Annotated in this window: 43 protein-coding genes and 1 pseudogene; 37 read left to right on the forward strand and 7 right to left on the reverse strand. The window is 65.1% G+C overall.

What is annotated here, in order from left to right:
• From mnmC to G3N94_RS17505, 7 genes are all read left to right on the forward strand, one after another.
• Positions 1-561, forward strand: a 561-nt coding sequence (gene mnmC, locus G3N94_RS17475) for an FAD-dependent 5-carboxymethylaminomethyl-2-thiouridine(34) oxidoreductase MnmC (protein WP_205793879.1), incomplete at its 5' end; no start/stop codon positions are given.
• Positions 562-1,236: 675 nt separating this feature from the next.
• Positions 1,237-2,451, forward strand: coding sequence for a cation:proton antiporter (locus tag G3N94_RS17480; protein ID WP_205793880.1), 1,215 nt, complete (start codon positions 1,237-1,239; stop codon positions 2,449-2,451).
• A 15-nt stretch (positions 2,452-2,466) separates the two neighbouring features.
• Entirely contained in the window at positions 2,467-3,582 is a 1,116-nt protein-coding gene (locus G3N94_RS17485) for a YbdK family carboxylate-amine ligase (RefSeq protein ID WP_205793881.1), read from the forward strand.
• 508 nt (positions 3,583-4,090) lie between these two features.
• Positions 4,091-4,735, forward strand: coding sequence for a MarR family winged helix-turn-helix transcriptional regulator (locus G3N94_RS17490; protein ID WP_205793882.1), 645 nt, complete (start codon positions 4,091-4,093; stop codon positions 4,733-4,735).
• A 28-nt stretch (positions 4,736-4,763) separates the two neighbouring features.
• The gene (locus G3N94_RS17495) at positions 4,764-5,474 is read left to right on the forward strand and encodes a glutamine amidotransferase (protein WP_205793911.1); all 711 of its coding nucleotides are present in this window, start codon (positions 4,764-4,766) and stop codon (positions 5,472-5,474) included.
• A gap of 152 nt (positions 5,475-5,626) precedes the next feature.
• Positions 5,627-6,739 (forward strand): NADH:flavin oxidoreductase/NADH oxidase, encoded by a 1,113-nt coding sequence (locus G3N94_RS17500; RefSeq protein WP_205793883.1) that lies wholly within the window; start codon positions 5,627-5,629, stop codon positions 6,737-6,739.
• Between the two features lie 211 nt (positions 6,740-6,950).
• The gene (locus G3N94_RS17505; protein WP_205793884.1) at positions 6,951-7,463 is read left to right on the forward strand and encodes an SET domain-containing protein-lysine N-methyltransferase; all 513 of its coding nucleotides are present in this window, start codon (positions 6,951-6,953) and stop codon (positions 7,461-7,463) included.
• A 42-nt stretch (positions 7,464-7,505) separates the two neighbouring features.
• On the opposite strand, the gene G3N94_RS17510 is transcribed toward G3N94_RS17505, so the two are convergent.
• Positions 7,506-9,002 carry a sensor histidine kinase gene (locus tag G3N94_RS17510; protein WP_205793885.1) on the reverse strand — a complete coding sequence of 499 codons (1,497 nt, stop codon included), beginning with the start codon at positions 9,000-9,002 and terminating at the stop codon, positions 7,506-7,508.
• 116 nt (positions 9,003-9,118) lie between these two features.
• Positions 9,119-9,811 carry a response regulator transcription factor gene (locus G3N94_RS17515; RefSeq protein WP_006401494.1) on the reverse strand — a complete coding sequence of 231 codons (693 nt, stop codon included), beginning with the start codon at positions 9,809-9,811 and terminating at the stop codon, positions 9,119-9,121.
• A gap of 123 nt (positions 9,812-9,934) precedes the next feature.
• On the opposite strand from G3N94_RS17515, the gene G3N94_RS17520 reads away from it, so the two are divergent.
• A complete protein-coding gene (locus tag G3N94_RS17520) occupies positions 9,935-10,165 on the forward strand; it encodes a DUF3717 domain-containing protein (RefSeq protein ID WP_205793886.1) in 231 nt (76 codons plus the stop codon).
• A 90-nt stretch (positions 10,166-10,255) separates the two neighbouring features.
• Here the strand turns inward: G3N94_RS17520 and G3N94_RS17525 are convergent, their stop codons facing one another.
• Both G3N94_RS17525 and phhA read right to left on the reverse strand, forming a co-directional pair.
• Positions 10,256-10,636, reverse strand: coding sequence for a 4a-hydroxytetrahydrobiopterin dehydratase (locus tag G3N94_RS17525; RefSeq protein WP_277398551.1), 381 nt, complete (start codon positions 10,634-10,636; stop codon positions 10,256-10,258).
• 17 nt (positions 10,637-10,653) lie between these two features.
• A complete protein-coding gene (gene phhA / locus G3N94_RS17530) occupies positions 10,654-11,538 on the reverse strand; it encodes a phenylalanine 4-monooxygenase (protein WP_241021910.1) in 885 nt (294 codons plus the stop codon).
• Between the two features lie 138 nt (positions 11,539-11,676).
• On the opposite strand from phhA, the gene G3N94_RS17535 reads away from it, so the two are divergent.
• The gene (locus tag G3N94_RS17535) at positions 11,677-12,162 is read left to right on the forward strand and encodes an Lrp/AsnC family transcriptional regulator (protein WP_010093131.1); all 486 of its coding nucleotides are present in this window, start codon (positions 11,677-11,679) and stop codon (positions 12,160-12,162) included.
• A 39-nt stretch (positions 12,163-12,201) separates the two neighbouring features.
• Here the strand turns inward: G3N94_RS17535 and G3N94_RS17540 are convergent, their stop codons facing one another.
• Positions 12,202-12,735: a class IV adenylate cyclase gene (locus G3N94_RS17540; RefSeq protein ID WP_205793888.1), complete on the reverse strand. Its 534-nt coding sequence runs from the start codon at positions 12,733-12,735 to the stop codon at positions 12,202-12,204.
• 130 nt (positions 12,736-12,865) lie between these two features.
• Positions 12,866-13,765, reverse strand: coding sequence for a LysR family transcriptional regulator (locus G3N94_RS17545; RefSeq protein WP_205793889.1), 900 nt, complete (start codon positions 13,763-13,765; stop codon positions 12,866-12,868).
• 193 nt (positions 13,766-13,958) lie between these two features.
• Here G3N94_RS17545 and G3N94_RS17550 point away from each other — a divergent pair, with 193 nt between their 5' ends.
• The 26 genes from G3N94_RS17550 to G3N94_RS17675 all read left to right on the forward strand — a co-directional run bounded on the left by G3N94_RS17550 (position 13,959) and on the right by G3N94_RS17675 (position 46,450).
• Positions 13,959-15,644 carry a GMC family oxidoreductase N-terminal domain-containing protein gene (locus G3N94_RS17550; RefSeq protein WP_205793890.1) on the forward strand — a complete coding sequence of 562 codons (1,686 nt, stop codon included), beginning with the start codon at positions 13,959-13,961 and terminating at the stop codon, positions 15,642-15,644.
• Between the two features lie 492 nt (positions 15,645-16,136).
• The gene (locus G3N94_RS17555) at positions 16,137-16,916 is read left to right on the forward strand and encodes an ABC transporter ATP-binding protein (RefSeq protein ID WP_205793891.1); all 780 of its coding nucleotides are present in this window, start codon (positions 16,137-16,139) and stop codon (positions 16,914-16,916) included.
• A complete protein-coding gene (locus G3N94_RS17560) occupies positions 16,913-17,668 on the forward strand; it encodes an ABC transporter ATP-binding protein (protein WP_205793892.1) in 756 nt (251 codons plus the stop codon). Before G3N94_RS17555 ends, G3N94_RS17560 begins: the two co-directional genes overlap by 4 nt.
• 70 nt (positions 17,669-17,738) lie before the next feature.
• Positions 17,739-18,938, forward strand: coding sequence for an ABC transporter substrate-binding protein (locus G3N94_RS17565; protein ID WP_205793893.1), 1,200 nt, complete (start codon positions 17,739-17,741; stop codon positions 18,936-18,938).
• A gap of 156 nt (positions 18,939-19,094) precedes the next feature.
• Complete coding sequence (locus tag G3N94_RS17570; protein WP_124598921.1) at positions 19,095-19,979, forward strand: branched-chain amino acid ABC transporter permease; 885 nt, start codon at positions 19,095-19,097, stop codon at positions 19,977-19,979.
• Positions 19,979-20,950 carry a branched-chain amino acid ABC transporter permease gene (locus tag G3N94_RS17575; protein WP_205793912.1) on the forward strand — a complete coding sequence of 324 codons (972 nt, stop codon included), beginning with the start codon at positions 19,979-19,981 and terminating at the stop codon, positions 20,948-20,950. Before G3N94_RS17570 ends, G3N94_RS17575 begins: the two co-directional genes overlap by 1 nt.
• Before the next feature lie 1,187 nt (positions 20,951-22,137).
• Positions 22,138-23,295 carry an ABC transporter substrate-binding protein gene (locus tag G3N94_RS17580; RefSeq protein ID WP_205793894.1) on the forward strand — a complete coding sequence of 386 codons (1,158 nt, stop codon included), beginning with the start codon at positions 22,138-22,140 and terminating at the stop codon, positions 23,293-23,295.
• Positions 23,296-23,393: 98 nt separating this feature from the next.
• Positions 23,394-24,449: a branched-chain amino acid ABC transporter permease gene (locus G3N94_RS17585; RefSeq protein WP_205793895.1), complete on the forward strand. Its 1,056-nt coding sequence runs from the start codon at positions 23,394-23,396 to the stop codon at positions 24,447-24,449.
• A 4-nt stretch (positions 24,450-24,453) separates the two neighbouring features.
• Complete coding sequence (locus G3N94_RS17590; protein WP_205793896.1) at positions 24,454-26,238, forward strand: branched-chain amino acid ABC transporter ATP-binding protein/permease; 1,785 nt, start codon at positions 24,454-24,456, stop codon at positions 26,236-26,238.
• A complete protein-coding gene (locus G3N94_RS17595) occupies positions 26,238-26,993 on the forward strand; it encodes an ABC transporter ATP-binding protein (RefSeq protein ID WP_205793897.1) in 756 nt (251 codons plus the stop codon). Before G3N94_RS17590 ends, G3N94_RS17595 begins: the two co-directional genes overlap by 1 nt.
• A gap of 3,041 nt (positions 26,994-30,034) precedes the next feature.
• Positions 30,035-32,005 (forward strand): tRNA uridine-5-carboxymethylaminomethyl(34) synthesis enzyme MnmG, encoded by a 1,971-nt coding sequence (gene mnmG, locus G3N94_RS17600; RefSeq protein WP_205793898.1) that lies wholly within the window; start codon positions 30,035-30,037, stop codon positions 32,003-32,005.
• The gene (gene rsmG, locus G3N94_RS17605) at positions 32,002-32,688 is read left to right on the forward strand and encodes a 16S rRNA (guanine(527)-N(7))-methyltransferase RsmG (protein ID WP_205793899.1); all 687 of its coding nucleotides are present in this window, start codon (positions 32,002-32,004) and stop codon (positions 32,686-32,688) included. Before mnmG ends, rsmG begins: the two co-directional genes overlap by 4 nt.
• A 54-nt stretch (positions 32,689-32,742) precedes the next feature.
• The gene (locus G3N94_RS17610) at positions 32,743-33,519 is read left to right on the forward strand and encodes an AAA family ATPase (protein ID WP_205793900.1); all 777 of its coding nucleotides are present in this window, start codon (positions 32,743-32,745) and stop codon (positions 33,517-33,519) included.
• 31 nt (positions 33,520-33,550) lie between these two features.
• Positions 33,551-34,444 carry a ParB/RepB/Spo0J family partition protein gene (locus G3N94_RS17615; protein ID WP_205793901.1) on the forward strand — a complete coding sequence of 298 codons (894 nt, stop codon included), beginning with the start codon at positions 33,551-33,553 and terminating at the stop codon, positions 34,442-34,444.
• Positions 34,445-34,457: 13 nt separating this feature from the next.
• On the forward strand, positions 34,458-35,588 hold the full coding sequence (locus G3N94_RS17620) for an SLC13 family permease (protein WP_205793902.1): 1,131 nt from the start codon (positions 34,458-34,460) through the stop codon (positions 35,586-35,588).
• Positions 35,589-36,111: 523 nt separating this feature from the next.
• Positions 36,112-36,639, forward strand: coding sequence for an ATP synthase subunit I (locus G3N94_RS17625; protein WP_205793903.1), 528 nt, complete (start codon positions 36,112-36,114; stop codon positions 36,637-36,639).
• A 113-nt stretch (positions 36,640-36,752) separates the two neighbouring features.
• Positions 36,753-37,604 carry a F0F1 ATP synthase subunit A gene (gene atpB / locus G3N94_RS17630; RefSeq protein ID WP_205793904.1) on the forward strand — a complete coding sequence of 284 codons (852 nt, stop codon included), beginning with the start codon at positions 36,753-36,755 and terminating at the stop codon, positions 37,602-37,604.
• Between the two features lie 75 nt (positions 37,605-37,679).
• Positions 37,680-37,952, forward strand: a complete 273-nt coding sequence (atpE, locus tag G3N94_RS17635; RefSeq protein ID WP_021160442.1) for a F0F1 ATP synthase subunit C — start codon at positions 37,680-37,682, stop codon at positions 37,950-37,952.
• Positions 37,953-38,081: 129 nt separating this feature from the next.
• The gene (locus tag G3N94_RS17640) at positions 38,082-38,552 is read left to right on the forward strand and encodes a F0F1 ATP synthase subunit B (RefSeq protein WP_026045324.1); all 471 of its coding nucleotides are present in this window, start codon (positions 38,082-38,084) and stop codon (positions 38,550-38,552) included.
• 2 nt (positions 38,553-38,554) lie between these two features.
• A complete protein-coding gene (locus G3N94_RS17645) occupies positions 38,555-39,094 on the forward strand; it encodes a F0F1 ATP synthase subunit delta (RefSeq protein WP_205793905.1) in 540 nt (179 codons plus the stop codon).
• A gap of 44 nt (positions 39,095-39,138) precedes the next feature.
• A complete protein-coding gene (gene atpA / locus G3N94_RS17650) occupies positions 39,139-40,680 on the forward strand; it encodes a F0F1 ATP synthase subunit alpha (RefSeq protein ID WP_124598905.1) in 1,542 nt (513 codons plus the stop codon).
• Positions 40,681-40,749: 69 nt separating this feature from the next.
• Entirely contained in the window at positions 40,750-41,625 is an 876-nt protein-coding gene (gene atpG / locus G3N94_RS17655) for a F0F1 ATP synthase subunit gamma (RefSeq protein ID WP_124598904.1), read from the forward strand.
• Between the two features lie 69 nt (positions 41,626-41,694).
• Positions 41,695-43,089: a F0F1 ATP synthase subunit beta gene (atpD, locus tag G3N94_RS17660; RefSeq protein WP_205793906.1), complete on the forward strand. Its 1,395-nt coding sequence runs from the start codon at positions 41,695-41,697 to the stop codon at positions 43,087-43,089.
• Between the two features lie 105 nt (positions 43,090-43,194).
• Positions 43,195-43,620: a F0F1 ATP synthase subunit epsilon gene (locus G3N94_RS17665; protein WP_124598902.1), complete on the forward strand. Its 426-nt coding sequence runs from the start codon at positions 43,195-43,197 to the stop codon at positions 43,618-43,620.
• A gap of 178 nt (positions 43,621-43,798) precedes the next feature.
• Entirely contained in the window at positions 43,799-45,526 is a 1,728-nt protein-coding gene (locus G3N94_RS17670; protein WP_205793907.1) for an AMP-binding protein, read from the forward strand.
• A gap of 489 nt (positions 45,527-46,015) precedes the next feature.
• Positions 46,016-46,450, forward strand: coding sequence for a CoA-binding protein (locus tag G3N94_RS17675; protein ID WP_205793908.1), 435 nt, complete (start codon positions 46,016-46,018; stop codon positions 46,448-46,450).
• A gap of 96 nt (positions 46,451-46,546) precedes the next feature.
• Here G3N94_RS17675 and G3N94_RS17680 read toward each other — a convergent pair whose 3' ends face one another.
• Positions 46,547-47,374 carry a transporter substrate-binding domain-containing protein gene (locus G3N94_RS17680; protein WP_205793909.1) on the reverse strand — a complete coding sequence of 276 codons (828 nt, stop codon included), beginning with the start codon at positions 47,372-47,374 and terminating at the stop codon, positions 46,547-46,549.
• A 161-nt stretch (positions 47,375-47,535) separates the two neighbouring features.
• Here G3N94_RS17680 and hemE point away from each other — a divergent pair, with 161 nt between their 5' ends.
• Positions 47,536-48,630 (forward strand): uroporphyrinogen decarboxylase, encoded by a 1,095-nt coding sequence (gene hemE / locus G3N94_RS17685; protein ID WP_205793910.1) that lies wholly within the window; start codon positions 47,536-47,538, stop codon positions 48,628-48,630.
• A 496-nt stretch (positions 48,631-49,126) separates the two neighbouring features.
• Positions 49,127-49,532: pseudogene (locus G3N94_RS17690) on the forward strand (primosomal protein N'); the annotation flags it as partial.

The raw sequence follows: 49,532 nt of genomic DNA on the forward strand, positions 1-49,532 counted from the left end.
CAGCCCGTGCGCGGACAGCTGACGCTGCTGCCGGCGGGCAGCACGGCGCCGCTCGACTGCCCGGTCATCGGCGACGGCTACGCGGTGCCGCTCGACGACGGCACGCTGCTGATCGGCGCGACGTTCGAACCGGACGACCTCGATCCCGCGCTGCGCCCGGCCGGCCACGCCGAAAACCTCGCGCGGGTCCGGCATCTGCTGCCGGGCCTGATCGGCGACGTGCCGCCCGTCGACAGCCTGCGCGGGCGTGTCGCGTTCCGCTGGGTCGCCGGCGACCGGCTGCCGATGATCGGGCCGCTCGCGGACGAAACGCTGGCGGTTGCGAACGCGAAGGCGCTGAGCGGCGCGAAGGCCCGCGACCTGCCGCGCACCGAGGGCCTCTACGGCGCCTTCGGCTACGGTTCGCGCGGCCTTGTCTGGGCCGCGCTCGGCGCCGAGCTGATCGCGTCGCAGCTCGAAGGCGAGCCGTGGCCACTCGAGCGCGAGCTTGCCGAAGCGATCGATCCCGCGCGCTTCCTGATCCGCGCGCTGCGCGCGCGACGGGTGAGCGCGGCCGACTGACGCGCATCACCTTCATCTCACAGTTCACCGATTCCGCCGCACCAGGTTATCCACCCGCACCTGTGGATAACCGCGCGGAAACCGTGCGCATTCCGTGTGCAATCACAGTGGACGTAAACTGGGTAACGCCACAGCACTGTGAAACGGCCCGAAAGTTACTCCAATCGATCCGCTGTGCGCAAACAGCCTGTGCAGCGGGTTATGGTTTTGCCAACGTGTTGATCTGTCGACGTAAACCGGAGTTATCCACAGAACAGTGCGCGTCTTGTTAACTTCTACTACGTATGTATACAGGTAAACCTTTGAATTGAAAGGCATGCCGCCGCACAGCGCGGCGATTCGCCTGATCAAAGGGTTCCAGTCCCGAAAACCTGTGGCACAATCGGATTCCTTCGCGTTCGTCCGGCCAGGCGCCGGACATGCTTCAATGGAACGGTCGGCACGATTTCGAATCTGAATCTTCGAGATCGCGCAGTCCATTCACACATCAGGCCGACAATCCAGATCGGCACACCTGAGCGACATCTCCGCCGTCCGGCGGCGCAGGCGATTCTTCCCATGTCCTGCGGTCGACCACAACAATCACATTCGGGGCAATACCCAGCCGGCGTGCATCTCGATCCTGACGCTTGACCCTGCGTTGCTGGCGGTTGCTTCCAAAGGAGAATCACCACGATGAAGTCGGCGTTCTCATTCCTGCCCAATTGGCCGCTGTCGCCGGATCCCGTGTTCTGGGCCGGGCTCGCGCTGTTCGCCGCGGGCCTGTGCGGCGAGCTGTGCTATCGCGCGTGGCGGCTGCCACGCATCACCGGTTATGCAGTGATCGGCCTGATCGCCGGGTCGTTCGGTTTCGGCGTGATCGACGCCAGCACCGACGAAACCTCGCGTCTGCTGATCGACGTCGCGCTCGGCCTGCTGCTGTTCGAGCTCGGCAGCCGCCTCGACCTGCGCTGGATCCGCCGCAATCCATGGCTGATCGCGTCGAGCCTCGCCGAAGCGACGCTCACGTTCGTGCTCGTGCTGTTCATGCTGCTCGCGCTCGGCATCTCGGGAATGGTCGCGCTCGTGCTGTCGGCGATCGCGATCGCAACCTCGCCGTCGATGGTGATCCAGCTGAGGACCGAGCTGCGCGCGGAAGGGCAGGTGTCGCAACGCCTGATCACGCTGACCGCGCTCAACAGCGTCTATGCGGTCGTGCTGACCAAGCTCGTGACGAGCTGGCTGCACCAGGAGGCGTACGGCAACGTGTTCGCGACGGTGCTGCAGCCCGTCTACCTGCTGGTCGGTTCGTTCGTCGTCGCGTATCTCGTCGCGCGCGCGTGCATCTACCTGTTCCGCCACATGACCGCGACGATGCGCGACGAGCATTCGTTCGTCGCGCTGTTCGGGCTCGTGATGCTCGCGATCGCGGTCGCGCAGGCGCTGAAGCTGTCGACACTGCTCACGCTGCTGCTCGCCGGCATCATCGTGAAGAACCTCGAAGCGCGTCCGCAGCTGTGGCCCGAACATTTCGGCACCGCCGGCTGGCTGCTGACGGTGATCCTGTTCGTGCTCACGCTGACCTCGTTCACGTGGGGCGACATCGCGCACGGCGGCCTGTTCGCGGTCGCGCTGATCGTCACGCGGGTCGTCGCGAAGCTGGCGGGTGTCATGATGTTCGCGAAACCGAGCGGGATCGGCACGAAGCAGGGCATCGCGCTCGGCCTCGCGCTGTCGCCGATGTCCGCGCTCGCGTACCTGCTCGTCGACGACACCTACCAGCTCTACCCGAATTTCGATCCCCACTTGCGCGCGATCGTGATGTGCGCGATCGTGGTCCTGCAACTCGTCGGGCCGTTCCTCGTCTACCGCTGCCTGTCGGCGGTCGGCGAACGTAGAGACAGCAACTGACTTTCGGAAACTGCCATGGCACTCGAAACCTTCGTCAATTCCGAGCCGTTCACGTTCGGCGTCGAACTGGAGATCCAGGTCGTCAACACGCACAACTACGATCTGACGAAAGCCGCGTCCGACCTGATGCGGCTGATCCAGGGCGAGACCTTCCCCGGCAACATCACGCCGGAAATCACCGAAAGCATGATCGAGCTGTCGACCGGCATCTGCCATTCGCACGAGCAGGCGGTCGGCGAGCTGCACGCGATCCGCGACGTGCTCGTGAAGGCGGCCGACCAGCTCAACGTCGGCCTGTGCGGCGGCGGTACGCACGCGTTCCAGCAGTGGAGCGAACGGCAGATCTACGACGCGCCGCGCTTCCAGTACATCTCCGAACTGTACGGCTACCTCGCCAAACAGTTCACCGTGTTCGGCCAGCACGTGCACATCGGCTGCCCGGACCCGGACAGCGCGCTGTTCCTGCTGCACTCGATGTCGCGCTTCATTCCGCATTTCATCGCGCTGTCCGCGTCGTCGCCGTTCGTGCAGAACGTCGACACGGGCTTCCACTCGGCGCGCCTGAACTCGGTGTTCGCGTTCCCGCTGTCGGGCCGCGCGCCGTTCGTGCTCACCTGGGACAGCTTCGAGGAGTACTTCATGAAGATGGTGAACACGGGCGTCGTCAATTCGATGAAGGACTTCTACTGGGACATCCGGCCGAAACCGGGCTACGGCACGATCGAGGTGCGCGTGATGGACACGCCGCTGTCGGTCGACCGCGCGGCGGCGATCGCGTGCTACATCCAGACGCTCGCGCGCTACCTGCTGACCGACCGGCCATTGAAGTTGTCCGAAGACGACTATCTCGTCTACACATTCAACCGCTTCGAAGCCTGCCGGTTCGGCCTCGAAGGCACCTGCGTGAATCCTCAGACTGGTGAGCGCCGCACGATCGCGGAGGACATCCTCGACACGCTCGACCGGATCGCGCCGCATGCGGCCGCGCTCGGCTCGCGCGCGGCGCTCGACGAGATCGGCGCGCTCGCGAAGGCGCGCGTGAACGACGCGTCGTGGCTGCGTACCGTGTTCAAGCAGGAAAAATCGCTGAACGAAACCGTCCGCCAGCAGTGCTTACGTTGGCGTGAATGAAAAATTGTTTTGCGGATTGCAGGCTCGACCGCGCGGCAATTCGCTGAACGGCAGTTGACGGATGTCAATGCCGAAATCGTTCCCAGGCCTGTCGGCGAGCTGTGGATAACACGATTTTCTGCTGCAAAGTCAAGCACCTGTGGAACGGATAACCCAGTGGACGATAATCGTCGGGCGGCAGGCCGGCGAATTCCGTAAAATGTTCGCCACTCCTCTATGGCGGTCAGACGGCATTACGCGCACAGCCGGTTTGTAGGGTTATTCAGCCGTTATCCACAGATTCGACTGGATAACTTAGCTGTGCGATTTTCCACTGTCGCTTAGAATGTCGGCTTTGCGGACACCGGAACGATATGTGTGCGACCGGTCGACGCGAATGCGGCCGCCGCATGTGCCTTGCGACGGTCGTGCCGGATGCGCTCGGTTCGGGGCATCCATTTTGAGAGAGAAATTCGATCTCCACACTACGGCCGTCCGGGCTTCCGGGCGGCGGCAAAGCGAAAAGACTATGAGCGAAGGCATTTACGGGAACCAGGCTGCAGGGCGCGTGACCCACAGTTTGCTGCGGTTGAGTACGGCCATGCGGAGTCAGGCATGGGATTGGGCGGAAGGCGCAGGCCTCACGCCGACGCAAGGCGAGATCCTGGTGCTGCTGCTGCAGCGCAAGGGCCCGATGCGGCTCGGCGAGATCGCGCGCGAGACGCAGCTCACCGCGGCGACGACGAGCGATGCAGTGAGCACGCTCGAGACCAAGGGTCTCGTCGAAAAGCGCCGTGCGCTGGACGACGGCCGTGCGCTCGCAGTGCGGCTGTCCGCCCGCGGCCGCACCGCGGCGAAGAAGGCGCTGCAGTGGCCGGAGTTCCTGACCAAGGCGGTCGGCTCGCTCGGCGCGGACGAGCAGGGCGCGCTGTACCGCGCGCTGCTGAAGACGCTGCGCGAGCTGCAGGTTGCGGGCGCGACGCCGCCGCACCGGATGTGCGTGACGTGCGCGCACTTCCAGCCGTCGAAGGCATCGAAGAAGGCGGCGGCGACGCATTTCTGCGTGGCGCTCGACGTGCCGCTCGCGGACAGCGACCTGCGTCTCGATTGTTCGGTACACGAAGAAGCTGACGCGGCGACGCAAAAGAAGATCTGGAAGATTTTCGCAGCCTGACGTCCGTCGATCGACCGGGAGGCCGATGATGAACGCTGAAGTCGTGGCGATCCGCCACGTGCATTTCGAAGACCTCGGCAGCTTCGAGCAGGTGCTCGGCGAACGGGGGAGGCGGGTGCGGTACGTCGATGTCGGATCGTCACGGGTCGAGGTGCTCGACGTGCGCGTGCCGTCGCTGTTCGTCGTGCTCGGCGGGCCGGTCAGCGTGTACGACGATGCGCAGTATCCGACGACCGCGCCGCTCGCGGCGCTCGTCAGGCAGCGCATCGATGCGGGGCTGCCGATCCTCGGCATCTGTCTCGGCGCGCAGTTCATCGCGCGCGCGCTCGGCGCGCGCGTCTACCCGGGCGCGCAGAAGGAACTCGGCTGGTCGCCGCTCACGCTCACCGACGCGGGCCGCGCGTCGCCGTTGCGCCATCTCGACGGCGCGGCGACGTCGATGCTGCACTGGCACGGCGACACCTTCGACCTGCCGGGCGGCGCGATCCATCTCGCGTCGACGCCCGCTTGCCGTCACCAGGCGTTCGCGTGGGGGCAGCATGTGCTGGCGCTGCAATGTCATCCGGAAATCCGGGCCGACCGCTTCGAACCCTGGCTGATCGGCAACGCCGGCGAAATTACCGCGACGCCGGGCATCGATGCGCGCCAGCTGCGCGCCGATACTGCGCAGCACGGCCCCGTGCTCGAGACGGCCGCACGGCGCATGTTCGCCGAATGGCTCGACAGCGTCGGGCTTTGACCTCGCCGGCCGCATCTGGCCAACCACACCTCGCCTGCCGCACCTCGCCGGCCGCACCTGACCAACCGCTTACGGCCGGCCCCGCCACCAGCGCGCTTCGCACGCGCGTGCTACGCTCAGCCGCTCTTTCCCCATTCCAGCGAGCGGCTTCCATGACAGCGCTGTTTACCCCGTTCACGTTGCGCAGTGTGACGCTTCCGAACCGGATCGTCGTGTCCCCGATGTGCCAGTATTCGGCCGAGCGCGGCGAGGCGACCGACTGGCACATGATCCACCTCGGCCATCTCGCGCTGTCCGGCGCCGGGCTGCTGTGCATCGAGGCAACCGCGGTCGAGCCGGACGGCCGCATCACGCCCGCCGACCTCGGCCTCTGGGACGACGTCACCGAAGCCGCGCTGAAACCGGTGCTCGCGGCGATCCGCAAGCATTCGCCGATCCGCGTCGCAATGCAGCTGTCGCATGCGGGGCGCAAGGCGTCGAGCCACGTGCCGTGGGAAGGCGGCCAGCTGATCGAAGTCGCGGACGGGGGGTGGCTGCCGCACGCGCCGTCGCCGGTGCCGCACAAGGACGGCGAGACACCGCCGCTCGCGCTCGACACGGCGGGACTCAACCGGATCCGCGACGCCTTCGCGGCGGCCGCGAAGCGTGCGGCGCGGCTCGGCATCGATGCGATCGAGGTGCATGCGGCGCATGGCTACCTGCTGCACCAGTTCCTGTCGCCGCTCGCGAACCGGCGTACTGACGAATATGGCGGTTCGCGCGAGAACCGGATGCGCTTTCCGCTCGAGATCTTCGAGATCGTGCGCGCGGCATTTCCGGAGGACCGGCCCGTTGGCGTGCGCGTGTCGGCGACCGACTGGGTCGAAGGCGGCTGGGAGCTCGACGATACGATCGCGTTCGCGCACGAACTGAAGCGCCGCGGCTGCGACTGGATCGACGTGTCGTCGGGCGGTGTATCGCCGCTGCAGAAGATCCCGCTGTCGCCGGGCTACCAGGTGCCTTTCGCGCAGGCGGTGAAGCGTGCGGTCGGGATGCCGACGGTCGCGGTCGGCCTCATCGACGACCCCGCGCATGCGAACCGGCTGGTCGACGCAGGCGATGCCGATCTCGTCGCGATGGCGCGCGCGATGCTGTACGACCCGCGCTGGCCGTGGCACGCGGCCGCGGCGCTCGGTGCGCAGGTGACGGCGCCGCCGCAGTACTGGCGTTCGCAGCCGCGCGAGCACAAGGCGCTGTTCGGCGACATCGCGTTCGGCCAGCGCTGAGTGGGCATTCGCGGTTGAACGAAACAATCCCGACCGTGTAGGATGCGGATGATTCGCCGCATGCCCTGACGCGGCGCCGATCGGCGCCGCGTTTTCATTTCCGGCGGGCCGGCGCGGGCGTACCGGCAAGTGAGTGCAGCGCTTCGGCGAAGCGTGGCTGTCACCGCGGCCATTTCCCTTTCAAGTCGTCTTCAGAAGAAGGATTCGTTCGATGAGTTCACGCAGGATCGCGGTGCGCCGCTCGGGAGTACACGGCAGGGGCGTGTTTGCCGTGGCGCCGATCAAGACCGGCGAGCGCGTTGTGGAATACAAGGGCGAACGAATTTCGTGGAAGGAAGCGCTGCGCCGCCATCCGCACGATCCGAACGATCCGAACCATACGTTCTACTTCGCGCTCGAGGAAGGCGGCGTGATCGACGGCAAGGTCGACGGCAACAGCGCGCGCTGGATCAACCATTCGTGCGCGCCGAACTGCGAGGCCGAGGAGGTCGACGGCCGCGTGTACATCCACGCGCTGCGCGACATCGAACCGGAAGAGGAGCTGTTCTACGACTACGGCCTCGTGATCGACGCGAAGCTCACGAAGAAGCTGAAGCGCGAATACGCTTGCCGTTGCGGCGCGGAATCGTGCCGCGGCACGATGCTCGCGACGTCCGAAGCGGACGCGAAGAAGAAAAAGAAGAAGGACGCGACCGCTTCGAGCGACAGGAAAAAGAAGAAGTGACGACGAGCGGCGCACGCGGTGCGCCGCTTTCCCCCGGTGCGCTCAGTGTGTCGGCGCTGCAGCCGGCTCCGTCGTTGCAGGCTTCGCCGCCTGCGTGACGAGCGGCACCCTCACCACGAACCGCGAGCCGCCCTCCGACGCGTCCTCGTACGACACGGTCCCGCCGTGCATCGCGATGATGTCATGCACGATCGCGAGGCCGAGGCCGGCGCCCGTCTCGACGCCGTTGCCGCTTTGCGCGTCGCCGCGGAAGAACCGCTTGAACAGGTCCGCCTGCTGGCTCGCGGGCACACCCGGGCCGTTATCCTCGACGACGATCTCCGCAGCCGGCTCGCCCGTGTCGAGCGCCGAGCGCGCGACGTTCACGGTGATCCGCGCGCCGTCCGGCCGCGCGAGCGGCACATACTTCAGCGCATTGTCGAGCAGGTTCGCGATCACCTCGCGCAGCAGCACGGGGTTGCCGCGCACGAGCAGCGCCCGGTCGTTGTCCGCCTCGTCGTCCGGCGGCTCGTCGCTGCGCTGGAAGCCGAGGTCGACATGCGACGCGAGCGCGCGCGGCACCCATTCGGCGCCGGTCTCGAACGCCATCGCGGCGAGGTCGACGTCGACGAAGCGCGCGGCCTGTTCGCCGGGCTCCGCCCGCGCGAGCGACAGCAGCTGGTTCGACAGCCGCACCGCGCGGTCCGCGGCCGCGCGCAGTTCGCGCACTGCGGCGAAGGTCTGTTGTGCGTCGCGCGCGACGGCGGCCTGTTCCGCATGCAGCTTTACCGCGGTGAGCGGTGTGCGCAGCTGGTGTGCGGCGTCGGCGATGAACTTGCGCTGCGCGTCGAGCGCGGTCTTCAGGCGCCCGAGCAGTGCGTTCATTGCGCTCGTCAGCGGCCGGATCTCGAGCGGCACGTCGGTCTCGTCGACGGGCTCCAGCGACGTATGGGTTTGCCGGTTGAGCGAATCGGCGAGATGCGTGAGCGGGCCGAGCTGCTGGTTCACGACGCGCCACACGATGCCCCAGCCCGCGAGCAGCAGCAGCAGCAGCGGCATCATGATCGCGATCAGGAATTCGGCGGCGATCCGGTAGCGGTGCCGGACCGGCTGCGCAACTTCGACGACCATCGGCTTGCCGCCGTCGACTTCGTCGACGCGTACCTGCGCGACGCGCACCGCGCGGTTGTCGTATTCGGCCTCGAACACGTACGCGTGATGCATGCGCCGCACGCTGGTGCCGCGCAGCGGCAGCTTCGGATCGCCGGCGAGTTCCTGCTCGCCGTCGCTGATCCGGTAGATCAGCGCTTCGGAGGGGTCGGAGAACATCGCCTGCGCGAGCGGCGGCACCGTGAACGGCGCGTCGGGGCCGGCGATCTGGATCTGTTTCGAGATCGCGGTGGCGAGATCCGCGAGCGAGCGGTCGATCACGTGCTGCGTGTATTGCCACGCGAGCCAGTACGCAATCAGTCCGCTCATCAGCGCGAGCATCGACAGCGGCGCGGCGAGGCGCCGCAATAGCGAACGGCGCAGGCTGGTCACAGCCGGATCAGAAGACATTTCGGGCAGGAAATGGATAAGCGCCGCTCACGGGGAGCGGCGCGGTCGGGCGGCGGGGCGGGCAGGCGGACGCCGGCGGAAGTCCGCCGGATCGCCCGCCGAGGGTCCGCGTCCGGTCAGACGCTGGCCGTCTGGCGGATTTCCTGCAGCAGGTAGCCGAAGCCACGCACCGTGACGATCTCGACACGGCACTGCTCGAGTTTCTTGCGCACGCGGTGCACGTAGACTTCGATCGCGGTGTCGCCGAGATCGCCGCCGAAGTGCGTCAGGTGATCCTGCAGCTGCGCCTTGCTGACGACGCGGCCATGACGCAGCAGCAGCATTTCGAGCACCGCGAATTCACGCGGCGACAGCTCGAGCGGCTTGTCGTCGTTGAAGATGCGGCGGTCGACGCCCGACAGGCGGACGCCGCCGAGCGACACTTCCGGACGCGGCATGTCGCTGTGCGGGCCGCTGCGGCGCATCACCGCGCGGATCCGCGCTTCGAGCTCGGCCGGCTCGAACGGTTTCAGCATGTAGTCGTCGGCACCCGAGTTCAGGCCCTGGATCCGGTCGTTCAGCTCGTCGCGCGCGGTCAGCACGATCACGGGCGTATGCCGGTTGGTCTGGCGGAAGCGGGTGAGCAGCGTCATGCCGTCGATGCCCGGCAGGCCGAGGTCGAGGATCACGAGCTCGTGACGGTTCTGCGCAAGCGCCTGCTCGGCAAAAATGCCATCGTGCACCATGTCGACGGTGAAGCCAGCCTGCTCGAGGCTGCTCTGGATACCGCGTGCAATGGGGCGGTCGTCTTCGATCAGAAGGAGTCGCATGAATATCGCTCAAGTACAATGGGTTGGCGGTTCAGGCACGCGGACAGCACGACGCCGTTTCCACAGGGCGCCGCCGCAAAGCCTGACGTCAAGCAGGCGGCCAGCGAACGATACAAACCAACCATGTCCGATATTTCGATCCACGACCTTGAAGCCGCGATCAATTTCTGGCGCGCCCGCTCGCCGTCGAGCGGCGACGAACTCAGACTCTGCGAAGAGGCTAGCGCGCTCTCCAAGCCGTATGCGCTGCTGATTGTACAGCGGCAAACCTCCGTGCAACTGGAAGGTTTGGACCCTAAGGCTCGGAAAGCGTGGGACGCTTACGTGCGCCTTAAGGAACGCTTGGAAAGCTGAAGGCTTTCGCTGAGTACATCGTAGGAAACGTTCAGCGAAATGAAAAGTTGACGTGCCGCGCGCGAGAATCGCACGCGGCAGGGAAAAACGTCAGGCGGCGGGTTTTGCGTGGGCGCCGGCCGCGTCGATGAAGTGGGCAAGCTCGATGTCGCGTTCGGTGAGGCCGTCCGCATCATGGGTCGACAGCGTGACGTCGACGCGGTTGTAGACGTTGAACCATTCCGGATGGTGGTTCATTTCCTGCGCCTTGATCGCGACGCGCGTCATGAAGCCGAACGCCTCGTTGAAATCGGCGAAGCGCAGGCTGCGCTGGATCGCATCGCGGCCCGGCACGGCCGTCCAGTGCGGCAGGCGCTCGAGTCGGGTCTTGCGTTCTTCTGATGTGAGTTTGTGGATCATCGTGCACCTCGTTCGGAAACGGCGGGCTGCGCGCGACAAGCGTCGCGCGGCAGCATCGCCGGCACCGACCATTCTTCCATAGTTGTGTGTCAGGCGTCGGCGCGGCCGGCACCCGTGCCGCGATGCAGCACACGGTCGGTGTCGAGCACCGCGCCGGCCGCGTATTCGGGCAGGCCCGCGAGCCGGTCGGCGAGCGCGCGGCCGTCGACGTGTGCGAGCGCGAACAGCTGCGCGAAGTCGTCGATCACGAAGTAGGTCTGCTGGAACGTGTCGATCCGGTATTGCGTGCGCATCACGCGCTCGAGGTCGAAGCCGAGCCGGTTCGGCGCCGCGCTTTCCAGGCTGTACAGGCTTTCGCCCTTGCTCGACACGATCCCCGCGCCGTAGATCGACAGCCCGTTCGTGCCGCGCGGGTCGCGGATCAGCCCGAATTCGACCGTGTACCAGTAGAGGCGCGCGAGCCGCGCGAGCGCGTCGGCATCGTCGGCGACCGCGAGCGCGACACGGCCGTACGCCTGCATGTAGTCGGCGAACACGGGGTTGATCAGCAGCGGCACATGGCCGAACAGGTCGTGGAAGCAGTCCGGTTCCTGCAGGTAGTCGAGCTGGTCGGGGCGGCGCATCCACCAGGTGACCGGAAAGCGCCGGTTCGCGAGATGCTCGAAGAACACGCGATCGGGCACGAGCCCCGGCACCGCGACGATCTCCCAGCCGGTCGCCGGTTTCAGCTGACGGTTGACGTCCGCGAACGACGGCACGCGGTCGGCGGGGAGGTCGATCTTCGCGAGCCCGGCGACGAACGCGTCGCACGCGCGACCCTGCAGCAGCGCGGACTGGCGCGCATAGAGCTGATGCCACACCGCGTGGTCGACCTGGCCGTAGCGTTCGAGCGGCTGGTCGATGGTGAAATCGGCGCGGGTTTCAAGACCCGCGTCGAACTGTTCCTGCAGTTTCGCGGTGACGACGGTGGACATGTTCGGCTCTGCACGCAGCGGTTGGGATGCATGCAAGTGTAGAGCGTGGTCCGCGCGGATTGGGCGCAAAATTGGCGATGATTTGCATGTTAATGCGATAATCGCGCATCAAACCATCGAATCACGCGGAGAATTCTCATGTTGGAACTCGATCACTTCGATCTGGCGCTCCTCGACGTGCTGCAGCGCTTCGGCCGGGCCACGCATCAGCAGCTCGGCGAGGAGGTGCCGCTGTCGCCGTCGCAGATCGGCCGGCGCCTGCAGCGGCTCGAGGCCGCGGGCGTGATCGAGGGCTACCGCGTGATGCTGCGGCCGGAGAAGCTCGGGCTCGGCGTCACCGCGTTCACGAGCCTGAAGCTCAAGCACCACGGCGATTCGATCATCGAGCAGTTCCAGCAGCAGATCGACGTGCTGCCCGAGGTGCTCGAATGCCACGCGGTGGTTGGCGACGCGGACTACCTGCTGCGGATCGTCGCGCCCGACCTGAACGCGCTGTCGCAGTTCGTGATGAAGAAGCTGATGCGCGTGCCGGGCGTCGACAGCGTGCGCTCGAACATCGTGCTGACGACCTTCAAGCGCAACGGGCCGCTGCCGCTCGCGCATCTGGAGCCGGGCGCGGCGTGACGGCGGCTCGCAACGAGCCGCCGCGTTGCCCGGGCATGCTCAGGCAGCCGTTTCCGGCGCGTCGGCGTTCAGCAGGTCGACATACGCGACCGCGACAAGGTCGTCGTGCGGCACGCCGAGCTTCGCGAACATCTCGTGCGCTTCGGCTTCGCCGGCTGCTTCTTCCTCGTCCGGCGCGAGCACGACTTCCAGCTCGATGAAGTCGCCGAGGCCGTCCACGCGGTCGAGGTGAATGCGCGTGCGGCCCACGAGGTACACGTGCCGCTCCTTCGTGACGATGCCGCGCGTCGTCAGCGCGGTCGCGAGCAGTGCGTGCATCGCGTCCGGGTTCGTCACGGGGCTGCGCGTGTAGTACGACGCCTTCGGGCCGTCGCGGTCGTCGCGCTGGTAGAAGATCAGCTCGGCCGGCGTGCCGTCCTCGAAGCGGCGCAGCTTCAGCCGGCCGCGCGGCACGTCGTAGAAGAAATCCTGCTGGCGGTAGAAGAGCGGCGCGTCGGTGGCGAGCGCCGCCGCGCGTTCGCGCAGACGGTCGAATTCGCGGGCGCGGGCTTTGATCTCGATGTTACGGGCCATGCGGGTCTCCTTCGGGAGGCAAGGGTCTGACGAGGGCGAACGCACAATCTAGCAAAAACCACGCGACGGCGGCGTGACGACGTGATGCCGACCCTGCCGGCGCACGCGAGGCCTCCGTCATCAGCATCGCTCATGTCGTCCACTGCGCTTCGATCAGCCGCAGCGCGGCCGCGATCGCCGGCTCGTCGCGCCGCGCGGCGAGCGTCACGAACGTCAGCTCGGTCGGCACCGTCACGTGCTCGACGATCGTCAGCGCGTGCGCATGCGCTTCGGCCAGCGCGGTCGCGTCGCGCGCGAGCGTGAGCCCGATCCCCGATTTGACGAGATCCAGCATCGACTGCTCCTGGTCGACCTCGGCGACCTTCGCCGGCTGCGCGCCAGCTTGCGCGAACCGGCGCGACAGCAGCCGGTGATGCGCAGACTGCGGCGGCGTCCAGATCCACGGCAGCGCGGCGAGCGCGCGCCAGTCCTGCGCGCGCTGCACGCGCTCCTTCCAGCCGGCCGGCGCGAGCACCCGGTACTGGAAATGCGTGAGCGTGACGGTGTGAAACAGCGCACCGTCGCGCGGCTCGTCCTCGCCAGGCTGGCCGATGTAGTAGCCGACGTCGAGCGCCTGCGCGCGCACCTGCTCGAGCACCCAGCCCGACATCCCGTGCCGCAGCGCCGTCTCGATCTGCGGATGGGTCTCGACGAGCGCGCGCAGGAAGCCGCCGAGCCGCAGGAATTGCGGGTCGAGGATCGTGCCGATCCGCAGCCGCCCGCGCACCTCGTGCCGCAGCGCGGCGGCCGCGCGCTGCACGTCGGCCGCCGCGGCGAGCGCGCGTTCCGCGTGCGGCAACAGCGTCTGGCCGTCGCGCGTGAGCGCGAGCCCGCGTGACGTGCGCGTGAACAGCACGACGCCGAGCGCAGCCTGCAGATGCTTGATCTGCAGGCTGACGGCCGGCTGCGTGACGTGCAGCTGCTCGGCGGCGCGCGTCAGGTTCCCTTCGCGCGCGACCGTGGCGAAGGCTCGGAGCAGGGTGAGGTCCATCGTCGTGATCGTTCCTGATATAAGCGTTGCTTATAACGCATTTGAGCATAACTCATTGGATTGGTGGCGCGTATGGGGGGTACGCTTCATCGGTCACGTGTCGGGCGGCAACGGCAGCCGCCGCCCGAAGCGCTATGCTGGAATTGGCCGCGGCGCGCTTGCGCGCGGCACACAACAAACGAGGGGACAGGCCGTGAACACTGAACGGACGCTCGAGGGCGAATTCGATTACGTGATCGTTGGCGCGGGCACCGCGGGCTGCGTGCTCGCGAACCGTCTGACCGAAGATCCGGACATCCGCGTGCTGCTGCTCGAAGCCGGCGGCAAGGACGACTATCACTGGATCCACATCCCGGTCGGCTATCTGTATTGCATCGGCAACCCGCGCACCGACTGGCTCTACAAGACGCAGCCGGAAGCGAGGCTGAACGGCCGCGCACTGGCGTACCCGCGCGGCCGCGTGCTCGGCGGCTCGTCGTCGATCAACGGGATGATCTACATGCGCGGCCAGCGCGACGACTACGACGGCTGGGCGCGCGAGACCGGCGACGCGGGCTGGTCGTGGGACAGTGTGCTGCCGATCTTCAAGCGCAGCGAGGATCATCATGCGGGCGCGAGCGACGCGCACGGCGCGGGCGGCTACTGGCGCGTCGAGAAGCAGCGGCTGCGCTGGGAGATACTCGAATCGTTCGCGCAGGCCGCGCAGCAGACCGGCATTCCGGCAACCGACGATTTCAACCGCGGCGACAACGCCGGCGTCGGCTACTTCGAGGTGAACCAGAAGCGCGGCGTGCGCTGGAATGCGTCGAAGGCATTCCTGCGTCCGGCGATGTCGCGGCCGAACCTGACCGTGATCACCGGTGCGCACGCGCAGCGCGTGATCTTCGACGGCCGGCGCGCGGTCGGCGTCGAATATCGCGGCGGCGGCACCGATTTCGTCGCACGCGCGCGCGCCGAGGTGCTGCTGACGTCCGGCGCGGTCAATTCGCCGCAGCTGCTGGAGTTGTCCGGGATCGGCGACGGCGCCCGGCTGCAGGCACTCGGCATCGGCGTCGTGCAGGACTTGCGCGGCGTCGGCGAAAACCTGCAGGATCACCTTCAGCTCAGGATGGCGTTTCGCGTCGACGGCGTGCGTACGCTCAACACGCTGGCCGCGCACTGGTGGGGCAAGCTCGCGATCGGCGTCGAATATGCGCTGCTGCAGCGCGGGCCGATGTCGATGGCGCCGTCGCAGCTCGGCGCGTTCGCGAAATCCGATCCGGACGATCCGGCGCTCACGCGCGCCGACCTCGAATATCACGTGCAGCCGCTGTCGCTCGAGCGCTTCGGCGAGCCGCTGCACAGCTTCAACGCGTTCACCGCGTCGGTCTGCCATCTGCGGCCGACGTCGCGCGGCAGCATCCACATCGCGAGCGCCGATCCGGGCGCCGCGCCCGCGATCGCGCCGAACTATCTGTCGACCGACTACGATCGTCACGTGGCCGCGAACGCGCTACGGCTGACGCGGCGGATCGCGTCCGCGCCGGCGCTCGCGCGCTACCGCCCCGAGGAGATCCTGCCGGGCCCGCGCTACCAGAGCGAGGCGGAGCTGATCGACGCGGCGGGCGCGGTCGGCACGACGATCTTCCACCCGGTCGGCACTTGCCGGATGGGCCGCGCGGACGACGAGCGCGCGGTGGTCGACAGCCGGCTGCGCGTGCGCGGCGTCGCCGGGCTGCGGGTCGTCGATGCGTCGGTGATGCCGTTCATCACGTCGGGGAACACCAATTCGCCGACGCTGATGATCGCGGAACGCGCGAGCGACATGATCCGCGCCGATCGCCGTGCGGCGCGCGACGCGACGCAGGTGCGCAGCGATGCGACCGTGTCCGCCGCGTGACATCCGCGACAGTGTGCCGACAGGCGGGCGCAAGCTAATTCGATATGCGTATCAACATGGCGGCCCGCCGATTATTTCGGTTTAAAAAATATTGGGAGAGATACGCCGCGCAATAGCGTGTCGGAAACATGCGTGATTCTTGTTGCGTAATCGCGCGCAAATGGAATGCGAACGCCGCTGCCGCGCGCCGCGCAGCGGCGTGGCTGCACGCGCACGCGCAATGCGAACGGCACGTATCGCGAAAAAAAACATTCCGTAAAACGGCGTTCCGATCCGTTCGATATAGCGGCCAGCCCTATAAGTGCAAATCCCGATGATTGCACTGCACCAACGGCGCGACAATGTTCCGCAGTGTGCATGTGCGCCGGCGCGGGAGACCACCCTCCGGGCGTGACACAAAACTCGGGGGCAGCCTTACACATCCGCTGACATGTTCGCGGCCGCTTGCGCGACTCCTCCCAGTGCTTCGCCTGACTTCGTACGGAAGGGAACATGATTCTCGGCGACACGATTCTCGAAACACGCGGACTGACGAAGGAATTCAAGGGCTTCACCGCCGTGAACGGCGTCAACCTGCGTGTGCGGCGCGGCTCGATCCATGCATTGATCGGACCGAACGGCGCGGGCAAGACGACCTGCTTCAACCTGCTGACCAAATTCCTGACGCCGACGGCGGGCCAGATCGTCTTCAACGGCATCGACATCACGCACGAGCGGCCCGCGCAGGTCGCGCGGCGCGGCATCATCCGTTCGTTCCAGATCTCCGCAGTGTTTCCGCACCTGAGTGCGTTGCAGAACGTGCGCCTCGGCCTGCAGCGCGCACTCGGCACCGAATTCCATTTCTGGCGCAGCGAGCGCTCGCTGAAGGCACTCGACGACCGTGCGATGGACCTGCTCACGCAGGTCGGCCTCACCGATTTCGCGCACGTGCCGACCGTCGAGCTCGCATACGGGCGCAAGCGTGCGCTCGAGATTGCGACGACGCTCGCAATGGAGCCCGAACTGATGCTGCTCGACGAGCCCACGCAAGGAATGGGCCACGAGGATGTCGATCGCGTGACGGCGCTGATCAAGAAGGTCGCGAGCGGCCGCACGATCCTGATGGTCGAACACAACATGAACGTGATTGCCGGCATCTCGGACACGATCACCGTCCTGCAGCGCGGCGAGGTGCTCGCCGAGGGCTCGTACGCGGAGGTGTCGAAGAACCCGCTCGTCGTGGAGGCATACATGGGCAGTGCCGACGCGGCGCTCGCGGGGGCGCACGCATGAAGCGCAGCGAACGGGAGGAACGCGAATTGAGCGGCGTCGAAAGCGGCACGCCTGCGCTGGAGATCTCGGGCCTCGAAGCCTGGTACGGGGAATCCCACATATTGCATGGCGTCGACCTGACCGTGCACCGCGGCGAGGTCGTCACGCTGCTCGGCCGCAACGGCGCGGGCCGCACGACGACGCTGCGCGCGATCATGGGCCTGACCGGCCGGCGCAACGGCTCGATCAAGGTCGCGGGCAACGAGACGATCGGCCTGTCGACGCACCGGATCGCGCATTTCGGCGTCGGGTATTGCCCGGAGGAGCGCGGGATCTTCTCGAGCCTGTCGTGCGAGGAGAACCTGATGCTGCCGCCGCTGATCGGGCCGCGCGAGCACGCGATGTCGCTCGACGACATCTACGCGATGTTTCCGAACCTCGCGACGCGGCGACAAAGCCAGGGCACGCGGCTGTCGGGCGGCGAGCAGCAGATGCTCGCGGTCGCGCGGATCCTGCGCACCGGCGCGAACCTGCTGCTGCTCGACGAGATCTCCGAGGGCCTCGCGCCCGTGATCGTGCAGACCCTCGCGAAGATGATCCTGACGCTGAAGGCGCGCGGCTACACGATCGTGATGGTCGAACAGAATTTCCGCTTCGCCGCGCCGCTTGCCGACCGTTTCTACGTGATGGAGCATGGCCGGATCGTCGAGCATTTCGGCGCGGCCGAGCTCGAAAGCAAGATGCCGGTCCTGCACGACCTGCTCGGCGTGTGACGCCACCTCCGGCCGCTAGCCGTGGCGGCCCTCGAATAACCACAACGCATCAGAAGAACAGGAGACGTCAATGAAAATGAAGACCCTCGCGCGCGCCTGTCTCGGGCTCGCGGCCGCCGCGTTCACCGCCGGCGCCGCGCAGGCCGCGGACACCGTGAAGATCGGTTTCATCACCGACATGTCGGGGCTTTACGCGGACATCGACGGGCAGGGTGGCCTCGAGGCGATCCGCATGGCGGTGGCCGACTTCGGCGGCAAGGTGCTCGGCAAGCCGATCGAGGTCGTGTACGCGGATCACCAGAACAAGGCGGACATCGCGGCGTCGAAGGCGCGCGAGTGGATGGATCGCGGCGGGCTCGACCTGCTCGTCGGCGGCACGAACTCGGGGACCGCGCTGGCGATGAACCAGGTCGCCGCGGAGAAGAAGAAGGTCTACATCAACATCGGCGCGGGCGCGGACACGCTGACGAACGAGCAGTGCACGCCGTACACGGTGCACTACGCGTACGACACGATGGCGCTCGCGAAGGGCACGGGCTCGGCGGTGGTGAAGCAGGGCGGCAAGTCGTGGTTCTTCCTGACTGCCGACTATGCGTTCGGCAAGGCGCTCGAGAAGAACACGTCGGACGTCGTGAAGGCGAACGGCGGCCAGGTGCTCGGCGCGGTGCGGCACCCGCTGTCCGCGTCGGACTTCTCGTCGTTCCTGCTGCAGGCGCAATCGTCGAAGGCGCAGATCCTCGGCCTGGCGAACGCGGGCGGCGACACGATCAATGCGATCAAGGCCGCGAAGGAATTCGGCATCACGAAGACGATGAAGCTCGCCGCGCTGCTGATGTTCATCGACGACGTGCACAGCCTCGGCCTCGAGACGACGCAGGGCCTCGTGCTGACCGACAGCTGGTACTGGAACCGCGATCCGGTGTCGCGCCAGTGGGCGCAGCGCTACTTCGGCAAGATGAAGAAGATGCCGTCGAGCCTGCAGGCCGCCGACTATTCGTCGGTGACGACCTACCTGAAGGCGGTGCAGGCGGCCGGCACGACCGACTCCGACAAGGTGATGGCCGAGCTGAAGAAGCTGAAGATCAACGACTTCTACGCGAAGGGCTATATCCGCACCGACGGCAGCATGATCCACGACATGTATCTGATGGAGGTGAAGAAGCCGTCCGAATCGAAGGAGCCTTGGGATTACTACAAGGTGCTCGCGACGATTCCGGGCGAACAGGCATTCACGACGAAGCAGGAAACGCGCTGCGCGCTGTGGAAGTAAGCGGGCTGTCGCGGCGCGCAGCGTGATGCGCGTCGCGGCGGCGGGCAGGCAGGGCGGGGCGGCCGCAGCCCCCGCCGTTGCCTCATGTGCGTGCGTTTGCGCGTGCGCTACACTCTGGTTGCGTGCGCAACGAACCTCACTGTGACGGCAGAATCGATGGAAATCTTTGGCATTCCGTTGCCGGCGATGCTGAGCCAGCTGTTGCTCGGGCTCGTCAACGGCTCGTTCTACGCGATCCTGAGCCTCGGGCTCGCGGTGATCTTCGGGCTGCTCAACGTGATCAACTTCGCGCACGGCGCGCTGTTCATGCTCGGCGCGATGCTCGCGTGGATGGGGCTGTCGTATTTCGGGCTGCCGTACTGGGCGATGCTCGTGCTCGCACCGCTCGTCGTCGGCGTGTTCGGGATCGTCATCGAGCGCTCGATGCTGCGCTGGCTGTACAAGCTCGACCACCTGTACGGGCTGCTGCTGACGTTCGGCCTCACGCTCGTCGTCGAGGGCGTGTTCCGCTCGGTCTACGGCTCGTCGGGCCAGCCGTACGACGTGCCGTCGCAGCTCGCCGGTGCGACCAATCTCGGCTTCATGTTCCTGCCGAACTATCGCGCGTGGGTGGTCGTCGCGTCGCTCGCGGTGTGCCTCGCGACATGGTTCGTGATCGAGAAGACCCGCCTCGGCGCGTACCTGCGCGCGGGCACCGAGAATCCGAAGCTCGTCGAGGCGTTCGGCGTGAACGTGCCGATGATGATCACGCTCACCTACGGCTTCGGCGTTGCGCTTGCCGCGTTCGCGGGCGTGCTGGCCGCGCCGGTGATCCAGGTGTCGCCGCTGATGGGCCAGCCGATGATCATCACCGTGTTCGCGGTGGTCGTGATCGGCGGGATGGGCTCGATCCTCGGCTCGATCCTGACGGGCCTGATGCTCGGCGTGATCGAGGGCTTTACGCGGGTGTTCTATCCGGAGGCGTCGGCGACGGTCGTGTTCGTGATCATGGCGATCGTGCTGCTGATCCGTCCGGCAGGCCTCTTCGGCAAGGAAAAATGATGCAGAGAAAAGTGCTCTACGGCGTGCTGCTGGCCGCGCTGCTGGCCGCGCCGTTCATCGGTGCGTATCCGGTGTTCGTGATGAAGGTGCTCACGTTCGCGCTGTTCGCCGCCGCGTTCAACCTGCTGATCGGCTATACGGGGCTGCTGTCGTTCGGCCACGCGATGTTCCTCGCGACGGCCGGCTACCTGACCGGCTATTCGATGCAGACGCTCGGCGCGACGCCCGAGCTCGGCGTGCTCGCGGGCACCGCCGCGGCGACGCTGCTCGGGCTCGTCGTCGGCCTGTTCGCGATCCGTCGGCAGGGTATCTACTTCGCGATGATCACGCTCGCGTTCGCGCAGATGGTGTACTTCATCTACCTGCAGGCACCGTTCACGCACGGCGAGGACGGCCTGCAGGGCGTGCCGCGCGGCCGGCTGTTCGGCGTGCTCGACCTGTCGTCGGACCTCGCGCTCTACTACGTCGTGCTCGCGGTGATCGTCGCCGCGTGCGCGTTCATCGTGCGGGTCGTTCATTCGCCGTTCGGGCAGGTGCTTGTCGCGATCAAGGAGAACGAGGCGCGGGCGATTTCGCTCGGCTACGATACGGACCGCTTCAAGCTGCTCGCGTTCGTGCTGTCGGCCGGCCTCGCGGGGCTCGCCGGCGCGCTGAAGGTGCTCGTGCTCGGCTTCGAGACGCTCTCCGACGCGTACTGGACGATGTCGGGCCTCGTCGTGCTGATGACGCTCGTCGGCGGGATGGGCACGCTGTTCGGCCCGCTGGTCGGCGCGGCGCTGATCGTCGCGCTCGAGGACAGGCTCGGCGACATCGGCGAATGGCTCGCGTCGCTGACGGGCATCGGCTGGTTTCACTCGCTCGGCGAGTCCGCGACGATCGTCACCGGGCTGATCTTCATCGCGTGCGTGCTCGCGTTCCGGCGCGGGATCGTCGGCGAAATGATCGCGCGATACAAGCCGCTCCGGGCCTGACGGGTCGTTTTGCGTCGGGTATTCGCAAGCGTTCGGGATGTGGGCAGGCAGTGGTCGCGCGTTGATGCGAAGCACCATCGAACGATGGTTGCGCATGCATCGACGTGCTCGCCGGCCGGCGTGGCGTGGCCAGCCGCTGCCCCATTTTCGTGCGGCGATGCACCATAGGGGTAAATGCTAAGTTGCCGCAGTATGAAAGCTCCTTTAATCTTCGTCTCAGTTCTGATGCACCGCGAAACGATTTTGCAGGTGGAGAACGAGGAGACAATCGAGGCACAAAGTGCCCGAACCCAAAGCGCTGTTGGACGGAATCCAACAGCGCTTTTTCATTTGTGTGCGCGTTTTCCTGGCGATGGTGCATCGGCGGGGCGCGCGTTCCGTCATGCAGTCGCTGTCCGGCGCACTGTCTCTCCGTTCCCTCGTTTCACGATCACGTCACGACGCGAACCCGCGTGCATGCTTCGGGCTTACCCGGTTGGCGCACCCGGAACGCGTCCGTTACACTCGCCTTTCACCGACTGAGCGGTCGGGAATACGGTCGGCAGTTCTCCTACAAGCAGAATGCAGAAGAAGGAGTGCGGTTGGATGAGAAGCGCAGCGCGACGGATCGGAGTCAACGTGGCGGCCAAGGCCGCAGAGGCGGTGCCACACGTGCACGTGCGGGCCGGCATGCGGAGATCCGCTGCGGTTGCGGCTGCACCGGCCCCCATGACCGGCGCGCACGTCCTTGCGTGGGCGCGGAAGGCGCATGACGCGATTCTCGTCGATCCAGCGTGTGCCCGACACGCATGAGCGCCCCGTATTCCATTGCACGACCTGCCGACCATGCTCTTCATGCATGCATCACGCCGCGGCCCCGCAGCCCGGCGGCTTGCCATTGCTTCGGCCCTTTCCTGATGGCGATCCCGACTCCTTCATCCTGGCGACACGGCGGCCGCAGATCGTTGCGTACGCCCGTTTCGTGCGCAACGACCTGCGATCGGCGTTGGAGTGGCCTTTGATGGGCCTGCACGGTGCCGTCGCGCGCCGTACTGCGCCGCGAGCGGTGCGGTGCCGGCTGGAGGGCGTTTCACGGGAAAACGAGCGTAGGCGTGGTCATGCGGGATAGTTAAATTATTAACTTGTTTGAGAGTCGGGCGCCGCCCGCGCGCCCCGAGGATTTTTCGAGCAGCGTTTGGAGACACGTAATGAAAATGAATCGATGGATGGAGGCCGTGCTCGCCGCAGGCCTCGTGTGCGCGGCGGCGACGGCGTCGGCGCAGGTGAAGATCGGCGTGACGCTGTCGGCGACCGGGCCGGCCGCGTCGCTCGGCATCCCGGAAAAGAACACGATCGCGCTGCTGCCGAAGGAAATCGCCGGCAAGAGCGTGCAGTACATCGTGCTCGACGATGCGTCAGACACGAGCCGCGCGGTGCAGAACGTGCGCAAGCTGATCGACGAGGACCACGTCGACGCGATCATTGGTTCGTCGGTCACGCCGAACTCGCTCGCGATGCTCGATCCGGTGTCGCAGGGCAAGACGCCGGCGATTTCGCTCGCGGCGAGCGCGCAGATCATCACGCCGATGGACGCGAAGCGCGCGTGGATGTTCAAGGTGCCGCAGAACGACCAGCTGATGGCCGATGCGATCGCCGGCTACATGGCGAAGCACGGCGTGAAGAGCGTCGGCTTCATCGGCTTCGCCGACGCATACGGCGACAGCTGGTACAACACGTTCAACGCGGCGGCCGCCCGGAACGGGATCAAGATCCTGTCGAACGAGCGCTATAACCGCACGGATGCGTCGGTGATGGGGCAGGTGCTGAAGCTGATCGGCTCGAACCCCGACGCGGTGCTGATCGCCGGCTCGGGCACGCCGGCAGCATTGCCGGCGAAGACGCTGAAGGAGCGCGGCTACAAGGGCAAGGTGTACCAGACGCACGGCGTCGCGAACAACGACTTCCTGCGCGTGTGCGGCAAGGATTGCGACGGCGAGATCCTGCCGGCGGGCCCCGTGCTCGTGACCGACCAGCTGCCGGATTCGAATCCGGTGAAGAAGCCGTCGCAGGCATACAAGGCGGCTTACGAGAAGGCGTACGGCGCGGGTTCGGTGTCGACGTTCGGCGGCCATGCGTGGGATGCCGGCATGCTGCTGCAGCGGGCGATTCCGGACGCGCTGAAGAAGGGCCAGCCGGGCACCGAGGCGTTCCGCGAAGCGTTGCGCACGTCGCTCGAGAGCGTGAAGGATCTGCCCGTATCGCACGGCGTGATCAACACGACGCCGACCGATCACAACGGCTTCGATACGCGCGCGCGCGTGATGGTGCAGATCGTCGACGGCAAGTGGAAGCTGCAGGCCGAGTGAGTTCCACGTGAACAGGGCAGGCGCGCGCGTCGTGAAGGATGCTGCGCGCCGGCCGGCGATCGCCGTTTTTCCCGCAGCCTTCTCGATACACGAAACGTATGGATCTCTCGATTGCGGCGATCCTCGCGCAAGACGGCATCACGACCGGCGCCATTTATGCATTGTTGTCGCTGGCGCTCGTGCTGGTGTTTTCCGTCACGCGGGTGATCTTCATTCCCCAGGGCGAGTTCGTCGCCTACGGTGCGCTGACGCTGGCCGCGTTGCAGGCGCAGAAATTCCCCGCCACCTGTTGGCTGCTGTTCGTGATGGGCATCGCGTGCTTCGTGCTTGAAGTCGGCGGCCTGGTCCGGCATCGCGAACGACGTCACGCGCTCGGGCGCACGCTGACGACGCTTGGCAGCCGCTACGTGCTGATGCCGCTCGCGGTGTTCGCGGTCACGCGCAGCGTTGCCGCGCAGCCGCTGCCGATGCTTGCGCAGATCGCGCTGACGCTCGCGATCGTCGTGCCGATGGGGCCGTTCGTCTACCGGCTCGTCTACCAGCCGGTGGCCGAGGCGACGACACTGCTGCTGCTGATCGTGTCGGTCGCCGTCCATTTCGCGATGGTGGGCCTCGGGCTCGTGATGTTTGGCGCCGAAGGTTCGCGCACGAATGCGTTCGCGGATGCGTCGCTGTCGGTCGGCGGCTTGACGATCTCGCTGCAGAGCATCCTGGTGGTCGTCACGGCGCTCGTGATGATCGCGGCGCTGTACCTGTACTTCGGCCGTACGATCGCCGGCAAGGCGCTGCGCGCGACGTCGGTGAACCGGCTCGGTGCACGGCTCGTCGGCATCGGCACGACGGAAGCGGGGCGCCTTGCGTTCACGCTCGCGGCGGGGCTCGGCGTGCTGTCCGGCATCCTAGTCGGGCCGCTGGCGACGATCTACTACGACTCGGGCTTCCTGATCGGCCTGAAGGGCTTCGTCGGCGCGATCATCGGCGGGCTCGTCAGCTATCCGCTCGCGGCGGCGGGCTCGCTGCTCGTCGGCGTGCTCGAATCCTATTCGTCGTTCTGGGCGAGTGCATACAAGGAAGTGATCGTGTTCACGCTGATCATTCCGGTGCTGCTGTGGCGCAGCTTCGCGACGCCGCACGCGGAAGAGGACGAGGAGTGACGCGATGAAGACGATGGTGCGCAACAAGACGTTCTGGGTGTTTCTCGTGGTGCTGTTCGCGCTGCCGGTGCTGCCTGGCGTGCTGCGGGTGCCCGAATACTGGATCACGCTGCTGAACTACATCGGCCTCGATGCAATCGTCGCGATCGGGCTCGTGCTGTTGACGGGCGTCGGCGGGATGACGAGCTTCGGACAGGCCGCGTTCGTCGGGATCGGCGCGTATGCGACCGCCTACCTGACGACAGCCTATGGCGTGTCGCCATGGCTCGCGCTGATCGCGGGCGTCGTGCTGACGGCGCTCGTCGCGCTCGTGCTGGGCGCGGTGACGATGCGGCTGTCCGGACACTTCCTGCCGCTCGGGACGATCGCGTGGGGTCTCGCGCTGTTCTACCTGTTCGGCAATCTCGAGCTGCTCGGCAAGTACGACGGGATCAATGGCATCGCCGCACTAAACCTGTTCGGCATCGTGCTCGACAGCGGGCGCAGCCTGTATTTCCTGATCTGGGCGGTGGTGCTGGCGGCGATCGTGTCCGTGCAGAACCTGCTGAACAGCCGGCCGGGCCGCGCGATCCGCGCGCTGCGCGGCGGCGGCGTGATGGCCGAGGCGATGGGCGTGAATACCGCGTGGATGCGGGTCGTGATCTTCGTCTATGCGGCGGTGCTCGCGGCGATTTCGGGCTTCCTGTACGCACACCTGCAGCGTGCGGTGAATCCGACGCCGTTCGGCCTGAACCACGGGATCGAATTCCTGTTCATGGCGGTGGTTGGCGGCGTCGCGCACGTGTGGGGCGCGGTGCTCGGGGCGGCGATCCTCACCGTGCTGCAGGATTACCTGCAGACGCTGCTGCCGAAGCTGCTCGGCGCGGAAGGCAACTTCGAGATCATCGTGTTCGGCGTCGTGATGGTGCTGCTGCTGCAGTACGCGCGACAGGGCGTATGGCCGTTCGTCGCGAGGCTGTTTCCACGTGGACCGCGCGCGCATGCGCCGCACGACGCCGATCCTTTGCCGCAGCGCACCAAGCCGGCAACCGGCGAAGCGCTGCTCGTCGTCGACAATGCGCGCAAGCAGTTCGGCGGGCTCGTGGCCGTCAACGACGTGAGCTTCGAGGTCAACGCAGGGCAGATCATCGGCCTGATCGGGCCGAACGGCGCCGGCAAATCGACCACGTTCAACCTCGTGACGGGCGTGCTGCAGCCGACGGGTGGCGCGATCACGTTCCGTGGCGAGCGGATCGACGGCCTGACGTCGCGCGAGATCGTGCGGCGCGGGATCGGCCGCACGTTCCAGCACGTGAAGCTGCTGCCGGGCATGACCGTGCTGGAAAACGTCGCGCTCGGCGCGCATCTGCGCGGTACGACGGGCGTCTGGCGCAGCATCGCGAGGCTCAACGCACACGAGGAGGCGCAATTGCTGGCCGAGGCGGCCCGCCAGATCCGCCGCGTCGGCCTCGAGAACCACATGTACGACGAAGCGGGGAGCCTTGCGCTCGGCCAGCAGCGGATCCTCGAGATTGCTCGCGCGCTGTGCTGCGACCCGACGCTGCTGCTGCTCGACGAACCGGCCGCTGGCCTGCGCTACAAGGAGAAGCAGCAGCTGGCGGACTTGCTGCGACGGCTGAAGGCGGAAGGGATGAGCGTGCTGCTCGTCGAACACGACATGGATTTCGTGATGAATCTCACGGATCGGCTGGTGGTGATGGAGTTTGGTACACGGATCGCGGAAGGGCTGCCGCAGGACGTGCAGCAGGATCCGGCGGTGCTCGAAGCGTATCTGGGCGGGGTGGAGTGATGACGGACACGACGATGCCGATTCTCGATGTGCGCGGGCTGGCGGTCCGGTACGGCAAGGTGGAGGCGCTGCACGGTGCGGCGATCAAGGTTGGCGCGGGCCAGATCGTCAGCGTGATCGGGCCCAATGGGGCCGGCAAATCGACGCTGCTGAACGCGATCATGGGCGCGCTGCCGGTGACGGGGCACGCGTCGGGCGCGATCGTGTATCGCGGCGCGGACGTCAGCGTGCTGCCGATCGAGCAGCGCGTCGCGCGCGGCATGTGCCTCGTGCCGGAAAAGCGTGAGCTGTTCAGCACGATGTCGGTGGAGGACAACCTCGTGCTTGGCGCTTATCGGCGCAAACAGGCCGGCGAAGCGAATTTCCTCGACCAGCTCGATCACGTATTCGCGCTGTTTCCGCGGCTGAAGGAGCGGCGCAATCAGGCGGCCGGCACGCTATCGGGCGGCGAGCGGCAGATGCTGGCGGTGGGGCGGGCGCTGATGGGCAAGCCGGACTTGCTGATGCTCGACGAGCCGAGCCTGGGGCTCGCGCCGCTGATCGTGAAGGAGATTTTTCATATCATCAGCGCGCTGCGCGGCACAGGCGTTGCGACGCTGCTGATCGAGCAGAACGCTCGGGCAGCGCTGCAGATCTCCGACTATGGTTATGTGCTCGAGACGGGCGAATTTGCGCTGGACGGGCCGGCGGCAGAGCTTGCGCAGAACCCACAGGTGATTGAGACCTACCTTGGGTTGGTGAAGAAGTCGGCTTGATTGGTTGGGTGGTTGGCGGGAAATGGACGGCGGGCGGACGGCGTGTTTCACGTGAAACGCGCCGTTTTTGTTTGGCGTGGGGGATGCTTGGGGTGGAGTTCTGATGACTCCGACGCGGGGATAAGTGCAGGACGAGCAGCTGGAAACCCTGTGAGATGGGGTTGAGGCGGCGTGCACAGCGCCGTGCCGAGCCTTTGTCTCGATCCAGAGCCGATAGTCGCGGTGTTTCACCGGCCTGTACTCGGGCGCGTCCTTGCACAGCGCAAAGGTTATTCACGACTACGTGCAGGACGCTGGCAAGTTTATGCCGGAAGGGGCGATGGCCAGGCCGCTACAGAGTCCGCAAGTGATTGAGATCCGATCTTGGGACGGTGAGGGCGGCGGCTTACGCGAGGAACCCGGCGGCAAGCGGGGGCATGCTTCACATGAAACGCACTGCGTTTGTTTGGGGTGTGGCGAGGCGGGCGTCGGTGTCCGGATGAGTCGGGCAGGGGATAAGTACCGGATGAGCAGATGGAAACTCTGTGAGATAGGGCCGGCACGGCGCGCACGGCACCATGCCGATCCTTCGTCTTGATTCTGAGCCGATAGTCGCCGTGTTCCACCAACCTGTTCCTACGCGCGTCCGTGCACAGGGCAAAGGGTGTTCACGACTACGCGTTGGAGGCCGGCAGTTTGTGCCGGAAGGGGTGATGGCTGGGCGGGCAGGGAGTCCGCAAGTGATTGAGATTGACCTCGGGATGGCGTGGAAGGTCGCATGAGCGGGTATTCGACGACAAAGGGTGGCATGTTTCACATGAAACACACCGCTTTTGTTTTGGGGCGTGACGATGCGGGCGTCGGTGTCCGGATGAGCTGGGCGAGGGGATAAGTGCCGGACGAACAGCTGGAAACCCTGTGAGATGGGGCCGGAACGGCGCGCAATTGTCTTGCTCTGGGGCCGATAGTCGCCGTGTTCCACCGACCTGTTCCCGGGCACGTCCTTGCGCAGGGCAAAGGGTGTTCACGACTACGTGCTGGAGACTGGCAAGTTTGTGACGGAAGGGTCGGTGGCCGGGCCGTACAGAATCCGCAAGTGATTGAGATCGACCTGGGACGGAGTGGAATACGGCATGAGCGGGTATGAGGCGGCAAGCGGCGGCGTGTTTCACATGAAACACGCCGCTCTTGCTGGGGGCGTAACTATGCGGGTGCCGGTGTTCCGAGGACTCCGGCGATGGGATAAGTGCCGGACGAATAGCTCGAAACCCTGTGAGCAGGGGGCGAGACGGTACGCCCAGCGCCGTGCGGAGCCTTCATCTGGAACCAGAGCCGACGGTCGCGGTGTTCCACCGACCGGTTCCCGGGCACGTCCTTGCGCAGGACAAAGGGTGTTCACGACTACGTGCTGGAGGCGGGCAAGTTTGTGCCGGAAGGGCCGGTGGCCGGGCGGGCAGGGAGTCCGCAAGTGATTGAGATCGACCTTGGGATGGCGTGGAAGGCCGCATGAGCGGGTATTCGACGGCAAAGAGGGCGTGTTTCACATGAAACCCGCCACTATTGTTTGAGGCGTGACGATGCGGGCGCGAGTGTTCCGGTGACTCCGGCAGGGAATAAGTGCCGGACGAACAGTTGGAAACTCTGTGAGATGGGGCCGGAACGGCGCGCAATTGTCTTGCTCTGGGGCCGATAGTCGCCGTGTTCCACCGACCTGTTCCTGGGCGGGTCCTTGCACAGGAAAGAAGGGTGTTCACGACTACGTGCTGGAGGCTGGCAAGTTTGTACCGGAAGGGCTGGTGGCCGGGCGGGCAGGGAGTCCGCAAGTGATAGAGATCGACCTTGGGGTGGCGTGGAAGGCCGCATGAGCGGGTATTCGACGGCAAAGGGCGGCGTGTTTCACATGAAACACGCCGCTTTTGTTTGGTGCGTGACGATGCTGGCGTCGGTGTCCCGATGACGCCGGCGTGGGGATAAGTGCCGAACGAACATCTGGAAACCCTGTGAGAGGGCGGACGGGACGGTGCGCACAAGTGCCGTGGCCGAGTCGTAGCCTTGATCCAGGACCGATAGCCGCTGTGTTCTCCCGATCTGTTCCCCCCGCGTCGGTCTTCGCACAGAGCAAAGGGTGTTCGCGACTGCGTGCTTGAGACTGGCAGTTTGTGCCGGAAGGGCCGGTGGCCGGGCGGGCAGAGAGTCCGCAAGTGATAGAGGTCGACCATGAGATGGCGTGGAAGGCCGCATGAGCGGGTATTTGACGGCAAAGGGGGCGTGTTTCACATGAAACCCGCCACTATTGTTTGAGGCGTGACGATGCGGGCGCGAGTGTTCCGGCGACTCCGGCAGGGGATAAGTGCCGGACGAACAGCTGGAAATTCTGTGAGATTAGGCCGGAGCGGTGCTTACAGCGCCGTGTCGAGCCTTCATCTGGATCCGAAGCCGATAGTCGCCGTGTTCCAACGACCTGTTCTCGGGCACGTCCTTGCACAGGGAAAAGGGCGTTCGCGACTACGTGCTGGAGGCTGGCAAGTTTGTGCCGGAAGGGTCGGCGGCCGGGCTGGTACAGAATCCGCAAGTGTGAGATCGACCTTGGGATGGCGCAGAAGGCGGCGTGGCCGAGGTGTTCGGCGGCAAGCGGGTGGGCATGTTTCACATGAAACACACGGCTTTTGTTTGCGGTGTGACGATGCGGGCGCCGGTATCCCGATGACCTGGGCGAGTGGATAAGTGCTGGAAGAACAGCTGGAAACCCTGTGAGCAGGGGCCGAGACGGCGCGCACAGTACCGTGCCGATCCTTCGTCTTGATCCCGAGCCGATACGTCCGCCGTGTTCCAGCAACCTGTTCCAGGGCAGTTTCTTGCACAGGGCAAAAAGTGTTCCGACACCCACGGATTCACCACCGTAGCCGATCGCGCCGCACAGATTCGCCAGTCAACCGACGGAAAACCGGCGAAATGAACGGACCCTACCATTCGGACGGTCTTCAGGTGAAAAGCGAACCCGCTATAATTCGGCCCATACATTTCTCAGAAAGGTCTGTGCGCTGTCCTGCACGGAGTCCGCCATGCTTTATCCCACAGAATTTGACGTAATCGTCGTCGGCGGCGGTCATGCCGGCACGGAAGCCGCGCTGGCGTCCGCCCGCATGGGCGTGAAGACGCTATTGCTGACGCACAACATCGAAACCCTCGGGCAGATGAGCTGCAATCCGTCGATTGGCGGCATTGGCAAAGGCCATCTGGTCAAGGAAGTCGATGCGTTGGGCGGCGCGATGGCCGCTGCAACGGACGAGGGCGGTATTCAGTTCCGGATCCTCAATTCGTCGAAGGGCCCGGCTGTTCGTGCGACGCGCGCACAGGCCGACCGCATCCTGTACAAGGCAGCGATCCGCCACCGCCTCGAGAATCAGCCCAATCTGTGGCTGTTCCAGCAAGCGGTGGACGACCTGATGGTCGAAGGCGATCGCGTGGTGGGCGCCGTCACCCAGATCGGCATCCGCTTCCGTGCGCGCGCCGTGGTGCTGACCGCCGGCACGTTCCTCGATGGCAAGATCCACGTCGGCCTGAACAACTACACAGGCGGCCGGGCAGGGGATCCGGCTGCCGTGACGTTGTCCTCACGCTTGAAGGAGCTGAAGCTGCCGCAAGGGCGGCTGAAGACCGGAACGCCGCCGCGTATCGACGGCCGCTCGATCGACTTCTCGAAGCTGGAAGAGCAGCCGGGCGATCTCGATCCGATCCCCGTGTTCTCGTTCCTGGGCCGCGCTGAGCAGCATCCGCAGCAGATGCCGTGCTGGATCACGCACACGAACGAGCGCACGCACGACATCATTCGTGGCGGCCTCGATCGCTCACCGATGTATACCGGCGTGATCGAAGGCGTCGGCCCGCGCTACTGTCCGTCGATCGAGGACAAGATTCACCGTTTCGCGTCCAAGGAATCGCACCAGATCTTCCTCGAGCCGGAAGGGCTGACGACCAACGAGTTCTATCCGAACGGGATCTCGACGAGCCTGCCGTTCGACGTGCAGCTCGAGCTCGTGCATTCGATGCGCGGCCTCGAACAGGCGCACATCCTGCGTCCGGGCTATGCGATCGAGTACGACTACTTCGATCCGCGTGCATTGAAGGCGTCGCTGGAAACCAAGGCGATCAACGGGCTATTTTTTGCGGGCCAGATCAACGGGACGACCGGTTACGAAGAGGCGGCCGCACAGGGCTTGTTGGCTGGCGTCAACGCAGGCTTGTACGTGCAGGAAAAGGAAGCGTGGTGCCCGCGTCGCGACCAGGCTTATATCGGCGTGCTGGTCGACGATCTGGTGACGCGCGGTGTCGCCGAGCCGTACCGGATGTTCACGAGCCGCGCCGAGTATCGGTTGAGCCTGCGTGAAGACAACGCGGACATGCGCCTGACCGAAATCGGCCGCGAGTTGGGCCTCGTGGACGACGTGCGTTGGGACGCGTTCTGCCGGAAACGCGACGCTGTTTCACGTGAAACCGAGCGCCTGAAGTCGACGTGGGTCACGCCGAAAACGCTGCCGGCCGACGAGGCAGTGGCATTGCTCGGCAAGGCGATCGATCACGAATATAGCCTCGCCGAGTTGCTGCGCCGTCCGGGTGTCAGCTACGACGGCGTGTGCGGCCTGAAGGGCGGCGAATGCGGTCCGGCGGAGCCGCTGGTCGACGATCCGGTCCTGCTTGCGCAGATCAAGGAGCAGGTCGAGATCGGCATCAAGTATCAGGGCTACATCGAGCGCCAGGCGAGCGAGATCGAGCGCAACGACGCGAACGAGAACACGCGACTGCCCGAAGGCATCGACTATCGCGAAGTGCGCGGGTTGTCATTCGAAGTGAGCCAGAAGCTGAATCAGTTCCGGCCGGAAACGATCGGACAGGCATCGCGCATTTCGGGTGTCACGCCGGCGGCGATTTCGCTGCTGATGGTGCATCTGAAGCGCCGCGGCCTCGGCCGCCGCAACGGTACCGCGGAAGCGGCCGTGGAGCAGGGGGACAGCAATGTCCCGACGCAGCAATGACGGCGCGTCGCGCGCCGGCGGCTAATCGGGACGTATTGGAGAGGATGCTCGCCGACGGCGCAAACACGCTCGGCGTCGCGCTGACTGATGCGCAGCGGAACCAGCTGCTCGACTATGTCGCGCTGCTGGCGAAGTGGAACGCGGTGTACAACCTGACCGCGATCCGTGATCCGCAGCAGATGCTGATTCAGCACATCCTCGATTCGCTGTCGATCGTTCCCCATCTGCGTGACCGGGCGTCGGCGCGCGTGCTCGACGTCGGATCGGGCGGCGGGCTGCCGGGTATCGTGCTCGCGATCGTTCGGCCGGAATGGCAGGTTACGCTGAACGATATCGTCCAGAAGAAATCCGCTTTCCAGACGCAGACCCGGGCCGAGCTGAAGCTCGCGAACCTGTCGGTTGTCACCGGTCGCGTGGAAACGCTGCAGCCTGGTGTCGAAGTGCAGGAAAAATTCGATGTGATCGTATCGCGCGCTTTCGCGGACCTCTCCGACTTCGTTAAACTTGCTCGACATCTGGTTGCGTCGGGCGGGTCGATCTGGGCGATGAAGGGCGTGCACCCTGACGACGAGATTGCACGGTTGCCCGATGGCAGCCACGTGAAGCAGGCCATTCGGCTGGCGGTGCCGATGCTCGATGCCGAACGGCATCTGATCGAAGTCACCGTAGACGAAGCGATTTGACGGCGCGCCAAGTGGCGCGCCGAATGTTTGAAGGTACGAAGGAACACATCAACGATGGCAAAGATCTTCTGCGTTGCGAACCAGAAGGGGGGCGTCGGCAAGACGACGACAACGGTCAATCTCGCCGCAAGCCTGGCAGCGCAGGAGCAACGGGTCCTGCTGATCGATCTCGACCCGCAGGGCAACGCGACGATGGGCAGCGGGATCGACAAGGCCAGTGTCGAATCGACCGTGTACGAGGTGCTGGTCGACGGCGTGTCGGTCGCGGATGCACGGGTGCGGCCCGAATCGGTGACGTACGACGTGCTGCCGGCGAACCGTGAGCTGTCCGGCGCGGAGATCGAGCTGATCGGCATCGAGAACCGCGAGCGCCAGCTGAAGGCGGCGCTCGATCGGGTCGCCGACGACTACGACTTCGTCCTGATCGACTGCCCGCCGACGCTGTCGCTGCTGACGCTGAACGGCCTTTGCGCGGCGCACGGCGTCGTGATTCCGATGCAGTGCGAGTACTTCGCGCTGGAAGGCCTGTCGGATCTCGTCAACACGATCAAGCAGGTGCACGCGAACATGAACCGCGACCTGAAGATCATCGGGTTGCTGCGGGTGATGTTCGATCCGCGCATCACGCTGCAGCAGCAGGTCTCAGATCAACTGAAGGCGCACTTCGGCGACAAGGTGTTCGACGTGGTGATTCCGCGTAACGTCCGGCTGGCCGAAGCGCCGAGCTACGGTCTGCCCGGTGTTGTGTTCGACCGCAGCTCGCGTGGTGCGCAAGCCTATCTCCAGTTCGGTGCCGAGATGATCGAGCGCGTGCGCGCATTCGATGCGTGATCCGGACACGAGCGAAGCAAGGAAGAAAGACATGAACGCGGTGCCAAAGAAGAAAGGATTGGGGCGTGGCCTCGAAGCGCTGCTCGGTGGCAGCGCCGACATCACCGAAGCGGTGAAGATCGAGGGCGCACCGAACACGCTCGCGCTTGCTAAGCTGCAGGCCGGCAAGTATCAGCCGCGGACGCGGATGGACGAGGGCAGCCTGCAGGAACTGGCGGCGAGCATCCGCGCGCAGGGCGTGATGCAGCCGATCCTGGTGCGGCCTATTTCGTCAGACAAATACGAGATCATCGCCGGCGAGCGACGTTTCCGTGCTGCGCGCCTTGCCGGTCTCGACGAAGTGCCGGTGCTGGTGAAGGACGTGTCGGACCTGGCCGCCGCCGCGATGGCGCTGATCGAGAACATCCAGCGCGAAGACCTGAATCCGCTGGAAGAGGCGCACGGCATCCAGCGCCTGATCGACGAATTCCATTTCACGCACGAACAGGCGGCCGAATCGGTCGGCCGTTCGCGCAGCGCGGTATCGAACCTGCTGCGCCTGCTGAATCTCGCGGCGCCGGTGCAGACGATGCTGCTCGCCGGCGATCTCGACATGGGTCATGCGCGTGCGCTGCTCGCGGTCGATGCGGCGACGCAGATCACGCTTGCGCACCAGGTCGTCAACAAGCGGATGTCGGTGCGCGAGACCGAAAAGCTCGTCACGCAGACGACGAAGGAAGTGCCGGCGGTCAAGGCGCGCGCGAAGGACGATGGCGGTCGCGACACGCGCCGTCTCGAAGAAGAGCTGTCCGACCTGCTGGCGTCGACGGTAAAGATCAAGCTCGGCCGCCGCGGACGCGGGCAGGTGTTGATCGATTTCGGCAGCCTCGATGCGCTCGAGGGCATCCTCGCGCGTTTGCGCGGGAACGTAACGGCAGAAGAATAACGAGGCGTTGCCAATGAACAATGCGGACGCACCGGCATTGCGCCGGTGGTTCGGCTGGCTCGCGCAGGAACCTGTGCTGTCCGTGCTGGCCGTCGGTCTCATCCTGCTGGAATGGTTGCGCCCGCAACCGTTCGCAGTGCTGGCGAATCTCGTCGACTGGCAGACGGTCGCGACGCTTGCGGGCCTGCTGATGCTGACGAAGGCGCTCGAGCTTTCCGGGTGCCTGATGTGGCTCGCGCACCGCATCGTGCACCACGTGCATTCCGAGCGTGCGCTTGCGATGCTGCTCGTCGTGTTCGCCGCCGCGCTCGCGATGTGGCTCACCAATGACGTCGCGCTGTTCGTCGTCGTGCCGCTGATGGTTTCGCTGCGCGCGCTGGCACCGCTGCCATTCCGGCGGCTCGTGATCGTCGTGGCGCTGGCCGTCAACGCGGGGTCCGTCGCGACGCCGCTCGGCAATCCGCAGAATCTGTTCCTTTGGCAGTTGAGCGGCATGTCGTTTGGCCGCTTCGTGCTCACGCTCGGCCCGCTTGCGATTGCGCTGATGGCGCTGCTGCTCGCGTTGACTGCCTGCGCGTTTCGCGCGAAGCCGCTCGACCTGTCCGGCGATGTCGTCGCGTTGCCCATGCAGCGCATGCACGCGCTTGTCGCGGCCGTGCTGTTCGCGGGGTTCGTGCTGCTCGCCGACGCACACCATGCGCTGCCCGGCCTGATTGCGGTTGCCGTCGTGCTGCTCGCGGTGCGGCGCGATGCCGTGTTGAAAATCGACTGGCTGCTGTTGTTGATCTTCGTGCTGATGTTCGTCGTGCTGCGCAGCGCGGCCGCGTTGCCGGCGGTGCATGACGCGATCGCGCAGGCGCGTCTCGATTCGCCGCTGCGCGTGTTCGCGGCAGGCGCCGTGTTGTCGCAAGGCATCAGCAACGTGCCGGCCGCGATCCTGTTGTCGGAATTCACGCAAGACTGGCGCGCGCTTGCGTTCGGCGTGTCGGTGGGCGGCTTCGGCGTGGCGATCGGTTCGCTTGCGAACCTGATCGCGGTGCGGCTGGCGAAGGAGCCGCGCATGTGGCTGCCGTTTCATCTCGTGTCGATTCCGTTCGCGATCGCGAGCGCGGTGCTCGGCGCGTGGCTGCTCGCGCACGGTTAACTGCTGCTGCGCAGAGACCTGCGATACAGGCGGGGTTCGTGGCACCATTTCAAGAGTGCGTCCACAGCGACTTGTCTGTGGAGCGATGCGTCCGTTAGCGATCTATCCACGGCGGCGCATCTGTGGTGCCGTGTGCACAGCGCCATATCGGTGGATAACAATTCACAGCGAAGGGGAGGGTGCCGTGGCCAACCCGAAGTGACGCATGCAAGAAATCCACAGCGAGTGATCACGATGAAGCACCCGCCATTCCCCGCATCCGCCACCGCGGCCCCTGCACGAAACCGATTTTCTTCGCGCGCGAAATACCAGTGCAAGAAACTGACCTTACAACTGTCATCGTACGTCGTCGAATCGCGCGTTTTTCACATCATGAGGCGACGTTTTACGCAGGTTTTTGTCGCGTCTAAAGCCTTGAATCACCTGCAACTATCGCTTACAATCGCCCGGATTTGTTAGCTAGGCGCCCCTGAAAGCTTTCGGAAAGCTTGGGGCCGGGTTCAGGATTTTGCGGAAGACTGCGATGGCGGGTCAGGCGCCGAACGAAAGGCACGATGATCAACGCGCGCAACGCACCGCTTCAGCGGCCGGCGAGCGGCGCGAATCATCCGGCGACGACTGGGACGCCGAGCAGCAGGAAGACAATATCGTTCCGCTCACGCGGGCCGAGGCTGAGAAGCTGTTCGGCCCGAACGTGGGTCGGGCCTCGCGCATCACGCCCTCCAAGGTCGTGATCACGCAAGTGGCCTTGTCCCTGGTAGCAACGCTGGCGTGGTGGCTGTTTTCCAAGTCGCCGGGCGCCGCTGCGCTGTCAGCGTTTCTGGGCGGAGCGATCGGCTGGGTGCCAAGTGCGTTGTTCGTGGCACGAATGAAGGCGGGTGGCTCGGCCACCGTGATGAGCTGGGTGGCGGGCGAAGCCCTCAAGCTCGGCGTGACGATCGGGTTGTTTGCCGCGGTGGCGTTTGGCTACCCCGGCGTGCACTGGGTGCCGCTCCTCGTCACGTACCTCGTCGTGCTGAAGACGTACTGGGTCGCGCTGGCCTGGCGGTAAGCAAGAACAAGCAGCGCGTGGTTTCGACACGGAACTGCGCCAGCCTGTTCCCGCAATAACATGTTGCGGAATCGGGCAAAACGATTTTCGACAATTTGGGTGGCATTAACGATATGGCAGCTAGCGAAGGCACGCGCGGTCCGGATCCGTCCGAGTACATTGCGCACCACTTGCAGAATTTCTCCACCTCGCATCAGACGTCGATTTTCGACATTCATGTCTGGAATATCGACACGCTGTTCTGGTCGATCGTGTGTGGCATCGTCACCATCCTCGTGCTGCGACTGGCCGCCCGCAAGGCGACGCCTGGCGTGCCGGGCCGCTTCCAGTGCGCGATCGAGATGCTCGTCGAGATGGTCGAAGACCAGTCGAAGGCGATCGTCCACGGCAATCGTGCCTTCATCGCTCCGCTCGCCCTCACGGTGTTCGTGTGGGTTGCGCTGATGAACTCCCTCGACTTCCTTCCCGTCGACCTGCCGGGCCGCGTGATCGGCCTGCTCGGTCTGTCGGACGTGATTTCCCACCATCGCATCGTCCCGACGGCCGACCTGAACGGCACGCTCGGCATCGCGCTCGGCGTGTTCGTCCTGATGATCTACTACAGCATCAAGATCAAGGGCGCGGGCGGCTTTGTGCATGAGCTGCTGTCGGCCCCGTTCGGCGCCCACCCGCTGCTGTGGATCCCGAACCTCGCGCTCAACATCGTCGAATATCTCGCGAAGACCGTCTCTCTCGGCATGCGGCTGTTCGGCAACATGTACGCGGGTGAGCTGTTGTTCCTGTTGATCGCCCTGCTCGGCAGCATGTGGAGCTTCGGTGGCGACGCAACGTTCCTCGGCTTCATTGGCCACGTGATCGCGGGCAGCGTCTGGGCAATCTTCCACATCCTGATTGTTCTGTTGCAGGCATTCATTTTCATGATGCTGACGCTGGTGTATCTCGGCCAGGCGCACGACAAGCACTAAGCGCGGCGTGCAAACAAGAGTTTCCGTTTTAGTTTTTTAAATCTCAGTTCCAAGTCTTTTCACAAAGGAGTGATCATGCAAGCTTACATCGCCAACATCCAGGGTCTGACCGCCATCGGTATCGGCATCATCATCGGCCTGGGTGCAATCGGCGCCTGTATCGGTATCGCGCTGATGGGTGGTAAGTACATCGAAGCCTGCGCACGTCAGCCGGAACTCATCAACCCGCTGCAAACGAAGATGTTCCTGCTGGCTGGTCTGATCGACGCTGCATTCCTGATCGGCGTGGGTGTTGCAATGCTGTTCGCGTTCGCGAACCCGCTCCTGTCGAAGCTCGTCGCAGGCTAAGGTTCCTCGGAAATATGCGCCCGGCGTAAGCCGGCGCAGGGCGGAACGGAGACTTGGGGCGCTGATCGAATGCAACTCGATGAGCGCCTTACCGTTTCATTTTTCCGGAATAGCAGATAAGGAAACACCGTGAATCTCAACGCAACTCTGTTTGCGCAAATGGTCGTGTTCCTGGTCCTCGCGTGGTTCACGATGAAGTTCGTGTGGCCGCCGTTGATCAACGCCCTCGACGAACGTTCGAAGAAGATCGCCGACGGCCTCGCCGCCGCGGAAAAGGGCAAGGCGGAACTCGACGCAGCGCACAAGCGTGTGGACCAGGAACTCGCGCAGGCCCGCAACGACGGCCAGCAGCGCATCGCCGACGCTGAAAAGCGTGCCCAGGCGGTCGCCGAGGAAATCAAGGCCAATGCCCAGGCTGAAGCCGCCCGCATCGTCGCTCAGGCGAAGGCGGAAGCAGAACAGCAAATCGTGAAGGCGCGCGAAACGCTGCGTGGCGAAGTCGCTACGCTGGCCGTGAAGGGCGCCGAGCAGATCCTGAAGCGCGAAGTCGATCAAACGGCCCACGCCCAACTGCTGAATCAACTGAAAGCCGAGCTCTGATCATGGCCGAACTTGCAACCATCGCCCGCCCTTACGCAGAAGCGCTGTTCCGCGTGGCCGAGGGAGGTGACATCGCCGCCTGGTCCACGCTCGTGCAAGAGCTGGCCCAGGTTGCGCGTCTGCCCGATGTGCTGTCCGTCGCGTCGAGCCCGAAGGTGACCCGCGCGCAAGTGGCCGAGCTGCTGCTTGCCGCGCTGAAGTCGCCGCTCGCGGCCGGTGCCGAAGCGAAGAACTTCGTGCAGATGCTGGTCGACAATCATCGCATCGCGCTGCTGCCGGAAATCGCCACGCAGTTCGAAGAGCTGAAGAACGAGCGTGAAGGCGCCGCCGACGCAACCATCGTCAGCGCGTTCCCGCTGAACGGGACCGATCTCGAAGGTCTCGTGTCCAGCCTCGAGCGCAAGTTCAAGCGCAAGCTGAAGCCGACGGTCGAAGTCGATTCGTCGCTGATCGGCGGCGTGCGCGTGACGGTTGGCGACGAAGTGCTCGACACCTCGGTTCGCGCGCGCCTCGCATCGATGCAGGCTGCGTTGACCGCCTGAGCGCCACGCCGGCACGCAACAGAATTGACTATCAGGAGCGAATAATGCAACTCAATCCCTCTGAGATCAGCGAGCTGATCAAGAGCCGGATCCAGGGCCTTGAAGCGAGCGCAGACGTTCGCAACCAGGGCACCGTGATCTCCGTGACCGACGGTATCGTGCGTATCCACGGCCTGTCGGACGTGATGCAGGGCGAAATGCTCGAGTTCCCGGGCAACACGTTCGGCCTCGCGCTGAACCTCGAGCGCGACTCGGTCGGCGCGGTGATTCTCGGCGAATACGAACACATCTCGGAAGGCGACATCGTCAAGACGACGGGCCGCATTCTCGAAGTCCCGGTGGGTCCGGAACTCGTCGGCCGCGTGGTCGACGCGCTCGGCAACCCGATCGACGGCAAGGGCCCGGTCAACGCGAAGCTGACCGACGCGATCGAAAAGATCGCCCCGGGCGTGATCTGGCGTAAGTCGGTGTCGCAGCCGGTGCAGACGGGCCTCAAGTCGATCGACGCGATGGTGCCGATCGGCCGTGGCCAGCGTGAGCTGATCATCGGCGACCGTCAGTGCGGCAAGACCGCAGTGGCGCTCGACACGATCATCAACCAGAAGGGCAAGGACCTGATCTGTATCTACGTCGCGATCGGCCAGAAGGCTTCGTCGATCATGAACGTGGTGCGCAAGCTCGAAGAAACCGGCGCGATGGAGTACACGATCGTCGTCGCGGCTTCGGCATCGGATTCGGCTGCGATGCAGTACCTCGCACCGTACGCCGGCTGCACGATGGGCGAATACTTCCGCGATCGCGGTCAAGACGCGCTGATCATCTATGACGACTTGACCAAGCAGGCTTGGGCATACCGTCAGATCTCGCTGCTGCTGCGCCGCCCGCCGGGCCGCGAAGCGTACCCGGGCGACGTGTTCTATCTGCACTCGCGTCTGCTCGAGCGTGCGGCTCGCGTGTCGGAAGAGTACGTCGAGAAGTTCACGAACGGCGAAGTGAAGGGCAAGAGCGGCTCGCTGACGGCACTGCCGGTCATCGAAACGCAAGCGGGCGACGTGACCGCGTTCGTTCCGACGAACGTGATCTCGATTACCGACGGCCAGATCTTCCTGGAAACCGACCTGTTCAACGCAGGCATCCGCCCGGCAATCAACGCCGGCGTGTCGGTGTCGCGAGTCGGTGGCGCCGCGCAGACGAAGGTCGTGAAGAAGCTGTCGGGCGGTATCCGTACCGACCTCGCGCAGTATCGTGAACTCGCAGCGTTCGCGCAGTTCGCGTCGGACCTCGACGAAGCGACCCGCAAGCAGCTCGAGCGCGGCCGCCGCGTGACGGAACTGCTGAAGCAGCCGCAGTACCAGCCGCTGCAGGTGTGGGAACTGGCCGTGTCGCTGTACGCCGCGAACAACGGCTACTTCGACGACCTCGACGTGAAGCAAGTGCTGCCGTTCGAGAAGGGCCTGCGCGAATTCCTGAAGACCAGCCACGCTGACCTCATCAAGCGCATCGAAGACACCAAGGATCTCTCGAAGGACGACGAAGGCGCGCTGCGCGCGGCGATCGAATCCTTCAAGAAGTCCGGTGCCTATTGATCCGCGAGTGACACACTGAGGCCGCGCGGGTGCTGACGCGCCCGCGCCGCTTCGGTCAAGGAGCAAGCTATGGCTGGAATGAAGGAAATTCGCGGCAAGATCAAGAGCGTGCAGAACACGCGCAAGATCACGAAGGCGATGGAGATGGTGGCCGCATCGAAGATGCGCCGCGCGCAGGAACGCATGCGCGCTGCCCGCCCGTATGCGGACAAGGTCCGTGCCATCGCATCGCACATGAGCCGCGCGAACCCGGAGTACCGCCACCCGTTCATGGTGGCAAACGAAGGCGCAAAGACGGCCGGCATCATTCTCGTCACGACGGACAAGGGTCTGTGCGGCGGTCTGAACACGAACGTGCTGCGCGCGACGGTGCAGAAGTTCAAGGAGCTGGAAGAGAAGGGCCAGAAGGTCGAAGCCACCGCGATCGGTAGCAAGGGCCTCGGGTTCCTGAACCGCTTCGGCGCGAAGGTGATGTCGCAGGTCGTGCACCTCGGCGACACCCCGCACCTCGACAAGCTGATCGGCGCGGTGAAGACGCAGCTCGATCTGTACTCGGAAGGCAAGCTGTCGGCGGTTTATCTCGCGTACACGCGCTTCGTCAACACGATGAAGCAGGAAGCGGTGATCGAGCAGCTGCTGCCGCTGTCGTCGGAGCACTTCGAGGCGAATGACGGCACGCCGGCCACGTCGTGGGACTACATCTACGAGCCGGACGCGCAGGCTGTCGTCGACGAACTGCTCGTGCGCTACGTCGAGGCGCTGGTGTACCAGGCCGTCGCGGAAAACATGGCGTCGGAGCAATCGGCACGGATGGTCGCGATGAAGGCTGCGTCCGACAACGCGAAGACCGTGATCAGCGAACTGCAACTGGTCTACAACAAGAGCCGTCAGGCCGCGATCACGAAGGAACTGTCGGAGATCGTCGGCGGCGCTGCAGCTGTCTAAGCGCGCGCCCCGATAGCTCGAAACTGCGCCTTTGCGCGAGTAAAGAATCAGGTATTTAAAGGAAAAGCGATGAGTACTGCTGCTTTGGTAGAAGGCAAGATCGTACAGTGCATCGGCGCCGTTATCGACGTGGAATTCCCGCGCGACAGCATGCCGAAGATCTACGACGCGCTCATTCTGGAAGGCTCGGAACTGACGCTCGAAGTCCAGCAGCAGCTGGGCGACGGCGTGGTCCGCACCATCTGTCTGGGTGCCTCCGACGGCCTGCGCCGCGGCCTGACCGTGAAGAACACGGCAAAGCCGATCTCGGTGCCGGTCGGCAAGCCGACCCTCGGCCGGATCATGGACGTGCTCGGCCGTCCGATCGACGAGGCTGGCCCGATCGAAAGCGAAGTGACGCGTTCGATCCACCAGAAGGCGCCGGCGTTCGACGAACTGTCGCCGTCGACCGAACTGCTCGAAACGGGTATCAAGGTTATCGACCTGATCTGCCCGTTCGCAAAGGGCGGCAAGGTTGGTCTGTTCGGCGGTGCAGGTGTGGGCAAGACCGTCAACATGATGGAGCTCATCAACAACATCGCGAAGGAGCACGGCGGTTACTCCGTGTTCGCGGGCGTGGGCGAGCGTACCCGTGAAGGGAACGACTTCTACCACGAAATGAAGGACTCGAACGTTCTCGACAAGGTCGCGCTGGTGTACGGCCAGATGAACGAGCCGCCGGGCAACCGTCTGCGCGTTGCGCTGACCGGCCTGACGATGGCCGAGCACTTCCGTGACGAAGGCCTCGACGTGCTGTTCTTCGTCGACAACATCTACCGTTTCACGCTGGCCGGTACCGAAGTGTCGGCACTGCTCGGCCGTATGCCGTCGGCAGTGGGCTATCAGCCGACGCTGGCTGAAGAAATGGGCAAGCTGCAAGAGCGCATCACGTCGACCAAGAAGGGTTCGATTACGTCGGTTCAGGCCGTGTACGTCCCTGCGGACGACTTGACCGACCCGTCGCCGGCGACCACCTTCGGCCACCTGGACGCAACCGTCGTTCTGTCGCGTGACATCGCATCGCTGGGTATCTACCCGGCGGTCGACCCGCTCGACTCGACGTCGCGCCAGATCGACCCGAACGTGATCGGTGAAGAGCACTACTCGATCACCCGTCGCGTTCAGCAGACGCTGCAGCGCTACAAGGAACTGCGCGACATCATCGCGATTCTGGGTATGGACGAACTGTCGCCGGAAGACAAGCTGTCGGTCGCGCGCGCGCGCAAGATCCAGCGTTTCCTGTCGCAGCCGTTCCACGTCGCAGAAGTGTTCACGGGCTCGCCGGGCAAGTACGTGCCGCTGAAGGAAACGATCCGTGGCTTCAAGATGATCGTCGACGGCGAGTGCGACCACCTGCCGGAACAGGCGTTCTACATGGTCGGCACGATCGACGAAGCCTTCGAAAAGGCCAAGAAGATCCAGTAAAGGTCGGGTGTAACGCAGCGGGCGCCGGCCCGCGGCGTATCGATACGTGTCACGTATCGGTGCGCCGCTTCGGCGCCCACGTAATACGCTCAACCAGGAGTCGATATGGCAACCATCAAAGTAGACGTCGTCAGCGCGGAAGAGCAGATCTTCTCGGGCGAGGCGAAGTTCGTCGCGCTGCCGGGCGAAGCGGGTGAGCTGGGCATCCTGCCGGGCCATACGCCGCTGATCACGCGGATTCGTCCGGGTGCGGTGCGCATCGAGGTCGAGAACGGCAACGACGAATTCGTGTTCGTCGCGGGCGGCATTCTCGAAGTGCAGCCGGGCGCCGTAACGGTGCTCGCCGACACCGCGATCCGCGGCAAGGATCTCGACTCGGCGAAGGCCGAGGAAGCGCGCAAGCGCGCCGAGGAAACGCTGCAGAACGCGAAGTCGGACATCGACCTCGCGAAGGCGCAATCCGAGCTCGCGACCGCGATGGCGCAGCTCGAAGCGATCCAGCGTCTGGCGAAGATCCGCAGCCGGCACTGAGCCGCGCCGCACGCAGCACGCAGCACGCGAAAGAAAGCAGCCTTCGGGCTGCTTTTTTTTCGCGTGCTTGCGTCCGGTCGTACTATTTCGTCCGGTCGAAGTGAATTGATGTCAGAGTGTCGTCAGCGGAGCACGGCATCATCCGCATGATCAGATCATAAGATTCACGGAGACACTCATGGCAGCTGAATCACGCGTAGGGGCGCTGATAGCGCCCGAAAACGGACTGTCGTACGTGCGCGGCGCGACCGATGTGCCGTTGTCCGAATCGACGATCGGCCAGTTCCTGCGGGACACGGCCGCACGCTTTCCCGATCGTCCGGCCGTGGTGTTCCGCGAGCAGCAGGTGCGCTGGAGCTGGCGCGAATTCGCGGCCGAGGTCGACGTGCTGGCCGCCGGCCTCGCGGCGCTCGGAATCGCCAGCGGCGACCGTGTCGGCATCTGGTCGCCGAACCGCAGCGAATGGCTGCTGACCCAGTTCGCGACCGCGCGGATCGGCGCGGTCCTCGTGAACATCAACCCCGCGTACCGGCTCGCGGAACTCGAATACGCGCTGAACAAGGTCGGCTGCAAGGCCGTGATTGCCGCCGAGCGCTTCAAGTCGTCCGGCTACGTCGAGATGCTGCAGACGATTGCGCCGGAGCTCGCGACCGCGACGCCGGGCGATCTGCACGCCGTGCGTGTGCCGAGCCTGCGCACCGTCGTGTCGATGGGCGACGTTGCGCCCGCCGGGATGTTCCGCTTCGCCGACGTGATGGCGCGCGGCCGCGGCGCAGTCGACACGGCAGCGCTCGATGCGCTCGGCGCGACGCTCGCGCCGATTGATCCGATCAACATCCAGTTCACGAGCGGCACGACCGGCAGCCCGAAGGGCGCGACGCTCTCGCATCGCAACGTCGTCAACAACGCGTGCTCGATCGCGACGGCGATGCGCGTCAGCGAGCAGGACTCGCTGTGCATTCCGGTGCCGCTGTATCACTGCTTCGGGATGGTGCTCGCCGTGCTCGCGTGCGTGTCGAAGGGCACCGCGATGGTGTTCCCCGGCGAGGCGTTCGATCCGGTCGCGACGCTCGCGGCGGTATCCGAAGAACGTTGCACCGCGCTGCACGGCGTGCCGACGATGTTCATCGCGGAGCTCGATCATCCGGACTTCGCGAACTACGACCTGTCGACGCTGCGCACGGGCATCATGGCCGGCTCGCCTTGCCCGATCGAAACGATGAAGCGCGTCGTGTCGCAGATGCATCTGTCGGAGATCACGATCGCGTACGGGATGACGGAGACGAGCCCCGTGTCGTTCCAGAGCTCGACCGACGATCCGCTCGAGAAGCGCACGACGACGGTCGGCCGCATCCAGCCGCACCTCGAGGTGAAGATCGTCGATCCGAGCGGCGGCATCGTGCCGGTCGGATCGACGGGCGAGCTGTGCACGAAGGGCTATTCGGTGATGCGCGGCTATTGGGACGACGAATCGAAAACGCGCGACGTGCTGATCGACGGCTGGATGCACACGGGGGATCTCGCGACGCTCGATGCGGACGGCTACTGCAACATCGTCGGCCGGCTGAAGGACATGCTGATTCGCGGTGGCGAGAACATCTATCCGCGCGAGATCGAGGAATACCTGTTTCGGCATCCGAAGATCCAGAGCGCGCAGGTGTTCGGCGTGCCGGACCCGAAATACGGCGAGGAAGTGTGCGCGTGGATCGTGCTGCGCGCGGGCGAACAGATGACCGAGGACGACGTGCGTGCGTTCTGCCAGGGGCAGATTGCGCACTACAAGATTCCGCGCTATATCCGCTTCGTCGACGAGCTGCCGATGACGGTGACAGGCAAGGTGCAGAAGTTCATCATGCGCCAGCGCATGATCGATGAACTGAAGCTCGGTGAGCAGAAGACGGCTTGACGCGCGACACGTGACGGCCTGCGGGCCGTTACGCTTTCGATGGACGAAAAAAAGCGGGCTTATTAGCCCGCTAAAAACCACACGCTACGGGGTTAGCGCGAGGAGACCAAAGATGGAACGTATTCGGCGGAGCCGAAAACGACTCCAACAAGGATGCCCCTCGGAAGGGCTTCGGTACATGACCGACGGGCTCGCAGCGCTTCGCGTCCGCTCACACTTGGCACACGAGACCGCATCCGTGTTGAAACCGTTGAAGGCCATTGTGGGCGAATTGACGGGCCATCGCGGTAACAAAGTGTTTCAGGTTGTAACGCCCGCCAGATAAGGCTCTCCGGGATTTTTTGCTGTTTTTCGGGATCCTGATCAGGTCATTTTTACCAACATTTCCGCAAGAGTTTTCATCTCGTGCGCGTGACGCGTTTTTCATGCGTATCAGGCTCGGCTGATTCCACATTTGTACGCAAAAAAATTCACTGCACTGAGGATTCGATGTCAGACGATTCAATCATCAGAAAGATTTTGAAACGTGATCGCATCATTGCGATAGTCGGCCTTTCGGATAAACCCTACCGTCCGAGCCACGGCGTCGCCGAATACATGCAGCAGGCCGGTTACAGGATCGTGCCCGTCAACCCGATGCTCGACGGGCAACGCGTGCTCGGCGAGCGTTGTTACGCGTCGCTGCCTGCGGCGGCGGCCGCGCTCGCCCGCGACGGCGTCGCGATCGGGATGGTCGACGTGTTTCGCAAATCGTCGGAAGTGGCGGCCGTCGCCGACGACGCGATCGCGATCGGCGCGCGGTCGCTGTGGCTGCAGCTCGGCGTGATCGACGAGGCCGCGGCCGCGCGCGCCCGCGCGGCGGGACTCGACGTGGTGATGGACCACTGCGCGCTGGTCGAACACCGGCGGCTCGGCGTCGACTGAACGGCGTCGGGTGCGCTGGTCGGGTGCGTGTGATGCGGCACCGCACCGCATGGCGTCAGGCCCCGGCAGCCCCGTGTATGACGCCCGATGCACGCATCACTTCAGCCACTTGTCCGAGATCGCCTGGAACTCGCCGGTCGACAGCGACAGATGCAGCCACTGGTCGACGTACTGCTGGAACACGACGTCACCGCGCGGCACCATGTAGGCCTTCTCGCCGAACTGGAACGGTTTGTCCGGATGCACCGAGCACAGGCCCGGATTCAGCTTTTGCTGCAGCAGCGTCTCGGACGCGTCGGTCACCATCACGTCCGCGTTGTCCGCGAGGATCTGCTTGAAGATCGTCACGTTGTCCGGGTAGACGGTCACGTTCGCGTGCGTGAAATGCTGCTTCGCAAAACGCTCGTTGGTGCCGCCCGGATTCACAATCACGCGCGTGTCGGGCCGGTCGATCTGCGCGATGGTCTGGTACTTGGCGGCATCCGCACAGCGCACGATCGGCGTCTTGCCGTCGGTGATGTACGGCTGCGTGAAGAACGCGTGCTTCTGGCGCTCGAGCGTCGTCGATACGCCGCCGACCGCGATGTCGCACTTTCCGACGAAATCGGCGGTGAGGGTCGGCCAGCTCGTCTTCACGTAGTCGGCCTTCACGCCGAGCGTCTTCGCGAGCGCGTCCGCCATGTCGATGTCGATGCCCTCGAACTTGCCGTCCGCGCGGTAATACGAATACGGCTTGTAGTCGCCCGTCGTGCAGACGCGCAGCGTGCCGCGCGCGAGCACGTCGTCGAGCCGCGAGCCGGCGGCGGCGCTCGGGGCGCCACTACCCGGTGCGCCGCTGCCCGCATCCGCCCCATGCGCGGTGGCGCACGCGAGCGTCAGTAGCGCGGCCGTGGCTGCGGCGGCGAACGTTGCGAGCTTCTTCATCGGGTCTCCTCCTTTGTTTGGTTCGATATGAGCGTCCGATCATAGCCGAGCCATCGCGCGCGTCATATGGTCACCATAGGCCGCAATCGGTCCCGCGCGCACGGCACGGCCGCGCCGCTCCGGTAAAATGCGCTTTTGCCTTGCGCATCGTCGAACTCAACGTGGCCCATACCCTGCTCAACGACACCTTCCTGCGTGCGCTCCTGCGCGAGCCGACCGACTACACGCCGATCTGGCTGATGCGCCAGGCGGGCCGCTACCTGCCCGAGTACAACGCGACGCGCGCGCGCGCAGGCAGCTTCCTCGGCCTCGCGAAGAACCCCGATTACGCGACCGAGGTGACGCTGCAGCCGCTCGAGCGCTTCCCGCTCGACGCCGCGATCCTGTTCTCGGACATCCTGACGATTCCCGACGCGATGGGCCTAGGCCTCGACTTCCAGGTCGGCGAAGGGCCGAAGTTCGCGCATCCGGTGCGCACCGAGGCGGACGTCGCGAAGCTCGCGGTGCCGGACATCGGCGCGACGCTCGGCTACGTGACCGACGCGGTGCGCGAGATCCGCCGCGCGCTCACCGACGGCCAGGGCCGCCAGCGCGTGCCGCTGATCGGCTTCTCGGGCAGCCCGTGGACGCTCGCGTGCTACATGGTCGAAGGCGGCGGCTCGGACGATTTCCGCACCGTGAAGTCGATGGCGTATTCGCGTCCCGACCTGATGCACCGGATCCTCGACGTGAACGCGCAGGCGGTCGCCGCGTACCTGAACGCGCAGATCGACGCGGGCGCGCAGGCCGTGATGATCTTCGACACGTGGGGCGGCGCGCTGGCGGACGGCGCGTACCAGCGCTTTTCGCTCGACTACATCCGGCGCGTGGTGTCGCAGCTGAAGCGCGAGCACGACGGCGAGCGCGTGCCGGTGATCACGTTCACGAAGGGCGGCGGGCTGTGGCTCGAGGAAATCGCATCGACGGGCGTCGACGCGGTCGGGCTCGACTGGACGGTCAACGTCGGCGCCGCACGCGAGCGCGTCGCGGGCCGCGTCGCGCTGCAGGGCAACCTCGACCCGACGATCCTGTTTGCACCGCCGGCCGCGATCCGCGAGCAGGCGCGTGCGGTGCTCGACAGCTACGGCAACCATCCGGGCCACGTGTTCAACCTCGGGCACGGCATCTCGCAGTTCACGCCGCCCGAGCACGTCGCCGAACTGGTCGACGAGGTGCACAGCCACAGCCGCGCGATCCGTAGCGGAGCCGCGCGCTGAGCGCAAGCGCCGTCATGCTGCGGTGCAGTGAAGCGGCGTTGCGCGGCCTGCGCGAAACAGGGCGCAACCCCGCCCGGGTTGGCGATCCGCAGCTTGTCAAGACTTGACTTATACACATTTTCCACGTTGCAGCGCGGTAGAGCCCGGTATCGGTCAATTCGCCTCGCTATGATTCGCGAATTTGAATAGCAGCCTTATGGAATAAGGCTTCGCGGGTACCGATTACGGACCGCGAAAGACAGCGGAACGCACGGCCCAACGTGCTTTCCGCGCAGTCGGCGGCGAGTTCTCAACAAAGTTATCCACAGGCTGGTCAGGGTATACGGCGATTCTTAATGCGAATCCAAAACTTAGCGCCGAATCTGAAGTTTCACTTTAAGTTCGTTGACGCAATGCGGACGCATATCCATGCGCGCGGGTATATCCGCGCATATGCCCGCGCATGTGCCCACGCATCTGCCCACTGCGCGGGTCGCATCGCCACCGGAGCACAGTGATGGACGGCACCTACCTGCGGGTGGTGCTCGATCACCCGCTCGCGACCCTGTTCGATTACCGCTGCGACGCGCAGCCGGCGCCTGGGCCCGGCACGCTCGTGCAGGTGCCGTTCGGCAAGCGGCAAGCTGTCGGCCTCGTTTGCGAAGTGACGGCTCACACCGACGTGCCGCCGTCGCGGCTGCGTGCGATCGACGCGATCTGCGCAGACCTGCCGCCGCTGTCCGCCGACTGGCTCGCGCTCGTGTCATTTGCGGCCGACTACTACCAGCGCGGCCGCGGCGAAGTCGCGCTGCCGGCGCTGCCGCAGCCGTTGCGCGACGCGGGGCGCTGGGGGCGGCTGCTCGCGCCCGAAATCCGTTACCGCCTGACCGAGGCGGGCCGCACGGCGCCGCCCGACGCACTGC

Origin of the sequence: Burkholderia sp. Ac-20353, assembly GCF_017104785.1 — a bacterium.
Taxonomy (GTDB): domain Bacteria; phylum Pseudomonadota; class Gammaproteobacteria; order Burkholderiales; family Burkholderiaceae; genus Burkholderia.

What these genes read in the sequence shown, in the direction of transcription:
- G3N94_RS17480 (WP_205793880.1), top strand. Translation starts at nt 1,237, where the DNA reads ATGAAGTCGGCGTTCTCATTCCTGCCCAATTGGCCGCTGTCGCCGGAT.
- G3N94_RS17485 (WP_205793881.1), top strand. Translation starts at nt 2,467, where the DNA reads ATGGCACTCGAAACCTTCGTCAATTCCGAGCCGTTCACGTTCGGCGTC.
- G3N94_RS17490 (WP_205793882.1), top strand. Translation starts at nt 4,091, where the DNA reads ATGAGCGAAGGCATTTACGGGAACCAGGCTGCAGGGCGCGTGACCCAC.
- G3N94_RS17495 (WP_205793911.1), top strand. Translation starts at nt 4,764, where the DNA reads ATGAACGCTGAAGTCGTGGCGATCCGCCACGTGCATTTCGAAGACCTC.
- G3N94_RS17500 (WP_205793883.1), top strand. Translation starts at nt 5,627, where the DNA reads ATGACAGCGCTGTTTACCCCGTTCACGTTGCGCAGTGTGACGCTTCCG.
- G3N94_RS17505 (WP_205793884.1), top strand. Translation starts at nt 6,951, where the DNA reads ATGAGTTCACGCAGGATCGCGGTGCGCCGCTCGGGAGTACACGGCAGG.
- G3N94_RS17510 (WP_205793885.1), bottom strand. Translation starts at nt 9,002, where the DNA reads ATGTCTTCTGATCCGGCTGTGACCAGCCTGCGCCGTTCGCTATTGCGG.
- G3N94_RS17515 (WP_006401494.1), bottom strand. Translation starts at nt 9,811, where the DNA reads ATGCGACTCCTTCTGATCGAAGACGACCGCCCCATTGCACGCGGTATC.
- G3N94_RS17520 (WP_205793886.1), top strand. Translation starts at nt 9,935, where the DNA reads ATGTCCGATATTTCGATCCACGACCTTGAAGCCGCGATCAATTTCTGG.
- G3N94_RS17525 (WP_277398551.1), bottom strand. Translation starts at nt 10,636, where the DNA reads ATGGTCGGTGCCGGCGATGCTGCCGCGCGACGCTTGTCGCGCGCAGCC.
- phhA (WP_241021910.1), bottom strand. Translation starts at nt 11,538, where the DNA reads ATGTCCACCGTCGTCACCGCGAAACTGCAGGAACAGTTCGACGCGGGT.
- G3N94_RS17535 (WP_010093131.1), top strand. Translation starts at nt 11,677, where the DNA reads ATGTTGGAACTCGATCACTTCGATCTGGCGCTCCTCGACGTGCTGCAG.
- G3N94_RS17540 (WP_205793888.1), bottom strand. Translation starts at nt 12,735, where the DNA reads ATGGCCCGTAACATCGAGATCAAAGCCCGCGCCCGCGAATTCGACCGT.
- G3N94_RS17545 (WP_205793889.1), bottom strand. Translation starts at nt 13,765, where the DNA reads ATGGACCTCACCCTGCTCCGAGCCTTCGCCACGGTCGCGCGCGAAGGG.
- G3N94_RS17555 (WP_205793891.1), top strand. Translation starts at nt 16,137, where the DNA reads ATGATTCTCGGCGACACGATTCTCGAAACACGCGGACTGACGAAGGAA.
- G3N94_RS17560 (WP_205793892.1), top strand. Translation starts at nt 16,913, where the DNA reads ATGAAGCGCAGCGAACGGGAGGAACGCGAATTGAGCGGCGTCGAAAGC.
- G3N94_RS17565 (WP_205793893.1), top strand. Translation starts at nt 17,739, where the DNA reads ATGAAAATGAAGACCCTCGCGCGCGCCTGTCTCGGGCTCGCGGCCGCC.
- G3N94_RS17570 (WP_124598921.1), top strand. Translation starts at nt 19,095, where the DNA reads ATGGAAATCTTTGGCATTCCGTTGCCGGCGATGCTGAGCCAGCTGTTG.
- G3N94_RS17575 (WP_205793912.1), top strand. Translation starts at nt 19,979, where the DNA reads ATGCAGAGAAAAGTGCTCTACGGCGTGCTGCTGGCCGCGCTGCTGGCC.
- G3N94_RS17580 (WP_205793894.1), top strand. Translation starts at nt 22,138, where the DNA reads ATGAAAATGAATCGATGGATGGAGGCCGTGCTCGCCGCAGGCCTCGTG.
- G3N94_RS17585 (WP_205793895.1), top strand. Translation starts at nt 23,394, where the DNA reads ATGGATCTCTCGATTGCGGCGATCCTCGCGCAAGACGGCATCACGACC.
- G3N94_RS17590 (WP_205793896.1), top strand. Translation starts at nt 24,454, where the DNA reads ATGAAGACGATGGTGCGCAACAAGACGTTCTGGGTGTTTCTCGTGGTG.
- G3N94_RS17595 (WP_205793897.1), top strand. Translation starts at nt 26,238, where the DNA reads ATGACGGACACGACGATGCCGATTCTCGATGTGCGCGGGCTGGCGGTC.
- mnmG (WP_205793898.1), top strand. Translation starts at nt 30,035, where the DNA reads ATGCTTTATCCCACAGAATTTGACGTAATCGTCGTCGGCGGCGGTCAT.
- rsmG (WP_205793899.1), top strand. Translation starts at nt 32,002, where the DNA reads ATGACGGCGCGTCGCGCGCCGGCGGCTAATCGGGACGTATTGGAGAGG.
- G3N94_RS17610 (WP_205793900.1), top strand. Translation starts at nt 32,743, where the DNA reads ATGGCAAAGATCTTCTGCGTTGCGAACCAGAAGGGGGGCGTCGGCAAG.
- G3N94_RS17615 (WP_205793901.1), top strand. Translation starts at nt 33,551, where the DNA reads ATGAACGCGGTGCCAAAGAAGAAAGGATTGGGGCGTGGCCTCGAAGCG.
- G3N94_RS17620 (WP_205793902.1), top strand. Translation starts at nt 34,458, where the DNA reads ATGAACAATGCGGACGCACCGGCATTGCGCCGGTGGTTCGGCTGGCTC.
- G3N94_RS17625 (WP_205793903.1), top strand. Translation starts at nt 36,112, where the DNA reads ATGGCGGGTCAGGCGCCGAACGAAAGGCACGATGATCAACGCGCGCAA.
- atpB (WP_205793904.1), top strand. Translation starts at nt 36,753, where the DNA reads ATGGCAGCTAGCGAAGGCACGCGCGGTCCGGATCCGTCCGAGTACATT.
- atpE (WP_021160442.1), top strand. Translation starts at nt 37,680, where the DNA reads ATGCAAGCTTACATCGCCAACATCCAGGGTCTGACCGCCATCGGTATC.
- G3N94_RS17645 (WP_205793905.1), top strand. Translation starts at nt 38,555, where the DNA reads ATGGCCGAACTTGCAACCATCGCCCGCCCTTACGCAGAAGCGCTGTTC.
- atpA (WP_124598905.1), top strand. Translation starts at nt 39,139, where the DNA reads ATGCAACTCAATCCCTCTGAGATCAGCGAGCTGATCAAGAGCCGGATC.
- atpG (WP_124598904.1), top strand. Translation starts at nt 40,750, where the DNA reads ATGGCTGGAATGAAGGAAATTCGCGGCAAGATCAAGAGCGTGCAGAAC.
- atpD (WP_205793906.1), top strand. Translation starts at nt 41,695, where the DNA reads ATGAGTACTGCTGCTTTGGTAGAAGGCAAGATCGTACAGTGCATCGGC.
- G3N94_RS17665 (WP_124598902.1), top strand. Translation starts at nt 43,195, where the DNA reads ATGGCAACCATCAAAGTAGACGTCGTCAGCGCGGAAGAGCAGATCTTC.
- G3N94_RS17670 (WP_205793907.1), top strand. Translation starts at nt 43,799, where the DNA reads ATGGCAGCTGAATCACGCGTAGGGGCGCTGATAGCGCCCGAAAACGGA.
- G3N94_RS17675 (WP_205793908.1), top strand. Translation starts at nt 46,016, where the DNA reads ATGTCAGACGATTCAATCATCAGAAAGATTTTGAAACGTGATCGCATC.
- G3N94_RS17680 (WP_205793909.1), bottom strand. Translation starts at nt 47,374, where the DNA reads ATGAAGAAGCTCGCAACGTTCGCCGCCGCAGCCACGGCCGCGCTACTG.